50 protein-coding genes and 1 other annotated feature (2 of these 51 cut by a window edge) are annotated in these 57,671 nt (G+C 43.8%); of the genes, 8 read left to right on the top strand and 42 right to left on the bottom strand.

The features are described 5' to 3' along the window. The 5 genes in view from SM122_RS00515 to miaA are tightly spaced (at most 3 nt apart) and all read right to left on the bottom strand, a layout consistent with a single transcriptional unit that may run on beyond the window. Nucleotides 1-610, bottom strand: partial view of an SDR family NAD(P)-dependent oxidoreductase gene (locus tag SM122_RS00515; RefSeq protein WP_324737676.1) — the 5' portion only. The gene continues 146 nt to the left of window position 1, outside the view; 610 of the gene's 756 nt are visible here — the first part of the coding sequence; its start codon is at nt 608-610; the stop codon falls past the left edge of the window. Nucleotide 611: 1 nt separating this feature from the next. Next, a complete protein-coding gene (rnz, locus tag SM122_RS00510) occupies nt 612-1,541 on the bottom strand; it encodes a ribonuclease Z (RefSeq protein ID WP_324737675.1) in 930 nt (309 codons plus the stop codon). Nucleotides 1,542-1,544: 3 nt separating this feature from the next. Next, entirely contained in the window at nt 1,545-2,174 is a 630-nt protein-coding gene (locus tag SM122_RS00505; protein ID WP_324737674.1) for a cystathionine beta-lyase, read from the bottom strand. Further along, entirely contained in the window at nt 2,158-3,405 is a 1,248-nt protein-coding gene (gene hflX, locus SM122_RS00500; RefSeq protein ID WP_031576943.1) for a GTPase HflX, read from the bottom strand. Before hflX ends, SM122_RS00505 begins: the two co-directional genes overlap by 17 nt. Further along, entirely contained in the window at nt 3,398-4,285 is an 888-nt protein-coding gene (gene miaA, locus SM122_RS00495; RefSeq protein WP_324737673.1) for a tRNA (adenosine(37)-N6)-dimethylallyltransferase MiaA, read from the bottom strand. Before miaA ends, hflX begins: the two co-directional genes overlap by 8 nt. A gap of 83 nt (nt 4,286-4,368) precedes the next feature. On the opposite strand from miaA, the gene SM122_RS00490 reads away from it, so the two are divergent. Next, nucleotides 4,369-4,539: a DUF3042 family protein gene (locus tag SM122_RS00490; RefSeq protein ID WP_003014881.1), complete on the top strand. Its 171-nt coding sequence runs from the start codon at nt 4,369-4,371 to the stop codon at nt 4,537-4,539. 383 nt (nt 4,540-4,922) lie between these two features. On the opposite strand, the gene SM122_RS00485 is transcribed toward SM122_RS00490, so the two are convergent. The 3 genes from SM122_RS00485 to rexB are packed head-to-tail and all read right to left on the bottom strand — an operon-like array spanning nt 4,923 to nt 12,166. Beyond that, on the bottom strand, nt 4,923-5,240 hold the full coding sequence (locus SM122_RS00485) for a DUF4298 domain-containing protein (RefSeq protein WP_049522948.1): 318 nt from the start codon (nt 5,238-5,240) through the stop codon (nt 4,923-4,925). 3 nt (nt 5,241-5,243) lie between these two features. Further along, the gene (gene addA, locus SM122_RS00480; protein ID WP_324737672.1) at nt 5,244-8,903 is read right to left on the bottom strand and encodes a helicase-exonuclease AddAB subunit AddA; all 3,660 of its coding nucleotides are present in this window, start codon (nt 8,901-8,903) and stop codon (nt 5,244-5,246) included. Further along, nucleotides 8,900-12,166 (bottom strand): ATP-dependent nuclease subunit B, encoded by a 3,267-nt coding sequence (gene rexB / locus SM122_RS00475; protein ID WP_324737671.1) that lies wholly within the window; start codon nt 12,164-12,166, stop codon nt 8,900-8,902. The genes addA and rexB overlap by 4 nt, the downstream gene beginning before the upstream one ends. 159 nt (nt 12,167-12,325) lie before the next feature. Here rexB and SM122_RS00470 point away from each other — a divergent pair, with 159 nt between their 5' ends. Continuing rightward, nucleotides 12,326-12,808 carry a glutathione peroxidase gene (locus SM122_RS00470; protein ID WP_272157568.1) on the top strand — a complete coding sequence of 161 codons (483 nt, stop codon included), beginning with the start codon at nt 12,326-12,328 and terminating at the stop codon, nt 12,806-12,808. Nucleotides 12,809-12,847: 39 nt separating this feature from the next. Here SM122_RS00470 and SM122_RS00465 read toward each other — a convergent pair whose 3' ends face one another. The 16 genes from SM122_RS00465 to trpX all read right to left on the bottom strand — a co-directional run bounded on the left by SM122_RS00465 (nt 12,848) and on the right by trpX (nt 30,002). Continuing rightward, nucleotides 12,848-14,716, bottom strand: a complete 1,869-nt coding sequence (locus SM122_RS00465) for an ABC transporter ATP-binding protein (RefSeq protein ID WP_049475321.1) — start codon at nt 14,714-14,716, stop codon at nt 12,848-12,850. Beyond that, nucleotides 14,706-16,451 carry an ABC transporter ATP-binding protein gene (locus tag SM122_RS00460; protein ID WP_070587175.1) on the bottom strand — a complete coding sequence of 582 codons (1,746 nt, stop codon included), beginning with the start codon at nt 16,449-16,451 and terminating at the stop codon, nt 14,706-14,708. Before SM122_RS00460 ends, SM122_RS00465 begins: the two co-directional genes overlap by 11 nt. Nucleotides 16,452-16,836: 385 nt before the next feature. Continuing rightward, nucleotides 16,837-17,982, bottom strand: a complete 1,146-nt coding sequence (locus SM122_RS00455) for an FtsX-like permease family protein (RefSeq protein ID WP_324737670.1) — start codon at nt 17,980-17,982, stop codon at nt 16,837-16,839. Between the two features lie 3 nt (nt 17,983-17,985). After that, nucleotides 17,986-18,666, bottom strand: a complete 681-nt coding sequence (locus SM122_RS00450; RefSeq protein ID WP_070587170.1) for an ABC transporter ATP-binding protein — start codon at nt 18,664-18,666, stop codon at nt 17,986-17,988. Then, complete coding sequence (locus tag SM122_RS00445) at nt 18,663-19,238, bottom strand: TetR/AcrR family transcriptional regulator (RefSeq protein ID WP_155169484.1); 576 nt, start codon at nt 19,236-19,238, stop codon at nt 18,663-18,665. The genes SM122_RS00450 and SM122_RS00445 overlap by 4 nt, the downstream gene beginning before the upstream one ends. A 149-nt stretch (nt 19,239-19,387) precedes the next feature. Further along, entirely contained in the window at nt 19,388-20,311 is a 924-nt protein-coding gene (locus SM122_RS00440; protein ID WP_049482730.1) for an aldo/keto reductase, read from the bottom strand. A 97-nt stretch (nt 20,312-20,408) separates the two neighbouring features. Beyond that, nucleotides 20,409-21,623: an ABC transporter permease gene (locus SM122_RS00435; RefSeq protein ID WP_324737669.1), complete on the bottom strand. Its 1,215-nt coding sequence runs from the start codon at nt 21,621-21,623 to the stop codon at nt 20,409-20,411. Continuing rightward, on the bottom strand, nt 21,620-22,513 hold the full coding sequence (locus tag SM122_RS00430; protein ID WP_129824085.1) for an ABC transporter ATP-binding protein: 894 nt from the start codon (nt 22,511-22,513) through the stop codon (nt 21,620-21,622). The genes SM122_RS00435 and SM122_RS00430 overlap by 4 nt, the downstream gene beginning before the upstream one ends. 11 nt (nt 22,514-22,524) lie before the next feature. Continuing rightward, nucleotides 22,525-23,322, bottom strand: coding sequence for a DUF3169 family protein (locus tag SM122_RS00425; RefSeq protein ID WP_129824084.1), 798 nt, complete (start codon nt 23,320-23,322; stop codon nt 22,525-22,527). Between the two features lie 2 nt (nt 23,323-23,324). Beyond that, complete coding sequence (locus SM122_RS00420; RefSeq protein ID WP_003002675.1) at nt 23,325-23,534, bottom strand: helix-turn-helix transcriptional regulator; 210 nt, start codon at nt 23,532-23,534, stop codon at nt 23,325-23,327. A 13-nt stretch (nt 23,535-23,547) separates the two neighbouring features. Continuing rightward, a complete protein-coding gene (locus SM122_RS00415) occupies nt 23,548-23,856 on the bottom strand; it encodes a hypothetical protein (protein WP_129824133.1) in 309 nt (102 codons plus the stop codon). 235 nt (nt 23,857-24,091) lie between these two features. After that, a complete protein-coding gene (gene pheT / locus SM122_RS00410; protein ID WP_129824132.1) occupies nt 24,092-26,497 on the bottom strand; it encodes a phenylalanine--tRNA ligase subunit beta in 2,406 nt (801 codons plus the stop codon). Between the two features lie 73 nt (nt 26,498-26,570). Next, complete coding sequence (locus SM122_RS00405; RefSeq protein WP_155169481.1) at nt 26,571-27,095, bottom strand: GNAT family N-acetyltransferase; 525 nt, start codon at nt 27,093-27,095, stop codon at nt 26,571-26,573. A 2-nt stretch (nt 27,096-27,097) separates the two neighbouring features. After that, nucleotides 27,098-28,144 carry a phenylalanine--tRNA ligase subunit alpha gene (gene pheS, locus SM122_RS00400; RefSeq protein WP_031574521.1) on the bottom strand — a complete coding sequence of 349 codons (1,047 nt, stop codon included), beginning with the start codon at nt 28,142-28,144 and terminating at the stop codon, nt 27,098-27,100. A 313-nt stretch (nt 28,145-28,457) separates the two neighbouring features. Further along, complete coding sequence (locus tag SM122_RS00395) at nt 28,458-28,877, bottom strand: chromosome partitioning protein ParB (protein WP_155169479.1); 420 nt, start codon at nt 28,875-28,877, stop codon at nt 28,458-28,460. Nucleotides 28,878-29,000: 123 nt separating this feature from the next. Continuing rightward, the gene (gene trpX / locus SM122_RS00390; RefSeq protein ID WP_031574527.1) at nt 29,001-30,002 is read right to left on the bottom strand and encodes a tryptophan ABC transporter substrate-binding protein; all 1,002 of its coding nucleotides are present in this window, start codon (nt 30,000-30,002) and stop codon (nt 29,001-29,003) included. A gap of 131 nt (nt 30,003-30,133) precedes the next feature. Beyond that, nucleotides 30,134-30,366 (bottom strand) — a binding site (T-box leader). A gap of 150 nt (nt 30,367-30,516) precedes the next feature. On the opposite strand from trpX, the gene SM122_RS00385 reads away from it, so the two are divergent. Further along, nucleotides 30,517-32,178, top strand: coding sequence for an Rqc2 family fibronectin-binding protein (locus tag SM122_RS00385; RefSeq protein WP_155169477.1), 1,662 nt, complete (start codon nt 30,517-30,519; stop codon nt 32,176-32,178). A gap of 192 nt (nt 32,179-32,370) precedes the next feature. Here SM122_RS00385 and budA read toward each other — a convergent pair whose 3' ends face one another. The 3 genes from budA to SM122_RS00370 form a co-directional block, all read right to left on the bottom strand. Beyond that, nucleotides 32,371-33,087, bottom strand: coding sequence for an acetolactate decarboxylase (gene budA / locus SM122_RS00380; RefSeq protein ID WP_003007973.1), 717 nt, complete (start codon nt 33,085-33,087; stop codon nt 32,371-32,373). Between the two features lie 72 nt (nt 33,088-33,159). Then, entirely contained in the window at nt 33,160-34,389 is a 1,230-nt protein-coding gene (locus tag SM122_RS00375) for a tetratricopeptide repeat protein (RefSeq protein WP_024054840.1), read from the bottom strand. Further along, nucleotides 34,379-35,554, bottom strand: a complete 1,176-nt coding sequence (locus tag SM122_RS00370; RefSeq protein ID WP_024054839.1) for an AI-2E family transporter — start codon at nt 35,552-35,554, stop codon at nt 34,379-34,381. The genes SM122_RS00375 and SM122_RS00370 overlap by 11 nt, the downstream gene beginning before the upstream one ends. 168 nt (nt 35,555-35,722) lie before the next feature. On the opposite strand from SM122_RS00370, the gene SM122_RS00365 reads away from it, so the two are divergent. Both SM122_RS00365 and SM122_RS00360 read left to right on the top strand, forming a co-directional pair. Then, the gene (locus SM122_RS00365; RefSeq protein ID WP_155169475.1) at nt 35,723-36,733 is read left to right on the top strand and encodes a lactonase family protein; all 1,011 of its coding nucleotides are present in this window, start codon (nt 35,723-35,725) and stop codon (nt 36,731-36,733) included. A gap of 95 nt (nt 36,734-36,828) precedes the next feature. After that, a complete protein-coding gene (locus SM122_RS00360) occupies nt 36,829-37,014 on the top strand; it encodes a hypothetical protein (protein WP_049497454.1) in 186 nt (61 codons plus the stop codon). Between the two features lie 103 nt (nt 37,015-37,117). Here the strand turns inward: SM122_RS00360 and eno are convergent, their stop codons facing one another. Further along, the gene (gene eno, locus SM122_RS00355; RefSeq protein WP_021153554.1) at nt 37,118-38,422 is read right to left on the bottom strand and encodes a surface-displayed alpha-enolase; all 1,305 of its coding nucleotides are present in this window, start codon (nt 38,420-38,422) and stop codon (nt 37,118-37,120) included. Between the two features lie 211 nt (nt 38,423-38,633). On the opposite strand from eno, the gene SM122_RS00350 reads away from it, so the two are divergent. Beyond that, nucleotides 38,634-39,086: a DUF1694 domain-containing protein gene (locus tag SM122_RS00350; protein ID WP_045759659.1), complete on the top strand. Its 453-nt coding sequence runs from the start codon at nt 38,634-38,636 to the stop codon at nt 39,084-39,086. A 43-nt stretch (nt 39,087-39,129) separates the two neighbouring features. Here the strand turns inward: SM122_RS00350 and SM122_RS00345 are convergent, their stop codons facing one another. From SM122_RS00345 to SM122_RS00305, 9 genes are all read right to left on the bottom strand, one after another. After that, nucleotides 39,130-40,245, bottom strand: coding sequence for a glycerate kinase (locus tag SM122_RS00345; RefSeq protein ID WP_155169473.1), 1,116 nt, complete (start codon nt 40,243-40,245; stop codon nt 39,130-39,132). Continuing rightward, nucleotides 40,230-40,898, bottom strand: a complete 669-nt coding sequence (gene serB, locus SM122_RS00340; protein WP_155169471.1) for a phosphoserine phosphatase SerB — start codon at nt 40,896-40,898, stop codon at nt 40,230-40,232. The genes SM122_RS00345 and serB overlap by 16 nt, the downstream gene beginning before the upstream one ends. A 113-nt stretch (nt 40,899-41,011) precedes the next feature. Further along, a complete protein-coding gene (gene ezrA / locus SM122_RS00335) occupies nt 41,012-42,736 on the bottom strand; it encodes a septation ring formation regulator EzrA (RefSeq protein WP_155169469.1) in 1,725 nt (574 codons plus the stop codon). Between the two features lie 86 nt (nt 42,737-42,822). Beyond that, nucleotides 42,823-44,772 carry a DNA topoisomerase (ATP-hydrolyzing) subunit B gene (gyrB, locus tag SM122_RS00330; protein ID WP_195326770.1) on the bottom strand — a complete coding sequence of 650 codons (1,950 nt, stop codon included), beginning with the start codon at nt 44,770-44,772 and terminating at the stop codon, nt 42,823-42,825. Nucleotides 44,773-44,784: 12 nt separating this feature from the next. Further along, nucleotides 44,785-45,348 (bottom strand): HAD-IA family hydrolase, encoded by a 564-nt coding sequence (locus tag SM122_RS00325; protein WP_155169467.1) that lies wholly within the window; start codon nt 45,346-45,348, stop codon nt 44,785-44,787. 165 nt (nt 45,349-45,513) lie between these two features. Next, a complete protein-coding gene (locus tag SM122_RS00320; RefSeq protein WP_031574058.1) occupies nt 45,514-46,065 on the bottom strand; it encodes a DJ-1 family glyoxalase III in 552 nt (183 codons plus the stop codon). A gap of 19 nt (nt 46,066-46,084) precedes the next feature. Next, nucleotides 46,085-47,314: an FtsW/RodA/SpoVE family cell cycle protein gene (locus tag SM122_RS00315; protein WP_118396707.1), complete on the bottom strand. Its 1,230-nt coding sequence runs from the start codon at nt 47,312-47,314 to the stop codon at nt 46,085-46,087. Between the two features lie 33 nt (nt 47,315-47,347). Further along, nucleotides 47,348-48,328, bottom strand: a complete 981-nt coding sequence (locus tag SM122_RS00310) for a YeiH family protein (protein WP_061590999.1) — start codon at nt 48,326-48,328, stop codon at nt 47,348-47,350. 4 nt (nt 48,329-48,332) lie between these two features. After that, complete coding sequence (locus tag SM122_RS00305) at nt 48,333-50,786, bottom strand: bifunctional DnaQ family exonuclease/ATP-dependent helicase (protein WP_407700473.1); 2,454 nt, start codon at nt 50,784-50,786, stop codon at nt 48,333-48,335. Between the two features lie 118 nt (nt 50,787-50,904). On the opposite strand from SM122_RS00305, the gene SM122_RS00300 reads away from it, so the two are divergent. Continuing rightward, a complete protein-coding gene (locus SM122_RS00300) occupies nt 50,905-51,540 on the top strand; it encodes an MBL fold metallo-hydrolase (RefSeq protein WP_070588820.1) in 636 nt (211 codons plus the stop codon). Nucleotides 51,541-51,615: 75 nt separating this feature from the next. Here the strand turns inward: SM122_RS00300 and ftsX are convergent, their stop codons facing one another. The 3 genes from ftsX to prfB form a co-directional block, all read right to left on the bottom strand. Beyond that, complete coding sequence (gene ftsX / locus SM122_RS00295; protein ID WP_195326769.1) at nt 51,616-52,542, bottom strand: permease-like cell division protein FtsX; 927 nt, start codon at nt 52,540-52,542, stop codon at nt 51,616-51,618. After that, on the bottom strand, nt 52,535-53,227 hold the full coding sequence (ftsE, locus tag SM122_RS00290; RefSeq protein WP_003008021.1) for a cell division ATP-binding protein FtsE: 693 nt from the start codon (nt 53,225-53,227) through the stop codon (nt 52,535-52,537). The genes ftsX and ftsE overlap by 8 nt, the downstream gene beginning before the upstream one ends. A 44-nt stretch (nt 53,228-53,271) precedes the next feature. After that, nucleotides 53,272-54,367 (bottom strand): peptide chain release factor 2 gene (gene prfB / locus SM122_RS00285; protein WP_100209015.1). Its coding sequence is split into 2 segments (ribosomal slippage): nt 53,272-54,294 and nt 54,296-54,367, totalling 1,095 coding nucleotides; the frame shifts between segments, so codons are not numbered across the junction. Nucleotides 54,368-54,542: 175 nt separating this feature from the next. On the opposite strand from prfB, the gene SM122_RS00280 reads away from it, so the two are divergent. Then, nucleotides 54,543-55,400 carry a metallophosphoesterase gene (locus tag SM122_RS00280; protein WP_125826479.1) on the top strand — a complete coding sequence of 286 codons (858 nt, stop codon included), beginning with the start codon at nt 54,543-54,545 and terminating at the stop codon, nt 55,398-55,400. Nucleotides 55,401-55,428: 28 nt separating this feature from the next. Here SM122_RS00280 and SM122_RS00275 read toward each other — a convergent pair whose 3' ends face one another. After that, nucleotides 55,429-56,097 (bottom strand): MIP/aquaporin family protein, encoded by a 669-nt coding sequence (locus tag SM122_RS00275; protein WP_195326768.1) that lies wholly within the window; start codon nt 56,095-56,097, stop codon nt 55,429-55,431. A 120-nt stretch (nt 56,098-56,217) separates the two neighbouring features. After that, nucleotides 56,218-57,671, bottom strand: partial view of a cation-translocating P-type ATPase gene (locus SM122_RS00270; RefSeq protein WP_195326767.1) — the 3' portion only. 1,231 nt of this gene lie beyond the right edge of the window; only the last 1,454 of its 2,685 coding nucleotides appear in the window; its start codon lies beyond the right edge, outside the window — the gene reads right to left on this strand; its stop codon occupies nt 56,218-56,220.

Genomic DNA, 57,671 nt, shown 5'->3' with positions numbered 1-57,671 from the left:
AGTCTGGTTCCAAAATGTAGCGATCCACAGCCTTGACATAGCTTCCGTCTGGGTCTGCCTGATCAAAGAAAGTGGTCCGAATGGGGCCTGGATTGACCGTCGTCACATGGACACCAAAGGGAATGAGTTCCAAACGCAGAGCATTGGAGAAGCCAATGGCCGCATACTTGGTCGCCGAATAAAGGCTGGATTTGGCAGTTGCAACGAGACCCGCCATGCTGACTATATTGACAATGTGCCCCTTGCCTGCTTCCTTCATGTGCGCACCCATCAAGCGTGAAAACTGCATGAGGGCAAAGGTATTGACCTCAAACATCTCCTGCACCTGCTGGTCAGAAATGCGATCAAAAGCCTCAAAAATCCCATAGCCTGCGTTGTTGACCAAGATATCGATCTGCCCGTAGCGCTGATAGAGCTCTTCTACCAAATCTTGGACGGCTGAGGAATCAGTGATATCGATCCCGATGCATTCAGCTTGAGGATGACTGGCATAGAGCTGTTCCAGTTTTTCTTGATTTCTACCTAGAAGAATGAGCCGATCTTCAGGGAGGAGCTTGACCATTTCTTGGGCCAAGCCTCCACTTGCTCCTGTTATGAGAATGGTGCGCATCTTAGATCTCCACTTCTTCCAAATCTTTGACGACATAGACATTTTCAAAAATACTGGACGCATCCTTGCGCAATTGGCTGATGTCTTTTGATAAGAAGCGAGCACTGATGTGGTTGAGAAGAAGGCGCTTGGCCCCTGCTTCACGCGCTACTTCTGCCGCCTGCATATTGGTCGAGTGGCCGTGTTTCTTAGCAATCTTCTCATCGCCCTTGCCATAGGTGGACTCGTGAACTAGCACATCCGCATTGACTGCTAGTCGTACACTAGCATTTGTCTTTCGTGTATCGCCAAGGATGGTGATGACCTTACCAGGTCGAGGAGCTGAAATATAGTCTGCCGCAATGATCTTGGTGCCATCCTCTAATGTAACATCCTGCCCATTTTTAACCTGGCCAAAGAGTGGTCCAAATGGCACTCCTGCTGCCTTGAGCTTGTCAGCATCCAATGTTCCTTCTAGGTCTTTTTGCGTGATGCGATAGCCCACACAGAAGATGGTATGATCCAAAGCTTCTGCATGAACTGTAAATTTATCGGTTTCTAAAATTTTTCCTAGAGAGTTTTCATCAAACTCATGAAAATGGATGCGGTAAGGCAGACGCGAACCCGATACGCGAAGACTGGTCATGACAAAGGATTTGATGCCAGCTGGACCATAAATATCCAGATCCGTCTGCTCTTCATTAGCCTGGAAAGCCCGGCTAGAGAGGAAACCTGGCAAACCAAAAATATGGTCTCCGTGTAGGTGAGTAATAAAGATTTTGCTAACCTTTCGCGGACGAATGGTCGTTTCTAAAATTTGATTCTGTGTCGCCTCGCCACAATCAAAGAGCCAGACTTCATTGATCTCATCTAGTAATTTGAGCGCTAAGCTCGATACATTACGGGCTTTTGAGGGTTGCCCAGCTCCCGTTCCTAAAAATTGAATGTCCATTGTCTACTTTCTATCTATATAAATCATGGCCGTCCGGTTCTCTGAACGGAACGAAAGGTTGAAAGGATAGGCTTGAGCCTGCTCAAGCAGCTCCTCTTGGTTATAACCTGACAGTTTTAAGCGTCCGTCTTCTAAGGTCAACAAGTCAGAAAGGGCTGTGAGGGCCTCCGTTTTAGTGACCACTTCTGGGCCAGCCTCTTGTAGGCAGATCTTGCCATCTTTTTCAAAGACCAAACAATGCGGAAAGATCTCTGCGATTTCAAATAAAGTCGAAGGCGTGATAACTACCACTGGATGTTCAGCAAAGACACAGGCTATCTCTTCATTTACATAGGCCAAGCCATAAGACTGGCCTGATAAGTTGAGGCGGATAAAAGGTTTTTGTTCATCAAAGCTTTTCTGAACTGTGAATAAGTCAAATGCTCGGCTCAAGTCCAAGAAATAATCCATGGCCTCCTTGGGGCTCTTCTTTTGGTAGAGCTCAGCGAAATAAGCGTTGATCACACTTGGCGGAGGTGTAATCACACGGAGACGCAAGTCCTCAGGGATGGTGCTTAAAAGATTGGTCAGATAGACCCGATCGAGGCTAGTATAACCTCCATATTTTATCGCTAAATCAACGTAATCCGTCATAAAATTCTTCCAACTTCCACTTATTTTTCTCTGCGATATATCCTTGAATGACCTCGACATCCTCTTCAAATTCGCGCTGGTCAATGATCGCAACTGTTTCTAGATCATGTGTCCGATAAGATTTTGAAAAGGGAACGCGAATGGTAAAGGGAACAAAGAGTTCTCTCAATTTTTCTAGAAGCAAAGCCTGGAGATCTTCACGGGCTGTCTCAGAGCGTGCTGAAATCAAGCTAAAAGGTGTCTGGGTTGGTGTAAAGTCTGCTACTTTATCTGCTTTGTTGTAAAGCGTCAAGCGAGGGATCTCCAGCATATCCAGGTCCTTCATGATCGAAAGTACCGTCTTTTCATGCTCTTCATGATTGGGGTCAGATGCATCGATGACATGGACCAGAAGGTCTACATTCTTACTTTCTTCCAAGGTCGACTTAAAGCTTGATACCAACTCTGTTGGCAGATCTTGGATAAAGCCAACCGTATCGGTCAGCGTTACTTGCAGATTGCCTGTTAGATGGATGCTCTTGGTTGTGGCGTCCAAAGTCGCAAAGAGTTCATCGGCTTCATACTGGCTCTTACTGGTCAGCTGATTCATAATGGTCGACTTTCCTGCATTGGTATAGCCGATCAAACCAATCTTGAAAACAGGTGATTCCAAACGTTTTTCACGAAGGGTTTCCCGGTTCTTTTCAACTGCCTTGAGCTGGCGCTCGATATCGGTGATTTGATTGCGAACGCTCCGGCGGTTCAACTCCAACTGACTTTCCCCTGGTCCACGAGAACCAATTCCCCCAGCTTGACGGCTGAGCATGATCCCTTGACCGACAAGACGTGGCAAGAGGTATTTGAGCTGGGCCAAGTGTACCTGCAACTTCCCTTCATGGCTTCTAGCTCGCATGGCAAAGATATCTAAAATCAACTGCATCCGGTCAATGACCTTAACCCCAAGGATTTCTTCTAAGTTGACATTTTGACGGGGGGTCAGGCGGTTATTGACCACCACAGTCGTAATCTCATCTGCTTCGACCATTTGAGCGATTTCTTCGAGTTTTCCTGAGCCGACAAAGGTCTTGGTATCGTACTTCTCCCGCTTTTGTGTATAGGAGCCCCGGACATCTCCACCAGCTGTTTTAGCCAGGCTCGCCAACTCCTCCATAGACATGTCAAAATTGTCCATGCCTTGAAGTTCCACACCGACCAAAAGGATGCGTTCTTGTTTTTTTTCTGTTTCAATCATGCTGTAAAAACTCCTTTACATCTGCAAGAACCTGCTCCTTGAAGTGGGGGGCAGAAATGGCGTAAAATTTTACTTCCATCCGATTTCGAAACCAGGTCAACTGCCGTTTGGCAAAGCGCCGCGTATTGCGCTTGAGGATCTCACTGGCTTCCTCAAGGCTCTGCTCTCCCTTAAAGTAAGGAAAGAGTTCCTTGTAACCAATCCCTTTAGCTGCCTGAACCTCCAGATGGTCATCATAGAGCCACCGAGCTTCATCCAGCAAGCCTTCCTCTAGCATGCGATCTACTCGGCGATTGATGCGCTCATAGATCAAGGATCGATCATCATCTAGACAGATGAGATAGGGTTCATAATCGGTCTCTTCGTTTGCTAGGTCTTTTCCAAAATGCGCAATTTCAAGAGCCCGCATGGCCCGACGGCGATTGAGCTGAGGAATCACAAGTCCTTGCTCCGCCACTCTTTGGTACAAGTCTTCATCCGAAAGCAAGTCCAATTGAGCGCGATAGGCCAGAATCTCTTCATGAGGAACTTCACCACCTAGATGATAACCTTCGAGCAGACTTTGGATGTAAAGACCTGTCCCACCTGCAATGATAGGAAGCTTGCCTCGAGCTGTGATATCCTCAATCGCAGTCTTGGCTTCTCTTACAAAATCAAAAGCCGAGTAAGACTCGGTCACCTCCCGCACATCGATCAAATGATGGGGAGCTGCAGCTTGCTCTTCTGGTGTCGCCTTGGCTGTTCCAATATCCAGCTTGCGATAGACTTGTTGACTATCGCCACTAATGATTTCACCATTGAAGGCTTGCGCCAAATCGATCGCAAGAGCTGTTTTCCCAACAGCAGTAGGTCCCACAATCACAATTATCTTGGTTTTCATCGTTTTTCCTTGCAAAATTCACGTTTTTTCGTTACCATATATTATAACATAAATATTTAAAGTTCAGAAAAGGAGAAATTCTCATGGCTAAAGGATTTGGTAAAGGTTTTGTTACTGGTGTTGCTGGTACAGTTGCTGCTGTCGCAGGTGCAGTTTACACATTCAAGAAAAAAGTAATCGAGCCAGAAGAAAAGAAAGCAGCTTTCATCGAAGAAAACCGCAAAAAAGCAGCACGTCGCCGTGTCTCACACTAATCATTCAAAAAGCTCCGGGCAACCGGGGCTTTTTTTGTATCTGTTAGTTGCTTTTACATTTTAATAAGTCAGTCGAAATATCCAATGAATTAGTCAAGTAATCCCACAATTCTCTATGTCATCATTTACATATTTTTCTTTCCGCAGTGACAAAAGTACCTGAAACAGGAGCTGTTTCAGGTACTCGGAATTATTGAGAGTAAAACAGTTCGGGGAACTGTTTTAGCCTGAGCTAAGAATTTCAAGAGCGAAGGGGCTCAATAATTAGCTATGGAACTTCGTAGAAGTTCGCTGACGTCCGTACTTACCTAAGTAAAGTTTCTATGATGACGTTTGTCTTCAATCTAAAAGCCCCGGGAAACCGGAGCTTTTAGATTGAAATTTCACCGTTCTTTGATCATTTTCGTTGCGATCTCCAAGAGTTCGACTCCCATCTGAAAATGCTCGTCTAATAAATCATAGACGGCATCTTCGGACAAGACACCACATGGTAGATCTGCTGGAAAGTCAGCTTGATTGGACAAGTCCAAATCATCAAAATAGGCCTGACTACTATAATAATCGCGCAGTTGGATATAGCTTTCTTGATGCTCTCTTAGTTGATCCACTGCTTTTTTGGTTTCTTCCAAAGTCTTGGCATAGTCATTCAAATAACCTTCCATTCTTTGGATCCGTTCGATGTTTTCCTGTGCAATTGCCATGATTTACTCCACTTTCACCACTTCTAGATGGGGGCCACCTAAAAGCACGAGGTATTTTTCAACTTGCTCTTTGCCATAAGAACGACGAAGAGCTTCTGCATAGAGATCGAGCTGATCCCGGTAGCGTTCGACCAATTGGCCAGGAACCTTGTAGTGATCCGTCTTGTAATCAAAGAGCAGGATCCGGTCTTCTAGCACCAAGTAACCATCCAAGATCCCCCGCACGACGAAGTCCTCACCACTGGCTGGATCTTTCTTCAGCATGGCAAAGGGAGCTTCACGCCGGACTTGAGAGGCCTCTTTTTGAAGCAAGGTTCCCAAAGGTGTCTCATAGAAAGCAAGGATGGCCTCTAGCTTGATGCGGGCTTTGACCGCTGGCTCTGCTTGGACTTGCTCCAAGGCTTGATGCAGCGTATCCAGCGTGATTTCTTCTCCAAGAGGCACGCGCTGCATGAGTTCATGGACAGCACTACCGACCTGGGCTCCTGTCACGGCTTTTTCTTGACCAAAAGTTGGAAGCTCAAAGTCTGGCGTTACAGGCTTGGCATCCATGATTTGGACGCCATTGGCATCCATGACCGGCTCGTAGAATTTCTTGATCTGACTAGGAGTACGGACACTAGGCAAATGAATAGCCGGAGCATAGAGCTGATTGAGGCGATCAACATTTTCCAAGATATCCAAAGCCCGACGAATATCCTCTGACTGGCGGACATCCTTGAGCCGATCTAGGCGGGAATCCTTCTCTAGTGGCTCCAGCTGATCCGTTGTCAGGTCTTCGTCTGTCACAAAACGCGTGTCATAGGCCAGGGTATTCTTGGCAAACACATCTTGAATAGCAAAGAGCCAGTCCTGATAAGAGGTCCATTCTTTTCGTTTTTCCGGATCCAGCTTGCCATTGCGACTAGTCCCCCAATCAGTATCGCGCAGTTTGTCCTCACGGCCTTTTCCAACCAGATAGAGCTTGAGCTCGGCCCGTGTCATAGCAACATATAGAAGACGCATTTGCTCTGAAATCGTGGCTAATTTTGTTTCTTCCACATTGCCTTGGTAGCAAGGCGTTTCGATCTGCAGGCGGATGCTTTCAGGGGTGGCTGGATTTTCGGTCTCAACTGGCAGGTTGGCAATGTATTTAAAACCAATCCCTTTTTGACGGCTGAGAATAATCGGTCCCGATTGATCCTTGCGGTTAAAGGCCTTGTCCATATTGAGAATAAAGACATACTTGAATTCCAGCCCCTTACTCTTATGAACCGTCATGAGCTGGACGGCATCTTTGGGTGCTGCCAGAGGAACGCTGGCCAAATCGTGTTCATTTTCGATCACCTTATCGATCATGGCAATGAAGCGCGACAATCCCTTAAAGCTGGCCTTCTCATAATCATTGGCCCGAAGCGTCAAGGCATAGAGGTTGGCCTGGCGCTGGGCACCATTTGGAAGGGCGCCAACATAGTCGTAGTAATAGCGATCCTCATAGATTTTCCACAGCAAATCATAGAGCGAATGAGTTTTTGCCATAGCACGCCAAGAAGATAAAACCTTGATGAAGTTCTCGATTTTAGCTAGGAGCTTGGCATCGATCAGATTGGCATGCTCTGCAGTTTTTTCAAGGGCTAACTGGACCTTGTGATAGAAGGCCACCTGCTTTTGCTTTGGAAGCGTCTGCAAGGAAATCCGTGCCAACTCATCTTCATCAAAGTCAAACATAGGGGATTTCATGAGGGCTACTAAGGGATAATCATGCAAAGGGTTGTTAATGGTCCGCAAGGTATCCAACATGACCATCACTTCCAGTGACTCAAGATAATGCGCCTGTCCGCTATCTGCCACAATCGGAATCTGGTACTGGTCAAAGGCTTCCAGAATCGCGTCATTTCGCGTTCGAGTCGCGGTCAAGAGAGTGATCTCTTTAAAAGGCACTTTTTCCACCCGATGGAGACGTAAAATTTCTTTGATGACAAGGAGAATTTCTCCCTTGGAAATCGTCTCGACACCAAGGGTAGCTTCCTCGTCTTCAGTCTTTTCTTCCTGGTCTTGGCTGCCATCATAGAGCAAAAATTCTGCCCGATGTTGTGGCAAGGCCATCCGCTGCTTGTCGCTTCCTGCAACCAGATAGTGGGTTTGATTGTAGTCAATCTCGCCCACCTCTTCATCCATCAAATGGCGAAAGACATCATTGGTCGCGTCCAATACCTCCACATGACTACGGAAATTTTCCTTGAGGAGGATCAACCGCCCTTTCGCCCCTTCTTCTTGGTAGGCCTTAAATTTATCATTAAAAATCTGTGGATCTGCCTGACGGAAGCGGTAAATGGATTGCTTGATATCTCCCACCATGAAGCGATTGTGGCCATTTGACAGCAAGTCCAACATCCGCTCTTGGGTGTGGTTGGTATCCTGGTACTCATCGACCATGACCTCATGATAGCGCTCTTGATAGGCTTGTCTCACCTCTGGGAATTGCTCTAAAATTTGAATGGCAAAATGACTGATATCCCCAAATTCATAAGCTTTTTCTTGGATTTTTCGTTCCAGATAAGCGTGAGAAAAGTCTCTGATAAAGTCCCGGAGCAAGGAGAGCATGGGGCCTGCTTCTTGGTGGAAGGTTTGTTGAAATTCCAGCTGATAGAGCTGATTTTCCAAGTCTCTGAGGCGATTGATATGTATGGTTTTATCCTGGTTATAGGCTGTGACTAACTCTTTCAACTCTTCCTTACGGGCTCTGTTGGTCAAAGCTCCCCCATTTGAAGCCCGACTAATCGCGACGACAGCTTTTAGGACAGAGGTCAGTTGCTTTTTATTGGTGCGACCTGTCAGGCTTCCAATCTGATCGAGCACCTCTTCTACAGCTTCCAAATATTTGGCCTTACCAAATGCTTGGCCCTCATTGGACAAATGAAAGGCAAAAAAGCTTTCTACCTCATAGAGGGCCTGCTGGATGCTCTCCATCAGAGTAGCTTCCACCTGGTCAAAATCGGTCTCTTCATAACCTTTTAGGAAATGCTCTTCCAGCCATTTCTCCGGATCACTGGTCGACTGAAGAAAGTCATAGATCTGGTAGATCTGTTCTTTAAACAAGGTCAAATTTTTGCGCTGCCCCGTGAAATTCTTGACCATCTGCACAAAGGCTTCTTGGTTTTCCCCCTGGTAATAGCGGTCAAAAACAGCTTGAAAGACTTCATTTTGTAAGAGGCGTTGCTCACTGGCGTTTTGTAAAATGCGAAACTGGGGTGCCAACCCAAGCAAATAGCCATAGCGCGTTAGGACCTTTTGGGTAAAGGAGTCCATGGTTCCGATATCGCTGGTGGCGACATCTGCGATTTGACGGGCCAGGTGTTGCTTGAGCTCTGGATCATCGCTCGCTTGCAGGGCTTTTCCAAGTTCACTTTCCAAACGATCCTTGAGCTCTCCTGCTGCCTTGACCGTAAAGGTCGAGATAAAGAGTTCCTTAATCGAGATGCCTCGCTGGATCTGATCCAAAATCCTTTGCACCATGACAAAGGTCTTTCCTGATCCAGCAGAGGCTGACACCAGGATATTGGTCCCCGAACTATAGATGGCATCGATCTGTTCTGGTGTTCGCTTTTGCTCTTTGGTAGAAGCTGCCTCTTGGGCCTGAAGGGCCTTGATTTCTTCTCTTGTCAAAAATGCTTGTTTGATCATTTGTTCAAGACCTCCTTCATCTTCTCGATCCAAGCGGCTTTCACCTTTTCACCGCGTATGCCTTTTTGGTCTAGTTTGGTCAAGAACCGTGCCTGACCTAGGTGACGATCGGCTTCAAATCCTGTGATAGATTTAAACTGCTCCACAAATGGTGCGATATTGCGCCCATTTTCACTATAGGGATTGATGGCAAATTGCCCCTTGAGAATCCCTTCTGCTGCTGTTTTATAGAGATAAGCGTTGTACAAGAGGAGCAAGTCCAGCTCTTCCTTACTCAGCATCATGGCCTTGTTTTTGTCATAGGCCTCGCCCAGATAAGGCGCCTGATCTGCCATAAAGAGCCCCTTGTACTGTTGACTTTTCATGGTTTGGTTGATGACATCCTCTACTGTCTTGGTCTTTTTCAGATCCACTACAGGATCTCCCATTTCCAAATACATGGCTCCGAAAATCCCCTGCTCCTCTTGGTACTCCTTCAAATCCTGAATCGCAGAAAGATAGGTTGGCAATTGAGAATTCAGTCCATTAAAGAACTTGTCATAGTGGAACTGCGTCAGACTGGACTTGTAGTCCACGACTCCGAGGGCTCCCTGATCCCTCAATTGATCAATGCGATCCACCTTGCCTCGTAGCTGCAGGAGACGGCCATCGGACAATGGATAAGAGGTATGGGTGCTTCCGCCAAAGAGGGTCTCCTCACCGATGGTCTCGATCCCATTTTGCTGGGCGAGGACACGCCCTGTCTTTTTCGCGGTATCAAGAAGCAACTGACGAATAAACTCGGTCTCTCCACTTTCTCCATACAATTGCTGGAACTCAGCTTCTTGGCTGGTTTCTCGAATCGCCTCGTTTAAACGCCGATCAAACGCTTGATCGGAGCCATCTTTTAAGACTTTTTCAAAGATCCGGTGCAGAAAATTCCCATGACTGCGAGCGTCTGGCCGGATGGTTTCATCCTCTTGTAAGCCCAAGACATAGCGCAGATAAAAGGCATACTGGTGCTTGTAGTATTCATTCAAGGCAGAAGAGGATAAGGTCAATGCTTTGCCCTCTGGATAGAGCGCTTGAAGCGTATCCGACTGAAGCTGACGGCTCTTTAATTCCGTTGAAATCTGAGGAATCTGGATGCCTTCAGCGGCTAATTTCTTGCGCAAGACCCGTACCGCCACACCCCAAAAGCTGGCTTCTTCAGGAGACAACTCACTCGTAATTTCTTCTTGATGGAGTTCGATCACGCGCGCTAGGAGGGCCCGGTAGGTCCCGATATCATCACTCGAGGCTTGGGTTTGTTTGGTCGTCCACTCGATGGCAATAGGTTTCTTGGTCAATTCGACAAGGTAAGGAGAGACACTGTCTTCCATTTCATTGACCAAGCTAGGGGCCGATAGGACCAGTTGGTTGGTCGCCGCATTGAGAAGCGAAACTGCCACAAAGCGATTTTTCTTGAGATTTTCGCTGGTCACCACCTGGAGCTCTGCTCCTTCTTGGGTGGCCTCATTCAGTTGCTGGCGCTCTTCTTCACTGAGCAGAGAGGTGTTCTGAGCAATTTTTGGAAAACGCTCCTGGGTCAGCCCGATCGCGTAGACATAAGGCGCTGTCAAGGGTTCAATCAAGTCATAGGACTGAACGGTCACCACATCAACAGTAGCAGGAACTGTCCGGTATTGAGACAATTGCATTCCCGATAATAGGAGGGCCAAAAAGTCATCCACTGTCACCTCTTGGTCCTCAAAGACCAGGTTCAACTCTTCTAAGACATGAAGGAAGGCCTTCCAGACCTGGTCATAGCGCTCCTGCTCCTCCAAGGCTAGATCCTTGATCAAAGCTTGTAGATTCTGAGAAAGTTGGGCCTCTTGCAGAAACTCTGTAAAGGCGGTTAAGAGATGAGTCACCTTTTGTTTGCGCTGTGAAAAGAAAGGGACTAGAGGTTCTACGACACGTTCTCGGAGAGTATTAAGCTTTTCCAAATTAAACTTGCCCTGACGATTGCTAGTAAAAGGCTTGTGAAATTTTGTAGCACCCTTTACTTCCGCAAAGCGAAGGTATTGCTCAAAAGCATCGACTTCTGCTTGCGTCAGATCACTATACAGACCCGTTTTCAATAGATTGATGACATCTTCTGTCTGGTAATTGAACTGCTTGATCCGCCCTAGCGATTCAATGACCTGAATCAAGGGATGGTGGACCATGGCCTCACTTCGTCCCAAGTAAAAGGGGATCTGATACTGGTCAAAAATGGTCTTGAGCTGCAGTTGATAAGCTTCTACATCGCCTAACAAGACCCGAATATCCCGATAGCGTGCCCCATCATGAAGACGCTGACGGATGGATTTGGCAACAAATTCCAACTCTTCTTTTTGCGTATTGGTTTGCCAGAGTTGGATAGCTGTTCGATCTTGGTCCTCCAGCTCATTTTCCACTTGTGAAAAATCGTAGCGCGCTTCTAGCATGCGGGTAATGCGACTAAAGGAGTCTTCGATCACTTGCCCACAATACTGAGGCTGTACCTCAAAAGTCTTAGCCAACTGGAGGAGAAAGTCAACACTGGCCTGGTAAAGATTGCCCTCTCTAAAGCTTGCTCGATAGGCTTTTTCACTGGCATAGACCCCGATGACAATCTCCACTCCTTTTCGGTGAAGGAGACTGATCAAGGCCTCTTCTTCTGCAGAAAAACGCGTGAAGCCATCGACGACGATCGCCACATTCTTTAATTGCTCTTCCAGTTGCCCTTCTTCGACCTGATTGAGGAAAAAGGCCATCTTGGACTGGGATTCATACCGGTGCTTGACCAGCATCTCAGAGACCGCTTCAAAAATCGCCAAGAGGTCCTCTCTTTTTTCAGCTTCCTCTAGCAACTCTAAATCTGTAAAATCCATCTGGGCCGTCTGCAATTCATGATAGAGCTGGACCAATTGCTGGATAAACTGAGGATCCTTGCGCAGGGCCCCGTAAACTTTGAGATCCTGCTCCTTCATCTGGGACAGAGCTTTAAAAAATAGCATACCTAGACCGATGTCATCCAAGGGTTGCTCCTCAAAAACCTGATTCAGGATGAAATAACGGGCCATTTGCGCAAAGCGCGTGACGGTAATGGCAAAAGAAGCCTGACCTTCTAAATAGGACAAGACCTTGGCTTCTTTTTCAAAGGAAAGAGAGTTGGGCGCAATGTAAAACACACGCTTGCCCTGTTCTACTAACCCTACGGCTTCTTGTGTCAGGACCTGGGTCAAGGGGGTCCGAACATCCGTATAGAGTAATTTCATCCGATCCGTTCTCCTTTTGGCATTTTCTTGAGAGCTTGTTATCTTCTTATTATATCATTTTCACAGGAGGGACTAAAGCAAGAAGTCATGCTCCTCTAGGCCCAATATTAGGAGATTTGTGCTACAATAAAAGCTGAAGAGACAGAAAGGATACCACCTATGACCAGCATTTATGATTTTTCTTTAGAAAACCAGAATGGGGAGGAGATTCCCCTTTCTCACTACCAAGGTAAGGTCCTCATCGTGGTCAATACAGCAACAGGCTGTGGCTTGACCCCGCAATACCAAGGACTGCAAGATCTCTACCTGCGCTACCAGGAAAAGGGGCTGGAAATCCTAGACATTCCCTGTAACCAATTCATGGGGCAGGCGCCAGGAACTGCAGAAGAAATCAATAGCTTCTGTAGCCTCAACTACCAGACCACCTTCCCACGATTCGCCAAAGCCAAGGTCAATGGCAAAGAAGCCCTTCCTCTTTATGACTGGCTCAAAAACCAAGCAGCTGGGCCACTGGGCAAACACATCGAATGGAACTTCGCAAAATTTGTCATCGACCGACAAGGCCATGTCGCCCAACGCTTCTCCTCCAAAACAGAACCAGCTGCCATGGAAGACTTGATCCAAGAATTACTTGAGAAATAAGCCAAAAAAGCCTGAGCTAACGCTCAAGCTTTTTTATTATTAATCAATTTCAAGTCCACCGGTGTACAGGCGGTAATAGGTGCCACGTTCTGCCATCAAGGAAGCATGGTTGCCTCGCTCGATAATACGTCCGTGGTCCATTACCATAATCACATCGGAATTGACAATCGTCGATAGACGGTGGGCGATAACAAAGACAGTCCGACCTTCCATCAAGCGGTCCATCCCTTCTTGCACCATCTTCTCTGTCCGTGAGTCAATCGAAGACGTCGCTTCGTCCAGGATCAAGACAGGCGCATTGGCAAGGGCTGCACGGGCAATGGCGATCAATTGTCGTTGACCATTTGATAGGCCAGCCCCATCATCCGTCAAGACTGTCTCATAGCCCTGATCCAAGTGCTTAACAAAGGAATCCACATTGGCAATCCGAGCTGCTTCAAGGATTTCTTCCCGTGTTGCATCAGCACGGCCATAAGCGATGTTTTCCGCAATCGTACCAGTGAATAAGTGGGTATCTTGAAGAACGATTCCGAGGGAACGACGCAGAGAATCTTTCTCAATCAATTTAATATCGATCCCATCATAAGTAATCATTCCGGATTGGATATCATAGAAGCGGTTGATCAAGTTGGTGATGGTTGTCTTTCCTGCACCAGTCGCTCCGACAAAGGCCACTTTTTGACCCTTATCCGCGTACAAGTTGATGCCATGAAGGATTTGTTTCTTCCCATCATAAGAGAAGTCAACATGGTCAAAGACCACATGCCCCACCAGTTTGACCAACTGGTAGCTGCCATTTGGACGAGGGTGTTTCCAAGCCCATTTGTTGGTTTTCTGATCGGTTTCGACCATTTCTCCATCGACCAGTTCATAATTGACCAACGTCACTTTTCCTTGGTCGACTTCTTCTTCTTCGTCCAAAAGATCAAAGACACGATCTCCACCAGCCAAGGCCATGAGGACAAAGTTCAATTGTTGAGAAACCTGGGCAATCGGACCTGTAAAGGAACGGTTCAATTGCAGAAAGGCCATGAGACCACCAATGGTTAAACCACCGACGCCGTTTAGCGCAAATAGTCCCCCGATCAGGGCTGTCAGAACAAAGGAAACATTTCCCAAGTTCCCAAGAATCGGCATGAGGACATTGGCATAGCGATTGGCTAGATAAGAGGATTCAAAGAGCTGGTCATTGATCCGATCAAAATCTTCAATGCTTTCAGATTCGTGCACAAAGGCCTTGACCACTTTTTGACCAGACATCATTTCTTCAATAAAGCCGTTCTCAATCCCCAAGTTCTTTTGTTGGGCCCCAAAGTAACGACCTGATTTACCAGAAACATCCTTGATGATAAAGACCATGACGATAACCATGAAAAGAACAATCAAGAACAGGAGTGGACTAACCGTCAGCATGGTAATCGTTACCCCAAGGATGGTAATCGCTGAGGATAGAAGTTGAGGAATGGATTGTTCAATCGCTTGGCGAAGAGCATCAATATCATTGGTATAGATAGACATGATATCCCCGTGTTGGTGGGTATCAAAGTAACGAACGGGTAGTTTTTGCATGCGAGCAAACAACTGATTTCGAAGACTTCTAAGTGAGTCTTGTGAAACAGTCGCCATGATCAAGGTAAAGCCATAGTTGGCAAGTACCCCGATCAAACAGATCAAACCAACTCGTGTCAAGAAGGACAAGAGCGGTCCAAAATCATGGCTGTTGCTTGTCAGCATGGGCTCCACATAGACGTCGACCAAGGACTGAATCGAAGCTGTCACATTGACCGTCGCAAGTGACGATAGAATGATTAAGATAAAGGAAACAATCAAGGACACCTTGTAGTTTTTCCAAAGGAAGTCGAGCAGGCGAAGGATAGAGCCTAGATTTGCTTTTTTCTTAGTTTTCATCTGCTTCTCCTTTCCCTTGTGTTTGCATTTCATATACTTCTTGGTAGATGGCATTGGTCGCAAGCAATTCCTCGTGACGACCGATCGCATCGATTTGGCCATCATTCATCACGATAATGCGATCTGCATCTTGAATAGAGGAAATCCGTTGACCAATGATGATTTTGGTAGTCTCTTTCAAGCTGGTTGCCAATCCTTGACGGATCAAACTATCCGTCTTGGTATCAACCGCAGACGTCGAATCATCCAAGATCAAGATCTTCGGATTCATGAGAAGGGCACGCGCGATACAGAGACGCTGGCGTTGACCACCAGAGACGTTGGATCCCCCACGCTCAATCATGGTGTCATAACCCTCTTTGAAATCTTGAATAAATTCATCGGCTTGGGCAATCTTACAAGCTGCAATGATCTCTTCATCCGTCGCATCCTTATTTCCCCAGCGCATATTTTCTTTAATCGTACCAGAGAAAAGGACATTGGTCTGAAGAACCATGGCCACTTGCTTACGAAGGGAATCAAGATCGTATTCTTTGACATCGTGGCCTGCTACTGTCACCCGACCAGACTCAACATCATAAAGACGAGGAATCAACTGAACCAAGCTTGATTTCCCTGATCCTGTTCCTCCCAAGATACCAATAACTTCCCCTGAACGAATGGAAAGATTAATCCCTTGCAAGACATGGGTCTTGTCACCATTTTCATCGGTATAAGCAAAGGTCACATCCTCAAAGTTGATCGAACCATCAGCGACTTCTTTGATCCCATTTTCTGGGGAGTCAATCGTCGTTTTGGTCGTTAAGACTTCATTGATCCGCTCGACAGAAGCCATGGAAATCGACAACATGACAAAGATCATCATGAACATCATGAGCGACATGAGAATGGTCATGGTGTAGCTAAACATAGAAGTCAAATTCCCAGTAGAGAGTTGACCACCAACGATCAGATGAGCCCCGATCCAAGAGATCAAAAGGAAAGAAGCATACATGGAAAGCATCATAGCTGGGCTACTCAAGACAACGACACGGATAGCCTTCATAAACATGTTATAAATCAAACGTGAAGCCTTCTTGAATTTAACGGTTTCATCTGCTTCCTTAACGTAAGACTTCACCACTCGCATATTGGTGATGTTTTCCTGAATGCTGTTGTTGAGATTGTCATAAGCTTCAAATACTTCTGTGAAGAGCGGATACACAATCTTCATGATGATGCTTAAGACAGCTGCCAAAAAGATGGTCACATAGACAAAGATCATGGCCATTTCCGCATTGATCATGAAACAAGCTACAATGGCAAAGATCAAATTGAGCGGTGCCCGTACACAGATCCGGATCACCATTTGATAGGCATTTTGCACATTGGTCACATCCGTCATCATCCGAGTGACTAACCCACCTGATGAGAACTGATCAATATTCTCAAATGAGAAGGTTTGAACCTTTTTGAAAATAGCCCGACGAAGGTTTTTGGCAAAACCAGCCGATGCATAGGCGCCATAACGGGCAGACTGCATCCCACAAAAGAGGGAGAGAAAGGCACAGACCAGCATGAGCCCACCGTAAAGCAAAATATTGTTCATGTTTCTTTGTTGAACACCCTGGTCCAAAAGACTCGCCATGACAAAGGGAATCGAAATCTCAAACATGACTTCAAAGACCATGAACAAGGAAGCCAAAAACGAGGGCTTCTTGAATTCTTTGATCTCGGAAATTAAGGATCGAATCATTATTACCTCCAATGTTATTCATACTTTTTCCTGCGGTAGAAGCAAAGCTTCTTTCCATCGAAAATAGGTCAAAACACACAAAATTCCCTGAGGGAAAGACCCTAGGGATTACGCGTTTTTTATAGTCTTCATTGTAACCTAAATTGCAAAAAAATGCAAGATTTTTAGACAGCATCCGTTTTTCTGTTGATCTAGTACAAAAGAGGCTGGGACAAAAGTCCTAGCCTCTCAATTGTTTTTGGATTGTCGAGCAAGACGCAGTGGCTGAGTGGACTCTACTACGCTGATTTTATCAGCTTTTACAGCCCTACTCAACTGTGCGGAGGTGGGACGACGAAATCGAATTCTAACGAATTACCAATTTCTGTCCCACTCTCTTTTCTATTTATTCAGCTAAGAGCACTTCTTTGATGGTTTGTTTTTGGAGTTTTCTGTTGGATAGATAAAAGAGGCTTTCATAAACCACCGCAAAACCGATCAAAGTCCAGAAGCACACATTCCAATCAAAGCTATGCTCAATCTTTTCAGGAACCGTATCTTTGATCACACCGATCAAAATTTCCATGATGCCATATTGGTAAACCGTCCCAAGAACAAATCCTAGATAGGCCCAAAAACGATAGGGGGCGAGAATATGACTTTGGCATTCACGATCGGTGTAGCCGAAAGCCTTCATAAGAGCCAAGGTTTCACGACTTTCTGAGACAACAATCCCCAATGACAAAAAGAGAATCGAGAAAGAAAGGATCAATCCAATCATAATCATCATGGTTTGGATGATATCATCTGTGTAATCCCTGAGGCCAAAGGACAATTGAACCATGGCCGCAAAACACATAGAGCCAAAGACCACAAAAAACAAGATAGATTTTCTCCCCCATATCAGCGATGAGGACAGCTCTTTTAGGAAGGATTTTTCTTTCTTAGGAATCCTCTTTCTCCTTTTGACCTTGATTGGACTTGGGGACTTTTTCAATAAGCGAAGCGCTGGCGTTTGTAGTTGTCTTCTAGCATACCCAATCGCGAGAACCATAAAGAAGGTCGTTGGTAGCATCACCAAAGCAAGCAAAAGCTGCCAGTGAAAATGAATGGTGATTTCTGGCAAAATCCTCTTCTCATTGCGGAAGTCATAAAAATGTCCCATCATGAGAAATGAAGCAAAATAGCCAAGAAGCGCTCCAGCTCCAAAACTGAGTCCAAAGGCCCAAAATCGTTTCGCCAACTGGCTATTGCTGTAGCCCAAAGCCTTTAAAATTCCTAATTGTTCCTTGTGGTCGTCGACAAATTGTTTGATATAAAAACACATGAGAAGGATCGACGTCAAGGACAAGACAACCCCACTGACCATGGCCACCATCCAGGAAAGCGAAACCTGGGCATCATAGTAGGTCTGAATCATCGGATTGGTTTTAGAAATCTCCACCTGCTCGATATCCAGGTAAAAATTCAAGAAGAGATTGGCCACAAAGACTGCACAGGCTCCAATAATACTGACGACAACTAATTTTCGAATATCTTTTACTGAAAACATGGCTTACCATCCAATCTCATAAGCAGTCTGAGGTTGATCATTGGTCACAACTTCGGTAATCTTGCCACTATTGACACGAATGATGGTTTTAGCCATATCCGCAATATTTTGGTTGTGCGTCACCATGATGAGGGTAAAGCCAAGCTTCTCCTTTAATTTCCAGATATAGTCGAGAATCTTTCGCCCTGTTTCTTCATCCAGGGCTCCCGTCGGCTCATCTAAGAAAAGAATCTCTGGCTTTTTGGCCAAGGCCCGAGCAATGGACACTCTCTGCTGTTCCCCACCAGACAATTCACTCGGATACTTGTCCAGCTTATCGCCAAGTCCCAAATCCTCGATGATCTGCAAAAAATCATGATTGTTTGCTAGGTCTGCCCCCATCTTTACATTTTGTCTAACCGTTAGATTCGGTAATAGATAATACTGCTGGAAAATAAAGGCAATCTTCTCACGTCTAAAGGCCGTCAATTGAGCATCCGTGAGTTGTGATAAATCTTGTCCTTGAATGAGGATATGCCCCTCGTCAACCTTTTCTAAGCCTGATAACACATTTAAGAGAGTTGATTTCCCCGATCCAGAAGGACCAAGGATCACCACATCATCCTGGTCTTGAATCTGCAAATCAATTCCTTTTAAAACCTTGGTTTGGCCGTAACTTTTGTGAACATTTTCTAGTTGAATCATTTCTTTCCTACCATTTCTTTGATGAGAGATTGACAAACCTCTGTCAGTAATCCAATCACTTCTTCCATGCCGAACTGATAAATACCAGAAGCAACCATAGAGGCCATCCCGTGTGAGTAAATAAATAGATGCTGGTACAAGCGACTAGCTTCCTCTACAGTCAAAGGATAGTCTGCAACAATCGAATCCAGAACCAATTGGTAACTATGATCCTTCATGGGAAGAAAATCTTGAAAGCGACGAATCGGATCTTTGCTAGGATTTTGGAAAAGCAATTGAAAGAGTTGTGGCTCTTTTGAGGCGAAAAGGATATAAGCAACCCCGACAGATCGAAAAGGTTTCTCATCTTCTAAGGCCTTGCGAATATACTCCACCACGACCATCTCCGCAGCACCAATAACCTCTGCTTGTAACTCAGCCATATTAGCAAATTGCCCAAAAATGACTCTCGGTGTAGCTCCCAGTTTCTCCGCTAAGGCTCTAGCCGTCAAACTAGCCATTCCCTCTTCTTTCACCAATTGTAAAGCTGTCCCAATGATAGCCTCTTTACTATATTTAACCTTGGGTGGCATAAGACTCCTTTCGCGCAACATCCGTTGCGCAACACTTGTTGCATAAAAGAATACCATAAAAAAGAAAGACTTGTCAAGAAAAATCTGAAAATCACAAAACAAAAAACCAGACCACCGATAAGAGTGAAATCTGGTTTACTAACAAGATTCTAAGGCAAATCATTTCCTGCAGCCAAGTAGATTTGGTACCATTCCTTGCGCGTTAGGGTCACTGCTGCTGCTTTCCCTGCTTCAAGGACATGCTGGGGCTTGGTCGTTCCGATGACCGCCTGCATCTTACCAGGATAGCGGAGGACCCAAGCAAGGGCGATAGCTGTCGGTGTGACCTGGTATTTTTTCGCCAAGTCATTGAGGACATGATTGAGAGCTGCAAACTCTTCCTTGCCGACAAAATTCCCCTTGAAATAGCCATGCTGGAGGACAGACCAGGCCTGAATCACAGTATCAGTTAAACGACAATACTCAAAGACACTGCCATCTCGCACGGCTGCTTTTGCCCCTTCCATGTTGACATGAAAACCAGCTTCAAAGCTCGGTGTAAAGGCGGCACTCAACTGCAGCTGGTTGACCTTGAGAGGTTGTTTGACAGCCGTCTTAAGCAATTCCATCATCATGGGATTTTGATTGGACACCCCAAAATGACGAACCTTGCCCGCTTGCTCCAACTGATCAAAAGCTGCTGCCACTTCTTCCGGTTCCATGAGGGCATCCGGTCGGTGAAGGAGGAGACTATCTAAGCGCTCGATCTGCAGACGATCGAGGATGCCATCGACGGAGTCCAAAATATAGTCCTTGGAAAAATCAAAATAGGTAAAACCGTCTTTGCGAATGCCACACTTGGACTGGATCCACATCTGGTTCCGAAGATCCGGACGGCGCTTGAGAACCTTACCCAACAGGACCTCACACTGGCCATCACCATAGATATCCGCTAGGTCAAAGGTGTTAATGCCAATCGACAAGGCTGCCTCTACCAAGGCCTCCACCTCATCTTCACTCATCTGACTGATCCGCATCATCCCAAGGACAATCGTGGACAGACGCTCATTTTCAGCAAACTCAATATAGTTCATGTCCGCCTCCTTTTCTGTAGTTCTATTGTAGTGAAAAGGATTTCAAAAGTCAATTTGAAATCAAAAAGCCCTCAGTTGTAACTGAGAGCTTATCTAATTAGCGATAGCTAAGAGCACGTTTAATGGTCTTCCATGGTCCGAGGTCATCGGTCTGAAGGATCAGGCTCGCATAGATACGAGCGATGAGAACTGTTCCCACGATGGTAAAGAGAACTGCAATTCCCAATGAACCCCAAGATTCAAGACCAGTCGCATAGCCATTGATGGTACGGAAAGGCATGAAGAAGGTTGAGAAGAAAGGAATGTAGGAACCGATTTTCAATAAGAAGACGTCACCGGCACTTCCCAAGGTGGTTACCCCAAGGAAGCTAAAGATAACTAACATCATCAGTGGTGAAATCGCTTTTCCTGAATCTTCTGGTCGTGCAACTGTGGAGCCTAAGAAGGCAGAGAGCACCACATACATAAAGATCCCAAGGATAATGAAGAAGATGGTATTAAGCGAGATCGCTTCTGCTAGGTGTTGGGTAATTGGAGAGTTTGGAGCAAGAATATCCTTGACAACTGGGATATCTGCTCTAAAGATCCAAACAGCTACTAGCCCAACTACATAGACAAAAATATGGGTAAAAATCACTCCGAAGAGTCCGAGCATGCGTGCGAAGAAATAGTCGGTTGCTTTAATACTAGAGAAGACCACTTCCATGATCTTAGTTCCCTTTTCACTAGCCACTTCTTGGGCTGTGATACTCGAGTAGAAGATCAAAATCATATAAAGCAACATTCCTAGACCACCTGCAACCATGGTTTGCACCATTTTCAAGCCTTCTTTTTTCTCATCAATTTTTTCTTTGAGAGAAACCTGTTGAGACAAGGCTGTCAGCTGCTCTTTGCTTAGATTGGCACGCGCTAGATTGATCCCTTGTTGGACCTGGCTTAATTTCGCAGTGACAAGCGATTTTAAATCTGTTTTCATGGCTTGGTCACCCACATAAGTCGCTTCTAGCTGGCCATCTTTTTCATCAACCATTAGGTAAGCAGCTGCTTTCTCATCCTTAATGGCTTTTTTAGCTGCAGCTTCATCCTTGTAGTCCAAGGTCAAGCCATCGGTTCCTTTGAGGCTTTCTTTGACAGCTGGCACTTCTGTCACCAAGGCCACTTGGTTTTTGGCATCTGTAGAAGAACCTGTCAGATAACCGATTCCAATGCTCAATCCTAAAAAGAGGAAGGGACCGAAGACCATGAAGAGGAAACTCCATGATTTCACTTGTCTGATATAGGTTTCTTTCATTACGACAAACATCTGTTTCATACTTCTACTCCTGATTCAAGTTTAAAGATCTCATCAATAGTTGGGGCTTGGTGGTCAAAGGTTGCTAGGTAGTGGCCCTTGGTCAAGCGATCAAATAATTCTGGACCAGCTGATGCATCATCCAAGATCAGCTTCCAAGTCCCTTGCTTGGTCATGCTGACCTTGGTCACGTGTGGCAGAGCTTCTAACTCTTCTTTGCTAAAGTCGTTTGAGACAAAGAGGCGAGTCTTGCCATAGCTATTCCGAACCTCTTGGACAGGCCCTGAAAGGACAACCGAACCATCACGGATCATTAGGATATCATCACACAACTCTTCGACGTTGGTCATGACGTGGTCAGAAAAGATAATGGTGGCCCCACGCTCTTTTTCTTCAAAGATAACCTGCTTGAGCACTTCTGTATTGACCGGATCCAATCCGCTAAACGGTTCATCTAAAATGATCAATTTAGGCTCATGGATCAAGGTGATGATCAATTGCACCTTCTGTTGGTTCCCTTTTGAGAGGCTCTTGATTTTATCGGTTAATTTTCCTTTTACTTGGAGTTTTTCCATCCAGGTCGGTAATTTTTCCTTGACCTCGGCGGTACTCATCCCTTTTAAGGCAGCCAAATAACGGACCTGCTCAAAAATCGTGAGTTTTGGCATAAGACTGCGCTCTTCTGGCAAATAGCCAATTTCCTTGTAAGTCTCTTGGGTAATCGCTTTGCCATATAGGCAAATCTCACCGCTGTAGTCCAAAAAGCGCAGAATACTGTGGAAAATAGTTGTTTTCCCAGCCCCATTTTTCCCAACCAAACCAAGGATATGCCCTTGTTGAGCTGTCAAATCCACTCCAAAGAGGACCTGCTTATCCCCAAAACTCTTTTCTAAATGTCTAATTTCTAACATAGATGACTCCTTTACTCTTTATAATAACGTTTGGTAATCTTGTATTGTGAGACCAAGATATAGAGATAAATCAGTGATACCACTACTAATGCTAACAAGATATCTGTATGGAAAGCAATGCCAACTAAGAATATCGCAATTAAGGAAATCGGTAAGATATAATTGCTTAACTTAATGATAATTTCATAGTTTTCCTCGTAGCTAATCTGCTTTTCTGCTTCATCCATCATACTCATCATAAATTCACGCACTTCCTTGGCATTGGCATTGCGGGGAATCGGTTTTCCATAAATCAGATGGAAGGTCTTGCGAAAGAAGATATCCGATAGGAAAAATAGGGCAATCAAGACAAGAAAGAGATAGAGCATGGTAAAGTCTCCAAAGATAAAAGCCATGTCCCCAGCGCCAGGTCTATCTAAGTCGACCAATTGACTATAAAAAATGACGAATAAAAAGTAGGGCAAGATCATGATGCCTTTAAAAATGGTCGCTAAGCCATATAGTTTTTTCTTTTGAATGTCATAGTGATAGGCTTCATCATCGTCTTCTATTTGGAGCATCTTTTGATGGACTTTTCTCGCGCACATCAGTAAGGTTATCGTGAGTATAAATGCGACTAAGAATAAAACTGCTGAGCCCAAAAGGAGTACTTCTTTACTAAAGAAGGATTGGATTTCTAGGGGCTTTTCGTATCCAAACATTTCTGTCAAAAATCCGATAACTCCTCCGATCAAGCCGGAAACTGTAATGATACCTACATTTCTCCAAAAACGGTAACGAGCAGATTGTTCTTGTTGTTGCTTTTTCATTGTTATTCTTCTCCCTCTACTAGACTAAAAACATTCTCCACCGGTTCCTTGAAAATCTGGGCGATGGTGATCGCAATGATAACCGATGGGGTGTATTCCCCCCGCTCCAAGAGACTGATGGACTGGCGCGAGACCCCTGCTAGCTTGGCTAGTTCTGATTGGTTGAGTCCATCACGCGCCCTCAGCTCTTTCAGTCGATTTTTTAAGATCATGGCTTTCGCCCCCTTATAGTTGAATATCTTGAATATCTTCGATACGGACTAATTTGGTTTCTCTTTGTTGATTAATCGTATCACAACTCAATTTGACCCAATCTTCGTCGATATCCATAATTTCATATTTGGTTCCAAAACCATTTACTGTGACAGTGACCGTTTGGCCTTTCAATTCTTCTAAAAGTCTAGACATGTCTTGATTTCCTTTCACTTGTTTTTCTAATCGTCTGATACGTCTGTTCAATCCTTTTATCTTCTTTTCTGAGCTTGCATAAAATATAACTATAAAAGGGATAAAAATAATCCACACGGCTCCCATAAGAAAACCTCTCCTTCTTTCAACTAAAATCATTGTAACACTTCTTTTTCTTTTTGACAAGTATATTTTACAAAAAAATAAAAATATTTGTCAAAAATAGAAAGATGGTTGACATGTATATTTTGAGTACTTAAAGGAATTTCTTTATTTTTATAGGGTTTTAAGGCCTATAACTTGCAAATCCTGGAAGAAAAAAACAGCTGAGAAATTCTCAACTGTTTCATCTTTTAACGATTTAGCGCACTTCTGCGTCGACTTTTTCTTCGAGTGATGCTTGAATTTTTTCCATATAGCGAGCAACTTCTTCGTCTGTCAAGCTATCTTCTGGATTTTGGAAGGTCAAGCTATAGGCCATGGACTTCATGCCAACTCCTAGTTTTTCACCAGAGAAGACGTCAAAGAGTTTAATGTCTGTCAAACGTTTCACGCCAGCAGCTTGGATGGCATCGACTACCTCTTGGTGAGTCACTTCTGCTTTGAGGAGAAGGGCGATATCACGGCTCACAGCTGGGAATTTGGTGATTTCCACAAAGGCTGCGGCTGGTTGAAGAGCTGCTTCAATAGCAGATAAGTTCAATTCTGCCACATAGGTTTCTGGGATATCATAAGCCTTAGCTGTTACAGGATGCACTTGCCCCAAGACACCAATCACCTGGTCACCAAGTGAGATCAAGGCTGTACGACCTGGGTGGAGACTCTTGATTTCTTGTGTTGCTGTATAGGTCACTTCAAGACCCAAGCGAGCAAATAGAGCTTCCAAAATTCCCTTAGCATAGAAGAAGTCAACTGGAACAGCTGGAGTCTGGAAGTCTTTTTCAGCGACTAAACCTGTCAAAGCAAAGGCAAAGCTGTTGATTTCATTTGGCAGCTCTTCTTTTGGATTACCTGTTTGCTCGAAGACTTTTCCGATCTCGTAGAGGGCTAAGTCTTTATTCTTACGCGCTACGTTGTAAGCAACTGTATCCAAAATACCTGAAACCATATTTTGACGGAGGACTGAACGGTCCACAGTCATTGGCCACATGAGCTCCGTTAAGTTACTTGGTGCAGTCGTAAACTCCACTGCTTTTTCAGGAGTTGTTAAAGCATAAGTAATGATTTCAGTTAAGCCTGCTCCTTCAGCAATGGTCCGAACTTGGCGACGCAATTTTTGAGTCGCAGTCAATTCACCGGCTGTCCCATCATCTTTTGGAAGGGTTGCTGGTAATTTGTCATAACCATAAATCCGAGCAATTTCTTCAAAGAGGTCCGCTTCGATAGTGATGTCCCAACGGCGACGAGGAACGCTGACTGTGAAGCTTGCTGCACTTCCAGAAAGGCCAAAACCAAGACGACGGAAGACATCTTCGACATCCGCGTAGGAAAGCTCTGTTCCAAGGACACGGTTCACGTCTGCAAGAGTGGAAGAAACTTCCACATCTGAAGTATCCAACTGGCCTGCTGAAACGATGCCCTTACGCACGGTTGCACCAGCCAATTCAGCAATCATGCGCGCTGCTGCATCAAGGGCTTCATTAACAGTTGCCACGTTTATCCCTTTTTCAAAGCGAGAAGATGATTCAGAGCGTAGGTTGAGACGACCACTTGTCTTACGGATCGATTTGCCATTGAAGACAGCCGCTTCAAGGACGACACGAGTAGACTTTTCAGAGATTTCTGTAGCCTCTCCGCCCATGACACCTGCAAGGGCTACCGCTTTGTCAGCAACCGTAATCACGAGGTCACTTGTTTCCAACTCACGCTCTTCCCCGTCCAAGGTCACCAATTTCTCACCTGCACGCGCTTCACGCACACGGATATCATTTCCTTCAAAGGTATCCAAGTCAAAGGCATGCATAGGCTGACCAAAGTAAAGCAGGATATAGTTGGTCACGTCGACCACATTATTGATGGGACGGATACCTTCATTCATGAGGAGGTTTTGCAACCATTGTGGACTTGGTGCAATGGTCACATTGTCCAAAATACGAGCTGCATAATAAGGAGCCTTGTCTGTGTCAATGCTGACAGAAAGAGCATCTGCTGCAGCTTGGTCTGTTTCGGTCAAGGTAAAGTCTTTGAAGTTCACAGCCTTGTCATAGATGGCTGCTACTTCATGTGCTACCCCACGCATCGAAAGAGCATCTGCACGGTTTGGAGTGATAGAAAGCTCGATGATTTCATCATCCAAGTCTAGATAGGAGAAGACTTCCTCACCTGGAACAGCAGTTTCAGGCAAGATTTGGATGCCATCTGCAAATTCTTTCGGTACAACGGAGTCAGAAATCCCTAATTCACCAAGTGAACAGATCATTCCGAGCGACTCCAACCCACGGATTTTCCCTTTTTTAATCTTGTAATTATCTGCGATGCGAGCACCTGGAAGAGCCACCATCACCTTGATGCCTGCTCGCACATTTGGTGCTCCACAGACGATTTGACGCGCTTCTTCTTCACCCACATTAACTTGGCAGACATGCAAGTGTGTTTCGGGTACATCTTCACAAGACAAGACTTCACCGACGACAATTTTTGAGAGACCAGCAGCAGGTGATTCCACACCTTCTACCTCGATCCCTGTGGTTGACATTTTTTCAGCCAACTCTTCTGATGGCACATCCACGTCCACCAATTGTTTTAACCATTTATATGATACTAACATAATTCCGATCATAAGATCCCACTAGGTGAGATCTTCTCAATTCCTTTCTCTCAATTTGAACCCACAATTAAGCTTACGGATTATCCTTCAAATGCTTGCGCAACAACCAGTCTGTATCCACGGTATCTCCGGTAGGATACTCGTGTTCACTAAATCGTTCAAATCCAAAGCGATAGTAAAAATCTTGCGCCTTAAAGTTGCGTTCCCATACACCTAGCCAAGCCCACTCAAAGCCACGACTCTTGGCTTGATCCAGCGCAAAGGTAAACATTTCCTTGCCGAAACCAGCCCCTTGACATTCCTTCTTGACATAGATCCGTTGGATCTCAAAGGACTTATCCATCTCTACTGGCTCGGTCTGCGCCTGACCCCAGTTGATCTTGAGAAAACCACAGATTTCTTGATCTTCATTGAGGACAAAATAGGTTTCAGATTCTGGATCTAGCAGATCCTTCTCGATTTGCTCCAAAGAGAGCACAGTAGAGAAGTAATCTTCCAAATCTTCCTCAACAATATAGGGACCAAAGGTATCCCCATAGGTTTCCACTTCTAGGTCACGTAAGGTCTCTAATTGATCGATTTTTACTCTAACTAACATGATTATTTAAACTGTTCTGAGAAGCGAACATCTCCTTGATAGAAGCCACGGATATCATTGATTCCGTAACGAAGCATGGCCACACGCTCTTGACCAAGTCCAAAGGCAAATCCTGAATAGATTGTTGGATCAATCCCACTCATCTCAAGGACCCGTGGGTGAACCATACCGGCTCCCATGATTTCAATCCAACCAGTTTTCTTACATACGTTACATCCCGCTCCACCACATTTGAAGCAAGAGACATCGACCTCAACAGATGGCTCAGTGAATGGGAAGTAAGAAGGACGCAAACGGATTTGACGTTCTGCACCAAACATCTTTTGCACGATCAATTGAAGCGTTCCTTGAAGGTCGGCCATAGAAATGCTTTTCCCAACGACCAAGCCTTCGATTTGATGGAATTGGTGGCTGTGGGTCGCATCATCCGTATCCCGACGGAAAACCCGCCCTGGAGAGATCATCTTCAATGGTCCCTTGCTAAAGTCATGCGCATCCATAGCCCGCGCCTGTACAGGTGAAGTATGGGTCCGAAGCAAGATTTCTTCTGTGATATAGAAGGTATCCTGCATATCCCGCGCTGGGTGATCTTTAGGCAGATTCATCCGTTCAAAGTTATAATAGTCTTGCTCCACTTCAAAGCCGTCAACGACTTGATACCCCATCCCGATAAAGATATCTTCGATTTCTTCACTGGTTTGGGTCAAAATATGACGGTAACCACTAGCAACTGGACGACCTGGAAGGGTCACATCGATGCTTTCGCTAGCTAGTTTAGCTTGGACTTTCTTTTCTTCCAAGAGTTTGGCTGATTCTTCAAAGGCAGCCGTCAAGACATCACGGGCTTCATTGACGTGTTTTCCAATAACCGGACGCATCTCAGCAGAGACATCCTTCATCCCTTTAAGAATTTCCGTCAGAGATCCTTTCTTCCCAAGAACAGAGACCCGTAGTTCTTGCATCTCTTTTTTATTTTCAGCAGAGATCTGCTTCAAGGCTGCCAGCGTTTCTTCTCGAAGCGCTTTTAGTTGTTCTTCAATCGTTGACATATTTCCTCCATCATGGTCCCTCTACAGACATAGAAAAAACCACGCGCCAACACCCACATTCGGAGCGTTGACACGCGGTACCATCCGTTTTTATCTGTAAACCAGACCTTAATTTCTAAATCCTTTACGCAAGTGAATTCACTCAGCTTTCATGCAAAGAGCTTTCAGTCACGGCTCTTCTCCCTGTCGCACTTCCCTTGAGATACTAGTCTTGCAGATTTCTATTCAATTACTACATAGTTTATCAGATTTTTAGTTAAAAAACAAGTTAGATAAGACTAATTCACTAGAAAAAGGAGCAAGAGACAGTGCATTATCTATTTGCCTTGTCTGTTTCATCTGCTTGCCTCTTCAATAGAAGAGTTGCTGCTTGGTTAAAACCATCACACCAGTTATACCATTTTGCTTCATACTCATCTTGAGGTAAGATACGATGTTTTAAATCCAAAACAGAGGTTATCTTTCTTTCCTCGCAAGCTTGCGCATAGAGGGCATACAACTCATCGCCACCATCTCTATCAAACTCAGCAGAAATCATATCCCGACCTGCCAATAAAGCCTGATAAGCCCTGTGATGCCCGTCTGTAATCAAGAAGCGATTTCCAAATGCAAGAACACTAATTGGATCCACATTGATGATTTCTGCCGACTGATCCAGCATCTGGATAGCTTGTAACTTCTTTTCTGATAAATAAAGTTGGGTCGGATGAAGATCTGTTATCTTGACTTCCATTTCTTTCTCCTCTACCAAGAGTATAAAAGTTGGTTCTGGGCACTGGTAGACATTTTCAAAGGTCACGATTTAAAGACCTGCCAAAGCCAAATTCCCCCGCCATTCTTGTGATTCGTTTTCTTTTTATTTAATGACTTGTCCAGCATCTTTCAAGACAGATTCTGGAATAGTAATGCCCAATTCATCTGCGACTTTTTTATTGATGACAGATTTTCCTTGGCTAAAGATTTCAACAGGTGTGTCTGCAGGTTTTTGACCTTTCAAGATCTTCGCAGCCATTTTACCAGTTGCTACCCCAAGATCATGTTGGTCGACAACGACTGAACCAAGGCCACCAGCTTCTACCATGGCTGTCGCACTTGGGAAGATTGGTTTTTTAGCATCTTTATTGGCTTCAACAACAGTTGAGAATGCTGATGCGATGGTATTGTCGATTGGAACCCAGATAGCATCCACTTTACCTGACATAACCGATACTGTTGAAGCAATTTCGTTTGTAGAAGGAACTGAATACGGAACCACCTTGTAGCCTGCTTTTTCAGCCAATTTTGTAAATTCTTCTACTTGAGATTTAGAATTGTCTTCACTGGTTGAGTAAAGAACCCCGATTGTTTTTACGTTTGGAGTCAACTCTTTGATCAATTTCAACTGTTGCTCAGTAGGATTGTGGTCAGATACCCCAGTGATATTGCCACCTGGTTTTTTCAAATCTTTGACCAAGTTTGCACCGACTGGATCGGTTACAGCACCCATGACAATTGGTTTGTCTTTGGTTGCACTAGCCAAACCTTGAGCAGATGGGGTTGCAATCCCAATCAAGACTTGATTATCTTTTTCTGCCAATTGCTTACTCATAGTTGCAACCTTGTTTTGGTCCCCTTCTGCATTGAGGAAATCAATGTCCACTTTGTCCTTGTCATAGCCTTCTTCAGCTAGACCATCTTGAATCCCCTTGTAGATCAAATCAAGCGAAGGGTGGCTGACCAACTGCAAGACCCCAACTTTTGCCTTTTCATTGCTAGTTGCTGCCTTGTTGTCCTTACCAGCTGTAGCTGAATAGATCGCTGTCCCAATGACTGCTGCTGCAATCAAACCAATAATTCCCATTAACCGTTTATTTTTCATTTTACTACCTCTTCTATTTTTTCATTTTCTTCTATTTTTCATCCTCTAAAGAATGCGACGCCATCGTTTCTTCATATCTTTTCTCCCTTCTCATCTAAAACAAAAAACACGCCCACACATAGCAAAAGCTATGTGAGGACGTGTCATCGCGGTGCCACCTCACTTATGGGAAAAGGATAGTCTCCCCCCATATCTCTGTCTTGTCTAGCAACAAGTTGCACGATAAGGTGTGCCAACCGAATTTTTATTGTTTCAAATTCATCTCATCATTAGTCCAATTTCATAAACTGCCGCTACCCACTCTCAGCAACCGTGGGCTCTCTTGAAACTTTCATTTACTACTTTTCTAATTTCTTACATTTTAAAGTTTTCTTTCAAAAAAGTCAATACTTTTTCAGTATTTTTTTGGAAACGTTCGCATTTTCTATATTACATCCCCTTGCTTCTTTCTGGGATTTCCGCTCTATTTTTGATATAATTTACTAGAATAACAGCTAGAATGATGAGGAATCCCATGTCTTTTGATGGATTTTTTTTACACCATATGGTGCAAGAATTGAAGGCCGAACTCTTAAGTGGTCGCATTCAAAAAATTAATCAACCTTTCGAGCAAGAATTGGTACTCCAAATCCGAGGCAATCGGAAAAACCAAAAACTCTTACTCTCTGCCCATTCTGTTTTCGGACGGATCCAACGGACCCAAACCAACTTTGAAAATCCTGCCTTTCCTAATACCTTTATTATGGTCATGCGTAAATATCTTCAAGGCGCTGTCATCGAAGGGATTGAGCAATTGGAGAACGACCGGATTCTCGAAATCCGTGTCTCCAATAAAAACGAAATTGGAGATGCCATTTCTGTCAGCTTAATGATCGAAATCATGGGCAAGCACAGTAATATTATTCTCCTAGACCGGACCAGCAATAAAATCATCGAGGCCATCAAACATGTCGGCTTCTCACAAAATAGCTACCGGACCATTCTTCCTGGATCAATCTATGTAGCCCCTCCGAAAACAGACGCGGTTAATCCTTTTACAATTGGAGATGAAGCCCTTTTTGCCCTTCTTCACAAAGAAGAGTTAAGCCCAAAGAACCTTCAAAAATGTTTCCAAGGTTTGGGGCGAGATACGTCTCAAGAATTGGCCAAGCGACTTGAGACGGATGAAAAATTAAAAACCTTCCGTGCCTTTTTCCAAGCTCCAACTGAGCCACGCCTAACGACCAAATCCTTCTCGGCTATTCCCTTTGAAGATGCCACTAGTCAAACCTTTGAGACACTTTCCGATCTGCTAGATGACTATTACCGAGACAAGGCTGAGCGCGATCGGGTGCAACAACAGGCTAGTGAATTGATCCGCAAGGTCGAAAACGATCTTGAAAAGAACCGAAAAAAATTAGCCAAACAAGAAGCGGAGTTAGCGGCGACCGACAATGCGGAAGAATTCCGCCAAAAAGGAGAATTACTGACCACCTTCCTCCATCAGGTACCAAACGACCAAGACCAGGTTGTCCTGGACAATTACTATACCAACGAACCCATCACCATCCAACTCAATAAGGCTCTGACCCCCAACCAAAATGCGCAACGCTACTTCAAACGCTACCAGAAGTTAAAAGAAGCCGTTAAACATTTGACCATCCTCATTCAAGAAACCAAGGAAACCATTTCTTATCTTGAAACGGTTGAAACGGCCCTTTCTCAAGCGAGCCTGGCTGAGGTGGCAGAGATTCGTGAAGAGTTAATCCAGACCGGCTTTATCAAACGGCGCAACCGCGAAAAAATTCATAAACGGAAAAAACCTGAGAAATACCTAGCTAGTGATGGAAAAACCATCATTTTAGTGGGTCGCAATAATTTGCAAAACGATGAACTGACCTTTAAGATCGCTAAGAAAGATGAGCTCTGGTTCCATGCCAAAGATATCCCGGGAAGCCACGTCGTCATTACAGGAAATCTAAATCCATCGGATGAAGTGAAAACCGATGCTGCAGAGTTGGCCGCCTACTATTCCAAGGCCCGTCTCTCAAACCTGGTCCAAGTAGATATGATCGAAGTCAAGAAACTCAATAAACCAACTGGTGGAAAGCCAGGTTTTGTCACCTACACCGGCCAAAAGACTCTGCGGGTCACCCCAGAAGAAGAAAAAATCAAAGCCATGAAACTAACAGACTGATTTCAAAAATAAAAGAGAGTGGGACAGAAATCGGTAATTCGTTAGAATTCGATTTCGTCGTCCCACCTCCGCACAGTTGAGTAGGGCTGTAAAAGCTGATGAAATCAGCGTAGTAGAGCCCACTCAACCACTGCGTCTTGCTCGACAATCCAAAAATAATTGAGAGGCTAGGACTTTTGTCCCAGCCTCTTTTTATTCTGCTTTATTAATGTCTTCTTTGACCTCATCAACATTGAATTTGGCAAAGAGGTACTGACGGTCTTGAACTGGGAAACGTTGATCCAGCTGATCGATGGCCCCCACCTCTACAATCCCTTCTGTGATGACAAAATCCATGACATGGCCACCAAAGGTGTGGTCATCTGAAATAAAGTGCAAATGATAACCAGCCACGCTCACGCCATGGAAAATTTCTGGTGTCCAAAAACCGACGATGGTTCCAGTAACATTTTCTCGTGTATACTCTGGCTGATGGGTGGCAACCTCTGCAAACTTCATCTCAGGTGTTGATTTTGGAATCATACGGACATGCATCTTGGCAAAGTCACCATGAATCTTAATGGAGCGGAAAAGATTTTCCCCATCATAATAAGACTCAATACGGGCTTCCAATTCCTCGTCTGTCATTTCAAAACGTTGGCGGAAAATCACTTCTGCTTGGTGAGGGACGACTGCTGCATAAGGAACCTTTGCATCCGGAGAAACTTCGACTATTTCAGGATGGTCCCCTGATCCCTTGGCCTGATATGCCTTACCATCTAAAACGATCAACTCTCCATCAATAGAATCAAGCGTCCCAACTCCGAGATCTCCGTGTTCCAAGAGTTCTCCAATCGTAAATGAACCCCCGTACAGACCCGCCATTAGGGCACCTAAGGTATTGTATTGAAAAAGTTTCACTGGTTCCATGTTTTTCTCTCCTCATTCTATCTTCTACCAGTATACCACAAACTATTCCGAATCTTCACGATATGGTTTTGATTAGAGGCTATCATAGAGGGTTTGCATCTGCACATCGTCTGGTACGATGGCCAAATACTGGTTAGCCACTTCACGCGCCTTCGTCACATCTCCAGCCTCACGCAACAAATAAACATAGGCTTCGAGGAATTCTGGGTTGTCCTTTAAATCCTCATAGAGCTCTTGGTAGGCTGAGACGGCCTCTTCTGTTTTCTCCAAGGCAGCCAAGGCACGGGCAATGTTCCACCGAGTGACAACTGTTTCGACTTCTTCATTTTGCCAAGCCAAGACTTGGTCAAAGCGTTCCTGTTCCAAATAAAGAGTGGTCAGGCGAAGAGCAATCTCTTCGAGATCATCTGCCACTTCTTTAGCCTCTAATAGATAAGCTTCTGCTTGCTCAGGCTGGTGGAGTTCATAGGAAAGCTGAGAAGCAAGGAGCTTCAATTGGGCATCAAATGGATTCTTCTGGATCCCTTGTTTAGCAATCTCAAGCGCTTTTTCACGGTCATTTTCAGCCTGTAAAGCCAAGGCATAACCGTACTCATAGCCCTCAAAATCAGGCGACAAGGTATCAATTTGTTTGTAGTAGATCAGGGCTTTTTGGAATTCTTCTTGGTCAGACAATAAGGTCGCTAATTCGTAAGCAATCTGGTCATCAAATTCAATCTCCAGAGCTTTCTCTAAGAAAGGAACAGCTGCTTCAAACTTACCAAGATTGGCATAGGCAAACCCAATTCGTTGATAGGTGGAAATTCCTGTTGCTTCTAAAATCTCCCGATTGTCTAACTGGGCATACTCTTGGATAGCCTCTTGGTAGCGTTCCAATTCCAGATCAATTTCAGCTAGCCCTAATTGAATGATCGGATCATCAGACAAATGAGCAGCTTCAACTAATTTTTCACGCGCCACATCTGCTAGGCCTTCCATCTGATAGAGATCCGCCTTAACCAAGAGACTGGCCACATACCAGTTTGATTCAGGTCCAATTTCTTCTAAATAAGCAAAGGCCTCTTCCGTTTGGCCTTCCTCTGCAAGGATGGTTGCCAAACTCAGATACACTTCTGGGTAGGTTTCTGCAATCTGTTCATAGATTTCTTTTGCCTGAGGGTAAAAACCGATACTTTCAAGATATTGACCTAAATCCAATAATTGTGCTTCACTATCTTCTAACAAAGCCTGTTGAAATTGAACTTCTGCCTCTTCTAGCTCTTGCCGATCGAGAGCCTCTACCATTTGTTGACTATGACTCACTGTGTGTTTCCTCTTCTATTTCATTGTGTTCTTCATACAAGCCACTGACGACCTTATACCATTCAAAGATAGCTCCGATCACCACCTTAGCAGATGCATAGACTGGAATTCCAAGGAAAACTCCCCAGATTCCAAACATAGATCCTGACGTCAAGAGCACAAATAAAATGGTAATCGGATGGATATTTAACTGGCTTCCCAAAACCAACGGTGATACAAAACGTCCTTCAATGGTTTGCTCCACTGCAAATACAATCAAGACCTTGATAAACATCTCTGGCCCTGCTACCAAGCCCAATACTAAGGCAGGTAACATGGCTAAGAAACTACCCAAGTATGGGATCAAATTCAAGATCCCTGCAGAGATCCCTAGTGTCACCGCATAGCGCAAGCCAATGATCTTAAAGAAGATGATGAACATAATGGCGACGACAATGGCTACCGTAATTTGCCCTCGAACGTAGTTGGAGAGTTGGGTATTGACATCTGAGAGAACCTGTTCAGCCGATTTACGAATCTTAGTCGGTAAAAAGCGAACAATGTGGCCCTTTAAATTTTTTCCATCTCGAAGAAGATAAAAGACAATAAAAGGCATGATGATCAAGGCAACAATAACTTGCGAAGCCACTCCGATCAAGTTGCTGACCCAATTGACAGCCCGCCCAGAGATCGAACTGGCCCAAGAAGTAATGTTTGCAGACAATTCCTTGGTGATCTCATCTAACTGAGGTTTGATATCAGAGGAGACGCGATTATCTAGAAAATCATCGATGGTTGCATTGGCCTTTTCCAAATAAGTTGGCAGGTTATGAAAGAAACTCACCACTTGTCGTTGGACGGATGGAATCACTACAGCTAGACCCCAAATTAAAAGCACTGCAATCAAGAAAAAGACTAAGGAAATCGCAAAAATTCGCTTGAGTCCTTTTCTTTCAAGAAAGTCAACAATAGGGTTGAGCAGGTAATAGAGCAAACCAGAGATAATAACAGGCAGCATGACGGCTCCTGCAAACTCAAAAATCGGAATAAAAATAAAGGTAATCTTACTCAAGACCAAGAGATTCAGACCCAAGAGCAAGGTAACTAAAAATACGGTAATGGCCTTGTTGTCTAAAAACCATCTAAAAAACCAGGACAAACTAAACTGTTTTTCTTTATTATCCACAGAGAACTCCTTTTCATTTCAATCTGTTTCTATTTTAGCATTTTTTGAGCTTGAAGTTACGAAAAAACTAGCAAAATAAGAAAGAAAGGCCCTCGCCATTTCAACTAGCAATTGCCTTCCAATAGGACCTTTGATATAATAAACCTAACAAATCATACGAGGTGACCTATGTCTCAAACCATTTATTTCGGTACCTATACCAAAAAAGAATCCAAAGGAATTTACAAGGCACAATTTGATCCTGAAACAGGGGCATTGAGCCATCTTGAACTAGTGGCAGCTGAACCCAATCCAACCTATACCGCTTTTTCTAAAAAAGGCAATCTTTATAGTGTCGGAGCTGAAGATGGAAAAGGGGGAATCGCTAGTTTTACAGCCGATTTTCAGCCGCTCAATCACGTTGTCGAAGAAGGGGCTCCACTCTGCTATGTCTCTGTCGATGATAACCGTCAACTAGTCTATGGAGCCAACTATCACAAAGGGCAAGTTCTCGTATACAAGATAGAGGCAGATGGGAGTTTGTCCTTTGTCGATGAGGACACTCACCAAGGAAGTGGTCCCCACGCCAATCAAGCAAGTCCGCATACCCACTATGCAGACCTTACGCCAGATCAGTACCTGATCACGTGTGACCTAGGAACAGACAGTTTGCATGTCTATGATGTCAGTGAGGAAGGAAAACTTACCCTGATCAATCAGCACCAAACAGCTCCAGGTGCAGGACCTCGTCACCTTGTCTTTCATCCCCACTACAAGACCGCTTATCTCATCAATGAATTAAATGCCACAATCGACGTCCTCTTTTATGACGGTATGGGTGAATTCGAACACTTCCAAACCGTTTCCACACTTCCATCAGACTACGAAGGTCAAAAATGGGCTTCTGCTATCAAGCTCTCAGCCGATGGAAAATTCCTCTATGCATCTAACCGTGCTCACAATTCCATCGCTGTCTTCAAAGTTGTAGCTGATGGTAGCCTAGAACTCATTGAAATTGTTCCAAGTCAAGGGCTCAATCCACGTGATTTCACTATTAGTCCAGATCAAAACCACCTCATCGCAGCCCATCAAGATTCACCAAATGCTACTGTTTTCAAGCGGGATCTAGCCAATGGAAAATTGACCCTCCTATCCCACGACTTCTATGTCCCAGAAGCCGTTTGTACCGTTTTTCATTAAGTCGTTTTAGTTGTCAAAGCTCTAAAAAAATGATTAAATAAATGAGAAAAAGGCACGAGCCTGATTTCATAACTTATATTTTAGGAGATCCAAGCATGAATCCAATGGATTTATTTAACCAAGTAAAAGAAATGATCGAAAAGAAAGATTTCGACGCTGCAAAGAAATTTGTTGAAGACAACAAAGACAACCTCGGTGACTACCTTGAACAAGCAAAAGGGCTTGTTTCTGGAAATGAAATGGTCAGCGGTGCCTTGGACAAAATCAAAGGCCTATTCTAATAGATCTACTCCTCAACTACATAGTTGAGGAGTTTTTGTTTGAGCCGATCGCAAAAAAGATCCTTGAGAAAACTCAAGGATCTTTTTAGTCTAGTAAACTAGCTTATTTCTTAAGGTTGTAGAATGATTTCAATCCACGGTATTCAGCTACTTCACCAAGTTGATCTTCGATACGAAGCAATTGGTTGTATTTAGCGATACGGTCTGTACGTGAAAGTGAACCAGTCTTGATTTGTCCTGCGTTTGTTGCAACTGCGATGTCAGCGATTGTTGAATCTTCAGTTTCACCTGAACGGTGTGATACAACGGCAGTGTAACCAGCTTCTTTCGCCATTTCGATAGCATCGAATGTTTCAGTAAGAGTACCGATTTGGTTAACTTTGATAAGGATAGAGTTAGCACATTTTTCTTCGATACCACGTGAAAGGTAGTCAGTGTTTGTTACGAAGAAGTCGTCACCAACCAATTGAACTTTACCACCAAGACGTTCAGTAAGAGCTTTCCAACCGTCCCAGTCGTTTTCATCCATACCATCTTCGATAGTGATGATTGGGTATTTGTTTACCAATTCTTCAAGGTAGTCGATTTGTTCAGCAGCAGTGCGGACAGCAGCTCCTTCACCTTCGAATTTAGTGTAATCGTAAACTTTGCGTTCTTTATCGTAGAATTCTGATGATGCACAGTCAAATCCGATAAATACGTCTTTACCTGGAACATAACCAGCAGCTTCGATAGCAGCGATGATAGTTTCTACACCATCTTCAGTTCCGTCGAAACGAGGAGCGAATCCACCTTCGTCACCAACGGCTGTTTCAAGACCACGACCTTTAAGGATTTTCTTAAGAGCGTGGAAGATTTCAGCACCCCAACGAAGAGCTTCTTTGAATGTAGGTGCACCAGCAGGTACGATCATGAATTCTTGGAAAGCGATTGGAGCATCTGAGTGAGAACCACCGTTGATGATATTCATCATTGGAGTTGGAAGAACTTTAGTGTTGAATCCACCAAGGTAGCTGTAAAGTGGGATTTCAAGGTAGTCAGCAGCTGCACGAGCAACGGCGATAGACACACCAAGGATTGCGTTTGCTCCCAATTTACCTTTGTTAGGAGTACCGTCAAGAGCGATCATAGCACGGTCGATAGCTTGTTGATCACGTACATCATAGCCGATGATAGCTTCAGCAATGATGTTGTTTACATTGTCAACAGCTTTTTGAGTACCAAGACCACCGTAACGAGATTTGTCACCGTCACGAAGTTCAACTGCTTCGTGTTCACCAGTAGAAGCTCCTGATGGAACCATACCACGTCCATGAGCACCTGATTCAGTATAAACTTCTACTTCAAGTGTTGGGTTACCGCGTGAGTCTAGGACTTCGCGAGCGTAAACATCAGTAATAATTGACATTTCTTACTCTCCTTATTGAGTTATATTTTTTACTCCTCTATCATATCGTAATTAGGCTATTTTTTCAAGAAAAAACAAGGAAATCTACGAAAATTGAGAAGTTTTTAACAAGAAAACGGTTCCACTGCCTTATTTTCTTCCATTTCCCCTCCTTATTTAATTTTTTAGCATTCCTCTACTCTTCTGCTACGCTTTATGCTATACTAAACTTATGACAGATATTAATAAAACGATTTTAGAAAAAGCTGCTGGTCCTACTCGGTTCAATCCGGATGAACAGCGTCGATTTTTGGAGACATATGAGGAGCGTGTGATTGCATCATGTACCTTGGAGGAGGCAAGGGACAATCTCTATTTGGAGCACTATTCTTCAATTCTTACGAATATTTCAGAACGCTTTGAACCTGTATTGGTCAAGATTTCGCCTGCCTTGGATGAAAGCAGCCAACTTCAATATTTGAAAAAAACAAAGGATCTTGGTCTTGTGGCAAGCATTGTTTCAGATGACTGTCGCCACTCTCCCTTTGGTCTCATCATCCATACTGATCATCCATCTGGAATTTCTCCAACCGATATCAGCCTCCAGTATCCAAATTTGTTTGAAAAGAAAGAAGAGAGCACAGCACCTGAAAAAAAATCATTTTGGAAACGCCTCTTTGGCTAAAGAAAGAACCAATGGAAGGGAACATCCCTTTTCCATTGGTTTTTTAGTTTGCTTTTATTTTTAAAAGGTTCCCAATATTTTGAGCACAGGAAATTAGATTTGTTTCAGCATGAGCGAGTGCATCTGCTACCTCACAAGGACCAGGTACGATAGAGAAGGCAGCTTCAATGTGATGACTAGGAAAAGCAGGCAAATCCTCCGCTAAGCTACCACAAATAGCTATCACTGGGATCTTCTCTGGTGTTCGTTTGGCCACCCCGACAGGTGCCTTCCCAGAAAGGGATTGGAGGTCCATCCTACCTTCTCCAACGACGACCAGATCCGCTTTTTGAACCTTACGATCGAAGTCGATTAGATCCAAACTTTTCTCAATTCCTGAGGAAATCTGACCTCCCGCAAAAGCGATCAAGCCTGCTGCCATGCCACCTCCAGCTCCGGCGCCAGCCATAGACAAGATTCGTGGATCAACTAGCTGATAAAATTCCTCCATAGCTTGATCAACTGCTGGAAACAGAAGGGGATTCAAACCCTTTTGCCCGCCAAAGATATAGGTTGCTCCTTGACTGCCACAGAGAGGATTGGTGACATCCGTTAAGACCAGGAGCTCGATGTCTTGTAAAGCATTTGGAACCGCACTGGTATCTATTCTATCCACACGACCGATCGAAGCACCTACAGGACGAAGCAGATGACCTTGGTCATCATAGAAGGCTACCCCTAGTCCGGCTGCCATCCCAATCCCACCATCATTGGTCGCTGAACCACCAATTCCCACACAGATCGTTTTAACCCCTTGGTCAACCAATTGCAAAATCAGTTCACCAATTCCTCGTGTCTCTAGTTCTAGTGGATTGCGTTTTTCAGCTGGGATAGAGCCTAAGCCAACAAGAGAGGCCATCTCAAAAAATGCCATCTCATCTTTTTGGTAGTAAGCCATTGAAACAGGCTTCCCAAATGGTCCTGTTACCTGAGTATGCTTCTTGGTTAAATTCAGAACGCCAGCGAGTGTATCCATGGTTCCTTCGCCACCATCCCCTATGGGAAGGAGGTCAAAAGTTGCATCTGGTAGAGCCTCTTGAAATCCTTTTTTTAAGGCTTCTGCTACTTGTTTGGCGGATAAGGATTCTTTAAATGAATCCGGTGCTAGTAGGATATGCATGCTGTTTCCTTTCTATGCTGGTCTAGAATTTCAAGAACAAGGCTTAGATCCCTCTTCTCGATACGATATGGGGCTTGCTCAGCGACGATTGGCTTGGCCATAAAGGCAATCCCGATACCGGCTGTTTCAATCATCGGAAGATCATTGGCACCATCTCCCATCGCAATCGTCTGACTTCGTAGGACATGATTTTCTTTCGCCCAGGTTAAAAGTGCCTCTTTTTTCCTTTCAGGAGTTAGAATTTCACCAAGGACTTCCCCTGTCAAACGACCATCAGAAATCCGCAAACGATTGGCAAGGACCAGATCAATTCCTAAAGACCTCGCGATGGGGTCGATGACTTCGTGAAATCCCCCCGAAACAAGACCAACCTTGTAACCTCTTTGATGCAGTCCCGTGATCAATGTTTCAGCACCCGGCGTGACTTCCATCTGCTCCAAAATTTTCGGAAAGATAGAGGTCTCTAATCCCTTCAATAAAGCGACACGCGCCTGTAAAGATGCTTTAAAATCCAACTCTCCATTCATTGCTTGTGCCGTAATCTCTGCTACTTTTTGTCCCACGCCAGCTTCTTGAGCTAGTAAATCAATTCCTTCTTGTTGGATCAAAGTTCCATCTACATCCATAACGAGGAGACCTGTTACTTCTTTCATCGCTTTCCTTTCTTATTTCTCCCTTACTATACAAAAATAGGGTTTAAATTTCAAGTTTCAATGATCAATTGAAGATAAAAAAAACGACCTCCTAAAAAGTCGTTTTTTTGTTATTAGAAGCGAATTTGCTCCCGAGTTTTTTCATACGAAGTAACAAAGCGATCTGTCACTCCAGCTTCTACCATCTCCAAAGCATCTGAGATGACCTTAAAGGAAGCTGCATAGTCATATTCTCTTTCGAAAATATAAAGGGATTCATCAAAAGCTGCTTGCACATGATCATCAAATGAACGGTAACGGTTCGAGTATTGCAATAACTGCTCGGTTAAAGTAGCATTTTGTACAATTCGATAAGTCGCTTCTTCCAATTCATTCATATCATTTGTCAAAATATCTAACAAACGATTGGTTGACTCGATGTTGATTTTATCCCCTTCCAACTCATCCATCAAAGCCTCTGTATTGTTGCTTGCTGTGAAGAATAATTCCAAGAATTCTTGAGGGATTCCTGGCAAGTTTCGCTTGTCCATATAGCGTTTAATGGCATGCAAACGGTTGGCATAGATGTTAACTTTTTGGCGAGCATTGGCATCGTCTTTTTCAACTTTTGAAAGGGAATCATTCAAGCCGATTTGCTCATCTTCGATTTCTTTCAAGCGAGCCTCAATAGCTTCTAACTCTTCTTCTACGATAGAATAAGCTTTTTGTGTTTCAGATGAATCTTTCAAGGCATCTTCTACCACATTTTCTTGTGAAGATAGCTCAGCTTCCAACTCTTTTAACTGTTGGCTGAAAGCTTCATTCAAGACGAATGTTTTACCAAGGCGTTCCACTTCTGCTGCAAGGTTGCTATTGTTATCTTTTGCGTGTTTCAAATAGCCAGGCAGTTGTTTCACTAACTTCTTCACAACTTTTTGTGATTCAATTTCACGAGTAAAGATGTGATACAAGGCATCGATTTCTTCTTGAATTTGTTCATTTTCGTAAATGGCATTGTCCAATTCAAGGGCGGATACATTTGCCATATTGTTCTTCAAGGAAGCATGCAACTGTTGGAAACGAGATTCAATATCTGTTTCAGTGAAGTGGTAGCCAGATTCCAAAAGCTTGCGGTAGCCACTTTCCAAATCCTCTAATTGGTCTGGAAGTTTTGACTGAAGAGCGGTGACAATTTCTGGCACTCGCTCAACAATTTGTTTTAAGGCCACAATATGGTTCTCAGCTGTATCAAGGATTTCAGCTGCTTCAACAGGGTCACCTGAAGAATTCAAGGTGACAAATTGTGAAAACTCAGATTGAATATTTCCAATTTGTTTTTCAATTTCAGGAAGCGCACTGCCATAACGATCTGGGTCTGAAGTGACTTCTTTTTGAAGTTCCTCAAACATATCCAAGGCATGAACCACGCGTCCGCTATTCTTTTGTTCCTGCTCTTCCAGATCAGAAAGGGCTTTGCGAATCGCCTTGATATCTTCGTCGATCAATTGGATCTGACTTTCGATATTGTCAATGGCTTGTTTAGCCTTCATGAAACGGAAAGAATTATTATAGCCTTCCGCTTCGAACAGATTGTTTTCAATATCAGCAAATGAATTTAAGGATAAATCTACCCATTTTTGATTCCATTCACGAAATGCAATTTGACTTTGACCAATCAAATGCATGTTTTTTACGGCCTCTACTTCATCGTTGACCGGAAGGTTGTATAACTTTTCTTTTCGTTCTTCCAGTGCTGCCAGTAAGGCTTCATTTCGTTTTCTCAAAATGACTGCAACCACATATCCTACAATCAAGATAAGGGCGACAATAAAGATGAGAACAATTAGTCCACTAGACATATAAAAACTCCTTCATCGTATTACTTGAACGTAATCCTAGTAATTATACCATAAAATATCCATTAATGGGAAGCGTTCGGTGAATTTTATACATCGAGTGTACTATATTCAGCGTTTTCTTCGATAAATTCACGACGTGGTTCCACGCGGTCCCCCATCAACATATAAAAGATCTTATCTGCTTCCGCAGCATCGTCTACTGATACTCGTGCCATCAAGCGGTGTTCTGGATTCATGGTTGTTTCCCATAATTGGTGATCATCCATTTCTCCAAGACCTTTATAGCGTTGGATGGTTGGTTTTGAGCGACCTTCTGAATAACGTTCCAAAGCTGCAGCTAATTCGGCTTCTTGGTTGGCACCAGGTTGGATATATTCTTTGATCTCACTACCGACTTTAACCCCATAGATTGGTGGTTGCGCAATATAAACATATCCCGCTTCCAAGACTGGTTTCATATAGCGATAGATCAAGGTCAATAGAAGGGTTCGGATATGAGCGCCATCGACATCGGCATCGGTCATGATGACTAATTTTTGATAACGCGCTTTTGTAACATCAAATTCTGCACCAAATCCAGTTCCCATAGCAGTAAATAAACTACGGATCTCTTCATTGGCTAGAATTTTGTCCATACTTGCTTTTTCAACGTTCAAGATCTTACCACGGATTGGTAAAATCGCTTGGAATTCCCGATTTCGACCAGATTTTGCAGATCCTCCGGCTGAATCCCCTTCGACGATAAAGAGTTCTGTTTCTTGTGGATTATTTGAAGAACAATCTGCCAATTTACCAGGTAGGTTGGAAATCTCAAGCCCTGATTTCTTACGGGTCACCTCACGCGCTCGCTTAGCAGCTACGCGAGCTTTCGCCGCTAAAATCCCTTTTTCAACGATTTTCTTAGCAATTTGCGGATTTTCCAAAAGGAAATCAGAAAAAGCATCACTAAAGAGTCGATTGGTAATTTTAACAACTTCTGAATTTCCAAGTTTGGTCTTGGTTTGTCCTTCAAACTGTGGATTTGGATGTTTAACTGAGATCACTGCTGTTAAGCCTTCTCGAACATCTTCCCCAGTTAGATTGTCTTCATTTTCTTTTAAGAGTTTATTTTTCTTAGCGTAATCATTGATGACACGAGTGAGAGCTGTACGGAAGCCCTGTTCGTGCGTCCCACCTTCATGAGTATGGATATTATTGGCAAAACTCATGACCGTCTCATGGTAGCCGGTGGTATATTGCATGGCTACTTCAACAGTAATATCATCCATTTCCCCATCTGTGTAGATCGGAGTTTCAAAGATGACATCTTTGTTTTCATTGATGTATTCAACGTAACTAGAAATCCCGCCTTCGTAGTGGTAATGCTTTTCTTGCTCCAGGCCTTCTCGCTTATCCGTCAAGGAGATACGCAAACCACGATTTAGAAAGGCTAATTCTTGAATCCGCTTGTTCAATTTTTCAAAATCATACTCAGTCGTTTCCGTGAATATTTCTGGATCTGGAATAAAGTGGACGGTTGTTCCTGTGCGGTCTGTTTCTCCAATGATCTTTAAATCATCTACAACATGTCCGCGTCGATATTCTTGGTAATGGATACTGCCATTTTTATAGACACGAACATCGAGGGATGTGGAGAGGGCATTTACTACGGAAGATCCTACCCCGTGAAGACCACCAGATACCTTGTAGCCGCCCCCGCCAAATTTTCCTCCCGCGTGAAGCACTGTAAAGACAGTTTCAACGGCAGGTCGACCTGTCTTTTCTTGGATATCCACTGGGATCCCACGACCATCATCGACAACCGTGATCGAATTATCTGCTTCAATGAAAACTTCAATATGGCTAGCAAAACCAGCTAAGGCTTCGTCGATCGAGTTATCAACGATTTCCCAGACCAGATGATGAAGACCTTCTTTTGAGGTAGATCCAATATACATTCCCGGACGCATCCGAACGGCTTCTAGTCCTTCCAAGACCTGAATCTGACTGGCATCATATTCTTGTGCTTGATTTTCTTGCTGTTTATCCTCTGTCATAATTTCCCTTTTCTATTCAAATATAAACTGGTGTAAGTGTGGCATGGAATCAAATAAATAGGTCGAAAGCCCTGCAGCCTTTCCAGCTTCTATATCGATCGGACGATCTCCGATGACCAGACCGTCTTGAATACCATATTTTTCCTTCAAATAAAGCATAGAGGCTGGGTCTGGTTTTCGAGGAAAGCCCTCGTCTGCCGTTACAATCTCCGTAAAGTAGGGTGCAATGCCTGTCTGTTCAAGAAGGGTCAAAACTTGGCGATCCCGATGAGATACCAAAAAATGGCGTCCTCCATGTGCTTGGATCTCTTCTAGTAACTCTTTTGCTCCCTCAAATAAGACCGGCTCTTGCAAGCCCAAGGCTTCTTTTTTCTTGTATTCCGTACGAAAATTGGAAATATGAGGTGCAAAGGTTTGAATTGCATCCTGTGTTGAGATTTTTAATGCTGCATAAACAGAATCATGATCGGCTTGGATGTGAAAGTCCTTCAATGTCGCTACAAAGGCATTTGTGGACGTTTCGTAATTATCCAATAGCGTCCCACCAAGATCCCATATAAAATCATGATAATTCATAGTCAATATTATACCACAAATGGACAAAAAAAATAAGCTAAAACCCTCATTTAGGGGGGATTTTAGCCATTTTTTACGGTCATTTCATTTTAAATCATAGAGAAGTCATTTCCCGTCATAGAATGTAAACTTTCACCAGAAAATATGGTGCCCAAAAGAGCTCTTTTAAGCATCTCCAAAGACATCTTGATAGAGCATTCCTTGACGAAGGCTTTGGGCATCTCCTCCAAATTGCTCTACCAAGGCATAGGCTAAGGCAAGCGCAGTTGAAGGACCACGACTGGTCAAGAGATTCCCGTCTTTCACTACTGTTTCTTTCTGATAGTGTCCATCTTGAATCTCTTCTTCAAAACCATCGTAACACGTATAGTGTTTATCTTTTAAGAGGCCGGCACGCGCCAAGACAATTGGTGCTGCACAAATCGCAGAAATGATTTTTCCCTTCCTACTTTCTTCTTGAAGAGCTGCAATCAATTCCGGATTATCACGCAAATTTGCAGCTCCTGGCATCCCACCTGGCAAGAAGATTCCATCATAATCTGACAGGTCCCCATTCCAGAGGCGATCGACTTGCACTGTGATCTGGTGAGAACCTGTGACCGTTTCTTCCATGCCAATAAGGTCACAGTCGATCCCAGCCCGTCTCAAAACATCGACAATGGTCAAGGCTTCAATTTCTTCAAAACCGTTTGCTAAAATCGTTGCTACTTTTTTCATTTTCATTCCTTCTTTCTATCTATTGCGCCTTTTTAAGGACTACTTTTTTACGGATTGGAGGCCCTTCTTCTGGCTCTTTCTTTTTGCTACTATGATTATATATTGAGAGGACCAGACCAATACCAATCAGATTACTAATAATAGACGATCCACCTTGTGAGATAAAGGGGAGGGGAATCCCCGTCAAAGGGAGAAGACCCGTTACTGCTCCGACATTTTCAAAAATATGAAAGACCAGCATCATGATAAATCCGATGGAAATATAGGTATAAAATTGGTTATTGGACTGGAGGGTAATTTTTAAAATGCGGTAAATCAGGGTCACATATAAAATCAACAGCACCAGAGCTCCAACAAAGCCAAAGTCTTCTGCGACGACCGTAAAAATCATATCGCTTTCCCGTACGGGAACCAATAAATTGGAGACATTAAAGCCTTGCCCAAAGAGACCACCACTAGCAATAGCTAGCTGTCCTTGTGCCTGCTGGTAGGTGGTGGTTTGTGCATAGTCAAAAGGATTTAACCAGGCTAAAATACGGTTCATCTGATAGGTTGGCATCCCTACTTGCTGGTGCAGAAAAGCTCGCCCCCCTTCTGAAAGAAAGAGGAAGAGAAAGCCTGCTAACCCACCTGCCAGAAGCAAGATGACCGGCAAGATAATTTTCCAGGAAACTCCTGAAACGAGCACTAAGCCCGCAAAGATGGCCAAGAATACTAAGGCCGTTCCCAAGTCCTGTTGGAGAGCCAATAAGGCAAAGACCGGAATCGTATAGATGGTCAACTCTAGAATCAAAAACCAATCTTGTCGTAATAATCGCTCACGCCCCTTATTTCTTTGCAAAAATCGGACAATAGAGCGTGACAGCATCAGGATGAAGGGGATCTTCATAAATTCTGAGGGCTGAAATAAGGTGATGTTCCCATAAGCCACCCAGTTTTTAGCTCCAGTCGAAGCTACCAAGTTGGGATTATAAAAAACAAGGGGAAGAACCATCAAGGCCAGGCCAAGCAGGTAAAGAAAGGGAGTGATTTTCCAAAGAAATTTCGTGCTAAAAATCGTCACAATCAGGCAAATGACGCATCCCACACCAATCCAGGCCAATTGCTGCCCTAAAAAAGGCCACACCATTTGGGGATAGTCATGAGAAACTGCTACATAAACAGATAAAATCCCAATCATGAGAAGGGCGAAGACAATCCCAATGATCGAATAATCCAGGTGAATCGTCAAAAAATGATGTTTCTTCATTCACGTTCCTTTCTGTGAGAATCATCAAATCAATTAATAGAACAACATTTGTAGAATCAAGCTAGATCCTGCTACACAAAACCAAGCAATCAACCCTACTAGAAGGGGGGCTGCTCCTGCTGCACGGAACTGTTTCCAAGAAACCTTGCTTCCGATTCCGACCAAGGCCATGGCCATAAAGAGATGAGAAAGGTCCTTTAGGTAAGGAAGAACCACTTTAGGTACCAAGCCGATAGATGAAAGAATAGAAGCCACAATAAACCAAATGATGAACCAAGGAATAATTTTCTTTAACATTCCTTTGTTTCTTCCTTGTTGCTTGCTCCGATACCATTTTAAACCGATCAAGCCCAAACAAACTGGTACAATCATCAGGGCGCGTGTCAACTTAACAATGGTCGCCATTTCACCCGCCGCCTTACTATAAGAAAACGCTGCTGCTACAACTGATGACGTATCGTTAATAGCTGTTCCTGACCAGAGGCCAAATTGAAAATTAGACATATGCCATACATGCCCTAATACTGGAAAGATAAAGACAGCCAGAATGTTGAAGAAGAAGATAGTTGACATAGATAAGGCAATTTCCTCTTCGTCTGCTTCAATGATCGGAGCAGCTGCTGCGATAGCTGATCCACCACAAATAGCCGTTCCAAATCCAATTAAGGTCCGTAGGTGAGATTTCAGATGGAAGACTTTCCCAAAGATCATCGCTGCAAGAAAGGCAACTGTTATCGTTGGCAGACTAATCTTCAAAGAAGACAAGCCTGTAGAGGCAACCGTCGCAATCGGCAAGCTAAATCCCATGAAGATAATCGAATACTGCAATAATTTCTTACCGGACCAGTTCAGTCCTGGTCGTGAATTCTCCGGCAAATCTACTAATTCATTGAGGACAATTCCTAAAATCAAAGCAAAGACACTGGAGCCAATGATGGGAAAGAAAGTTCCCAAAAACATGGCGCAAAGAGCCAGTACAAATGCAATTGCAAGTCCAAATCCTTTATTTTTCATTCTCTCAATTCCTTTCAAAAAAGGCAGCTGCTTGCTCAACAAGCCGCTCTCTCACTGTCGTGTGAAGGGGCAACACTTGCTGCAAACCATCTAAAATTTGTTTTCCATATCGTTTGGTCACCACCCGCTGGTCCAATAAGAGGACCAACGATTCCTGGTCTTGAAAACGGCTGGTTCTCCCAATAGCCTGTTTGAGCCTTAAAATTGCGACTGGAAGGCTATAGTCATAAAAGGGATTTTTCCCCTGTTCTCTGAGTTGGGTATTCAGCTTTTGAACCATATAATCTTTAGGGTTGTCAAAAGGAAGGCGCGTGATGATTTGAATCACTTCTTTTTGTTGGGAAAAATCGACTCCCTCCCAGAAGCTTCCTGTTCCCAATAAAATAGAGCTTTCTCCTCGGTCAAATCGTCGCTTAATATTATCTGCATCGCCATTTCGATACTGGGCCAAATGAGGAAACTTCAAGGCATTTGACGTCTCCAGTAACAATTCTTTTGAGGTAAACAAAAGAAAAATTGGTTTTCTTAGAGGAAGGAGTTCATCGATGAGCTGACAAATCTCTCCTGCATACTCCACGGAAGATAAAGAAACGACATCTGGAAAATCTATCGGCACCAACAATTCCTGGTGTTGTTTGACTGTTATTGGCACCCGGTAGATTTGATGCTCTTGGTATCCCAAAAGGGCAGGTAAATGCACCTTTTTACTGATCGAGATCGTCGCTGATACAAAGAGCACGGGCACTTCTTCAGGCACAAACTCCTTAAAGGATAGCAAGTCCTCAACTCCTCCATGGAGACGAAGAATCTGGTGGCTTTCGACCACTTCCTTGTCCATCCAAAAAATCTGGTATCGCTCATCAAACAATTCCCTTAGATTCTCTAAAGATTCGTTTTTTAATTCCGATACATCCTGTCGAATTTTTGCCACTGTTTGATCTGATAAGATCGCTGTTTTTCCTTGTACAACTTCCTTAGAGCAGGCATTTAGTTCAAATTGAATACTCTCCAGCAACCGTCGCTGCAGCAGATCTTTTTCCTCTTCGATGGCGTGTTGCAAGCTTAGAAGAAGAGATTGCAAGGTTTCTTCTCTCTGTGAAAACTGCTCCAAAGCAAAGAAGAGTTTTTGCGCTTCATCCACTACCAGAACAGATTCTTGAAGTAGACTCTTATCATCTTCTAGACGGGTTAACAGATAGGCATGATTGGTCAGAATTACTCGGCTGGTTTTCACTTTTTCCTGGCCGAGACGCCAAAAATCTTCCTGATAAAAAAGCGAACGTTTCGACAATTGGCCATCGTGGCATATTTCAGATACAAAATGAAGATGACGATAGAGTTGACCAATTTCACTGAACTCTCCCGTTTCTGTCATCGTCAGCCAAACCAAGAGTTGCATTTTAAAGCGTCGAACCATCCCATTATCTGACTCACTCTGTAAGGCCTCATAAAATTTATCGAGTTGGATGTAATCCTTGGGACTTTTCAGGCTATGAAAGGGAATTTGGAAAAGATCTTGGATGGTCTTTCCTTCCTTCTTCATAATTTGATCCTGAAGAATTTTAGTGGGAACACTGACAAGAATGCGCTTGGAGGTTTTCGCCAAAAGCGTTAATAGATAGGCATAGGTCTTCCCGATACCCGTTGGCGCTTCAATAAAACTCGGAAGTGGCCGTTGCAAACTGTCCTCGATATAAGCAACAAATTCTCTTTGCTCCGGATAAGCCTCCATTCCCAACAACTGCATATTGAGTTCAAACTGTTCAGACAAATGACGACTTTCTAAAAACTGCTGTTGCTTGCGCAGATAGAGACCATGAACTTCTACTAAATGAGCTGGTAAAAAAAGGCTACTGTCTTCAAGCGCATCTTCTATTAAGAGTCGCGATTCATAAATCAAACAATCTGCCATCGAAAGAAGTTTTTCGATCAATCCTCTTGGTAAGCTCGCAATTTTCTCTCTCAATTTCAACAGCAGCTGGGCTGTTGCCATAGCATCCGCTAAAGCGGAGTGAGCATGGTGCAACTCAATTTCCAGTTCAGCCGCAAGCGCTCCTAAATTGTAGCGTTCTAAAGTCGGATAGAAAATTTGAGACAATTCAACCGTATCAATCCGAGGAGTCGTTAGCTCAAATCCTTCCCAAAAAAGGGCTTCTGCCAATAAATTCGCATCAAATTTGACATTATGGGCCACAAAGACGGCATCTTCTATTAATTCAAAAATTTCTTTTGCCACTTGTGCAAACTCTGGAGCTTTTTTCAAGCGAGCATCTGTCAGGCCAGTCAATTGTTTGATATGCTCATCCAATCGCTCATGGGGATTCACATCCGTCTCATAGGATTGCGTAATCCTACCATCTTCAATGATGACAATCCCAACCTGAATGATCTTAGCATTGCTTCCAGCACTGGTCGCTTCCAGGTCCACAATGGCATATTTCCGTTTCTGTCTTGTCATAATACTTAAAATTATATCACGTTTGAGCAAGCTCTGCAGATTTTTTTCTCCTTTCATGCTGACTTCAATCCTGTTATTTTCCTCGCAATTTGATACACTATTCTAGAAAGGAGTCCTTATGAAAATCTATCGTACTGTTAATCCTGTAGCTTATGAAAACACCTACTACCTTGAAAATGACCACTCCCTCATTCTTGTCGATCCAGGTAGCGACTGGACGACTATTCAAAAACAAATAGATCGCATCGGAAAACCAATTGTAGCGATTCTTTTAACCCATACGCATTACGATCACATTATGAGTCTTGAAAAGGTTCGTCAGACCTATCATTTCCCACCTGTTTATGTCCATTCAGCAGAAGCCAGTTGGTTGTCTTCTCCTGTCGATAATTTATCTGGTTTGGATCGTCATGCGGATTTAGAAGATGTTGTATGCAAGGAGGCCGACTTCCTTTATGACATTCGCTCCGATTACCAAATAGCTGATTTCCACTTTTATGTTCTGGAGACACCAGGCCACTCTGCCGGAGGGGTTTCCATCGTCTTTCCTCAGAATCACCTGGTTCTATCTGGTGATGCCCTTTTTCGCGAAACCATTGGACGGACCGATCTTCCAACAGGGAACGCAACACAGTTACTTAGCAGTATTAGAGAAGAACTCTTTACCCTTCCATCTTCCTACACTGTCTATCCCGGTCATGGCCCTGAAACCTCTATTGGTCACGAGAAGATGTTCAATCCCTTCTTTAGATAATCCTAAAGAATCCTTATCATCCTTCCTGTCCTCATCAAAGTAAACAAAAAAAGCAAGTGCGAACTTGCTTTTTTATTATATCTTAAGAAAACGTCTCATGGAGATTGAAGAACCAATCGCCCCAATCAAAATTCCTAATCCAAAGAGGCCACCGACCATGATCGGTACCAAGAGATGAGGGCTATAGAGATACAAGTTTTGATCTGCCAAGTTATTGTTCATAGATGTATAGACAACATTATAAACATAAAAGACCAAAGCTGAAGGAACCAAGGCTCCCAAGAGACCGATCCAAGCACCTTCTAAAAGGAATGGTGCACGAATATAACCATTTTTTGCTCCTACCAGTCGCATAATCTTAATCTCACGACTACGTGAAATGATGGTAATCCGAATGGTATTCGAAATCAAGAAGACCGCGATGAAGATCAATAAAGCTACACCAATCAAGCCCCAGTTTCGGATGAAGGTTCCAAGAGCAAACAAGCGTTGGGTATCGACCCCACCATCTTTAACCTCAGAGACCCCTTCAATTTTTTGGGCATCTGCTGAGACTTGCTTCACATATTTAGGAGCTGTTGTCTCTACATAATACGCATCATAGAGAGGATTGGCATCTCCATCAAAAATCTTCCAGTTGTTCCCAGCCGTTTTGATCAGTTTATCATACTGTTCTTCCTTGCTAGAAAAATCAACCTTATCGACATGCTTCATGGCTGTCAGAGCATCATAGACCTTATGGTAGTTTTCATTGGTCACGGTTTGACCGTCTTTTTCAATCTGCTCGCTCTGATCTTGAATATCCTTGCGCATGTATACTACAACCCGCACACTATTTTGAATATCATCTGAAAGCTTAATGGTATTGGCAATCACAGAGGCGAAAATAGCAACCAAGCTAAGGGTAATCATAACCGAGCTGACCGCTGCCATCGTCATCCAACCATTTCGTTTCAAGCTTTTAAGCGATTCGATTAAGTGTCGGAAAAATCTTCTAATCATCGTATCCGTACTCTCCTTCCGCTTCATCACGCACTACACGACCATTTTCAATCGCGATGACACGGTGACGTAAAGTATTTACAATCTGGCTATTGTGAGTCGCCATCAATACTGTGGTCCCTTGCAGATTAATCCGCTCCAAAAGATTCATGATTTCCCATGAATTATCTGGGTCCAAGTTCCCCGTTGGCTCATCCGCAATCAAGACTTTCGGATTGTTGACGATCGCACGAGCAATCGCAATCCGTTGTTGCTCCCCACCGGACAATTCATTCGGGAATGAGCGGACCTTGTGTTTCAATCCGACAAGATCCAAAACTTCCATCACACGCTTTTTAATATTGCGACGGCGCTCACCGATAACTTGCATTGCGTAAGCAATATTTTCATAAACGGTTTTCTTTGGAAGCAATTTATAATCTTGGAAGACCACTCCCACATTGCGTCGCAACATAGGAATATCGCGTTTTTTGATTTTATCCAAATCAAAATCAGCTACTTTCAAACTTCCTTTATCGTGTTTGACTTCACGGTATAAAAGTCGAATAAAGGTCGACTTCCCTGCACCAGAAGGTCCTACGATGTAGGCAAATTCTCCTGGTTCAATTTGGACAGAGACCCCGCGAAGGGCCGTTGTCCCGTTGTCATACTTTTTGACAACATCTTTCATTTCAATCATTGACATGTAATGAAATTCCTTTCATTCTTTTCTGGTTGATTCCCTCGAGGTTATTGGAGACGCCATTTAAGGTAGGCATCGATAAACCCATCGATATCTCCATCCATCACCTTGTCCACCTGCGCTACTTCGTAGTTGGTCCGGTGATCCTTAACCATGGTATAAGGGGTAAAAACATAGGAGCGGATTTGACTTCCCCAGGTGATTTCTTTTTTATCCCCTTTTAGAGAGTCCACTTCTGCTGCTTTTTTCTCTTGCTCTAATTGGTAGAGTTTAGCTTGCAACATCTTCATCGCACGATCACGGTTCCCGTATTGGGTCCGATCCACGGTGGATGCCACTACAATCCCTGTCGGAATGTGGGTCAAGCGCACCCCTGTAGAAACCTTGTTGACGTTTTGTCCACCAGCTCCACCAGAGCGGAAGGTGTCCATCTTGATATCATCATCACGAACTTCGACTTCGATAGTATCGTCTAATTCGGGCATGACCTCAACAGATGTAAAGGAGGTATGACGACGTTTAGCGGAGTCAAATGGAGAGATCCGAACCAAACGGTGTACCCCCATTTCAGATTTCAGAAGACCGTATGCATGTGGCCCTTCAAAGGATAGGGTTACAGACTTGATTCCAGCCTCATCCCCAGCCTGATAGTCCAAGACTTCAACTTTAAAGCCGTGGGCATTTCCAAAACGAGTATACATCCGAAGAAGCATGTCGCCCCAATCCTGAGCTTCTGTTCCTCCTGAACCTGGGTGGATTTCTAGGATGGCATTATTATTGTCATAGGGTTCAGACAATAGCAAGGTCATCTCATAGCTGGTCATACGTTTATCCAGCTCCTCCAACTTCTCGATCAATTCTTCCTTGACCGAATCGTCTTCTGCCAAAAAGTCCAGTAAGATTTCTGACTCATCAAAGAGATCCACCATTTGATGGAAATTTTCATAGGTCTGCTTGAGTTCATTTAATTCTTGAGATGTCTTTTGCGCAGCAATGTTATCATCCCAAAAATCAGGTTCTGTCATTTTATTTTCTAAAATGGCAATTTCTTCTTCCAATGCCTCTAAGTCAAAGAGACCCCCTGAAAGAAGCTAATTTTTCACGATTTGCGTCAATTTTTTGACGAATTTCTGAAATGTCCATAAGTACCTCTTTCTATGTATCTAGTCTATTATATCATAACCTTCACTATTTGCCCACCTTTCAATATTGGATCTACTGGTTGACCACTGCCAAGCCAGCTGATTTTCAGCATTTTTTCTATTCATTTGTAACCTAATTGTTAGAAAAAAAGATCCTCTTATGCTAGACTGGTAGCATGACAACAGTAGCTTTTATGTCCGATTTACATATTGATTCAAACAACTTCGGCAAAGAAGAATTAGAGACCCTGATCACTCTTTTCAAGGACAAAAAAATTCAACATCTCCATATTGCAGGAGATATTGCCAACGGCTTTGAAAAGACGTCACAGGAATTTTTAGACCAACTTCAATGTCACCTTCCAGTGACCTTTAGCCTAGGAAATCATGATATGCTAGGCCTATCAGAAGAAGCCATGAGACCTTTTGAATTTCAAAAGATTCCCTTCTCCAATCATACGCTTCTTGCCTTTTCGGGCTGGTATGACTACAGTTTTGTTCCTACTATCTCTCCCCAAAAACATCTCCAAACCAAAAATCTATTTTGGTTTGACAGACGCCTCCAACGAATGGGATCTGATCCAGCCATTACCCAACGTCTGTTGCAAGAGCTGGAACAAGAGCTCATGCGAGTAGACCAACCCCTGATCATCGCCATGCACTTTGTGCCTCATAGTCATTTTCTTATGCGCCACCCTTATTTTGAACGCTTTAATGCTTTTCTAGGGAGCCAAGCCTTTCATGAACTGTTTAGACAATATCCTGTCAAAGAGGTGATTTTTGGTCATAGCCACCATCGAATGCCAGCAACAACCATTGACAACATCACCTATCATGCTAGACCTTTAGGCTATGTCCGAGAATGGGAGCTTTGCAAACAATTTTTCGAAGCTTTTCCTGAATATGATTTTCCAAAACGATACGATCCCTACAAACGCTATCGCAGAATCAAAGACCTCCCCGAATTTAAAGCATACAAGAAAAAACAGCTCGCTCATGAATTTTCTCAAGCCATGACGATCCTTGAACTATAAAAAAATTGGTCCCTCTGGAACCAATTTTTTACTCTTCTGTATCCAAGAGATTTTTTGCAACGATTGCAGCCAGAATACCACCGACAATTGGAGCCAAGATAAAGATCCAAATTTGTTGAAGAGCCGCACCACCAACAAAAAGGGCAGGCGCCAAGCTACGAGCTGGGTTAACGGAAAGTCCTGTTATGTTCAAACCAACAAGAATAATCAAAGTCAAGCTCAAACCGATCACAAGACCAGCGATCTTGCCATTACCTTTGGTAGCTGATGTCACTGTCATGATGACCAAAATAAAGATAAAGGAAGCAATTACTTCAAACAAGAATCCGCCAAATGGAGTCACTCCTTTAGCCAAGGCATTTTCACCAAGACTAGCTGTTGACATACCTGAATTTGACAAGAGGAAGAGTACTGTTGCAGATGCGAGAACCGCCCCCACTACTTGCGCTGCAATATAATTAATCAAGTCTTTAGATGACAAGCGTTTGTTGACAAACATAGCAATAGAAACAGCTGGGTTCAAGTGGGCACCAGAAACAGTCCCAATAGAGTATGCAGCTGCAACAATTGACAAACCAAATGCCAAGGCAATTCCTAGATGCCCAAGACCTTCAGTTCCATTTCCAAAAACAACAGCGCCAGTCCCGATAAAGACAAGCATAAATGTGCCGATTACTTCAGCAAAAAACTTTTTCATAATATAGTTTCCTTTCTTCAAACTGTCGTCTAGTTTATCAAAAATTGACTCTCGCCTCAAGAAATATGCCCAGACATTTCTGCACACAAAAAAAGCCATCCGAAGATGACTTTTCAATGCTTAAATAGCGTTTTTATCCTTACCGAGTGCACGTTGGACGGCTTTGACAATTTCAACAAGAACCACAATCATAATTGCACCTACAGCAACCACCAACCATTGCGTCAAACTCAAGTTTGAAACGTGGAAGAGTTTATTAAATCCAGGTACCATAATGGTTGCCATTAAGAGAATAAAGGCTACTGGAATCGACCAGTTAAAGGTCTTGTTCTTGAAGAGTCCCACTTTAAAGATCGATTGATAGACCGATTTCACGTTAAAGGCATGGAGCAATTGGATTAAACCGAGAGTCGCAAAGGCCATAGTCAAAGCATCTGCATGGATTTCTGCGTGACTCTGGTGCTCTGGGAAAAGAATTGCCCATCCGTATACGCCAAGTACCAAGATAGTTTGGAAGATTCCTTGATAAAGGATGGCTCCAAAGACCCCACCGTCAAAGAAGTTGGACTTACGTCCACGAGGTTTGTGGGTCATGACACCTGGCTCAGCTGGTTCCACACCAAGAGCGATAGCTGGTAGCGTATCTGTTACCAAGTTAATCCATAATAGATGCACTGGTTGAAGAACGTCCCAACCAAAGAGGGTTGCAAAGAAGATAGTGAAGACCTCAGCCATATTAGCAGACAAGAGGTATTGGATGGATTTTTGAATATTGGAGAAGACCTTACGTCCTTCTTCAACTGCTACGATAATGGTTGCGAAGTTATCATCGGCAAGGACCATATCAGAAGCTCCCTTAGAAACCTCTGTACCAGTAATCCCCATACCGATACCAATATCAGCAGTCTTAAGTGATGGCGCATCGTTGACCCCGTCACCAGTCATGGCAACAACCTTGCCTTCTTTTTGCCATGCTTTCACAATCCGAACCTTGTGCTCAGGCGATACACGCGCGTAAACAGAGTATTGCTTGAAGACTTTTTGGAATTCTTCATCAGTGAGTTCATTCAACTCAGCACCAGTGAAGACATGGTCTTCTGTATCATTTGGATCGATGATTCCAAGACGTTTGGCGATAGCTTCCGCTGTATCTTGGTGGTCACCAGTAATCATGATTGGACGAATGCCTGCCTCCTTAGCGACACGAACAGCTTCTGCAGCTTCTGGACGTTCAGGGTCAATCATGCCGACCAAACCAGAGAAGACAAGGTCAGATTCAACAATTTCAGATTCTAAGGTTGGAATTTCATTGCTTGTCTTATAAGCCATCATCAAGACACGAAGGGCTTGTTTGGCCAAGTCTTTGTTGGTAGCAAGGATAGCTTTCTTATCTTCCTCTGTGATTGGGCGAACTTCCCCATCGACTTCAATACGAGTCACACGTTTGAGCAATTGGTCAGGTGCACCCTTGACAGCGATAAAGTAAGAGCCATCTGCTTCCTTATGAATGGTAGACATGAGTTTCCGGTCTGAGTCAAATGGCAATTCAGCCACACGTGGCTCATCCTTCAAGA

It is taken from the genome of Streptococcus gingivalis, assembly GCF_035544715.1.
GTDB lineage: Bacteria > Bacillota > Bacilli > Lactobacillales > Streptococcaceae > Streptococcus > Streptococcus gingivalis.
The sequence above is the reverse complement of the archived record's forward strand: the minus strand, read 5'-3'. Positions and strand labels throughout refer to the sequence as shown.

Excerpts from the sequence above, each read along its gene's own strand:
- SM122_RS00385 (WP_155169477.1), top strand. The coding sequence starts at position 30,517 with ATGTCTTTTGATGGATTTTTTTTACACCATATGGTGCAAGAATTGAAG.
- SM122_RS00490 (WP_003014881.1), top strand. The coding sequence starts at position 4,369 with ATGGCTAAAGGATTTGGTAAAGGTTTTGTTACTGGTGTTGCTGGTACA.
- eno (WP_021153554.1), bottom strand. The coding sequence starts at position 38,422 with ATGTCAATTATTACTGATGTTTACGCTCGCGAAGTCCTAGACTCACGC.
- rnz (WP_324737675.1), bottom strand. The coding sequence starts at position 1,541 with ATGGACATTCAATTTTTAGGAACGGGAGCTGGGCAACCCTCAAAAGCC.
- SM122_RS00280 (WP_125826479.1), top strand. The coding sequence starts at position 54,543 with ATGACAACAGTAGCTTTTATGTCCGATTTACATATTGATTCAAACAAC.
- SM122_RS00470 (WP_272157568.1), top strand. The coding sequence starts at position 12,326 with ATGACCAGCATTTATGATTTTTCTTTAGAAAACCAGAATGGGGAGGAG.
- SM122_RS00440 (WP_049482730.1), bottom strand. The coding sequence starts at position 20,311 with ATGAACTATATTGAGTTTGCTGAAAATGAGCGTCTGTCCACGATTGTC.
- miaA (WP_324737673.1), bottom strand. The coding sequence starts at position 4,285 with ATGAAAACCAAGATAATTGTGATTGTGGGACCTACTGCTGTTGGGAAA.
- SM122_RS00315 (WP_118396707.1), bottom strand. The coding sequence starts at position 47,314 with ATGAAGAAACATCATTTTTTGACGATTCACCTGGATTATTCGATCATT.
- trpX (WP_031574527.1), bottom strand. The coding sequence starts at position 30,002 with ATGAAAAATAAACGGTTAATGGGAATTATTGGTTTGATTGCAGCAGCA.
- SM122_RS00460 (WP_070587175.1), bottom strand. The coding sequence starts at position 16,451 with ATGATTCGATCCTTAATTTCCGAGATCAAAGAATTCAAGAAGCCCTCG.
- SM122_RS00505 (WP_324737674.1), bottom strand. The coding sequence starts at position 2,174 with ATGACGGATTACGTTGATTTAGCGATAAAATATGGAGGTTATACTAGC.
- ftsE (WP_003008021.1), bottom strand. The coding sequence starts at position 53,227 with ATGTCAATGATTGAAATGAAAGATGTTGTCAAAAAGTATGACAACGGG.
- pheS (WP_031574521.1), bottom strand. The coding sequence starts at position 28,144 with ATGTCAACGATTGAAGAACAACTAAAAGCGCTTCGAGAAGAAACGCTG.
- SM122_RS00465 (WP_049475321.1), bottom strand. The coding sequence starts at position 14,716 with ATGAAAACTAAGAAAAAAGCAAATCTAGGCTCTATCCTTCGCCTGCTC.
- pheT (WP_129824132.1), bottom strand. The coding sequence starts at position 26,497 with ATGTTAGTATCATATAAATGGTTAAAACAATTGGTGGACGTGGATGTG.
- SM122_RS00345 (WP_155169473.1), bottom strand. The coding sequence starts at position 40,245 with ATGCATATCCTACTAGCACCGGATTCATTTAAAGAATCCTTATCCGCC.
- SM122_RS00300 (WP_070588820.1), top strand. The coding sequence starts at position 50,905 with ATGAAAATCTATCGTACTGTTAATCCTGTAGCTTATGAAAACACCTAC.
- serB (WP_155169471.1), bottom strand. The coding sequence starts at position 40,898 with ATGAAAGAAGTAACAGGTCTCCTCGTTATGGATGTAGATGGAACTTTG.
- SM122_RS00430 (WP_129824085.1), bottom strand. The coding sequence starts at position 22,513 with ATGTTAGAAATTAGACATTTAGAAAAGAGTTTTGGGGATAAGCAGGTC.
- SM122_RS00445 (WP_155169484.1), bottom strand. The coding sequence starts at position 19,238 with ATGCCACCCAAGGTTAAATATAGTAAAGAGGCTATCATTGGGACAGCT.
- SM122_RS00310 (WP_061590999.1), bottom strand. The coding sequence starts at position 48,328 with ATGAAAAATAAAGGATTTGGACTTGCAATTGCATTTGTACTGGCTCTT.
- SM122_RS00420 (WP_003002675.1), bottom strand. The coding sequence starts at position 23,534 with ATGATCTTAAAAAATCGACTGAAAGAGCTGAGGGCGCGTGATGGACTC.
- SM122_RS00485 (WP_049522948.1), bottom strand. The coding sequence starts at position 5,240 with ATGGCAATTGCACAGGAAAACATCGAACGGATCCAAAGAATGGAAGGT.
- ezrA (WP_155169469.1), bottom strand. The coding sequence starts at position 42,736 with ATGTCTAGTGGACTAATTGTTCTCATCTTTATTGTCGCCCTTATCTTG.
- budA (WP_003007973.1), bottom strand. The coding sequence starts at position 33,087 with ATGGAACCAGTGAAACTTTTTCAATACAATACCTTAGGTGCCCTAATG.
- rexB (WP_324737671.1), bottom strand. The coding sequence starts at position 12,166 with ATGAAATTACTCTATACGGATGTTCGGACCCCCTTGACCCAGGTCCTG.
- SM122_RS00350 (WP_045759659.1), top strand. The coding sequence starts at position 38,634 with ATGACAGATATTAATAAAACGATTTTAGAAAAAGCTGCTGGTCCTACT.
- addA (WP_324737672.1), bottom strand. The coding sequence starts at position 8,903 with ATGATCAAACAAGCATTTTTGACAAGAGAAGAAATCAAGGCCCTTCAG.
- SM122_RS00325 (WP_155169467.1), bottom strand. The coding sequence starts at position 45,348 with ATGAATTATCATGATTTTATATGGGATCTTGGTGGGACGCTATTGGAT.
- SM122_RS00450 (WP_070587170.1), bottom strand. The coding sequence starts at position 18,666 with ATGATTCAACTAGAAAATGTTCACAAAAGTTACGGCCAAACCAAGGTT.
- SM122_RS00435 (WP_324737669.1), bottom strand. The coding sequence starts at position 21,623 with ATGAAACAGATGTTTGTCGTAATGAAAGAAACCTATATCAGACAAGTG.
- SM122_RS00415 (WP_129824133.1), bottom strand. The coding sequence starts at position 23,856 with ATGGGAGCCGTGTGGATTATTTTTATCCCTTTTATAGTTATATTTTAT.
- hflX (WP_031576943.1), bottom strand. The coding sequence starts at position 3,405 with ATGATTGAAACAGAAAAAAAACAAGAACGCATCCTTTTGGTCGGTGTG.
- SM122_RS00360 (WP_049497454.1), top strand. The coding sequence starts at position 36,829 with ATGAATCCAATGGATTTATTTAACCAAGTAAAAGAAATGATCGAAAAG.
- gyrB (WP_195326770.1), bottom strand. The coding sequence starts at position 44,772 with ATGACAGAGGATAAACAGCAAGAAAATCAAGCACAAGAATATGATGCC.
- SM122_RS00320 (WP_031574058.1), bottom strand. The coding sequence starts at position 46,065 with ATGAAAAAAGTAGCAACGATTTTAGCAAACGGTTTTGAAGAAATTGAA.
- SM122_RS00395 (WP_155169479.1), bottom strand. The coding sequence starts at position 28,877 with ATGGAAGTCAAGATAACAGATCTTCATCCGACCCAACTTTATTTATCA.
- SM122_RS00305 (WP_407700473.1), bottom strand. The coding sequence starts at position 50,786 with ATGACAAGACAGAAACGGAAATATGCCATTGTGGACCTGGAAGCGACC.
- ftsX (WP_195326769.1), bottom strand. The coding sequence starts at position 52,542 with ATGATTAGAAGATTTTTCCGACACTTAATCGAATCGCTTAAAAGCTTG.
- SM122_RS00365 (WP_155169475.1), top strand. The coding sequence starts at position 35,723 with ATGTCTCAAACCATTTATTTCGGTACCTATACCAAAAAAGAATCCAAA.
- SM122_RS00405 (WP_155169481.1), bottom strand. The coding sequence starts at position 27,095 with ATGTTAGTTAGAGTAAAAATCGATCAATTAGAGACCTTACGTGACCTA.
- SM122_RS00425 (WP_129824084.1), bottom strand. The coding sequence starts at position 23,322 with ATGAAAAAGCAACAACAAGAACAATCTGCTCGTTACCGTTTTTGGAGA.
- SM122_RS00455 (WP_324737670.1), bottom strand. The coding sequence starts at position 17,982 with ATGTTTTCAGTAAAAGATATTCGAAAATTAGTTGTCGTCAGTATTATT.
- SM122_RS00275 (WP_195326768.1), bottom strand. The coding sequence starts at position 56,097 with ATGAAAAAGTTTTTTGCTGAAGTAATCGGCACATTTATGCTTGTCTTT.